51 protein-coding genes and 1 tRNA gene (1 of these 52 running past the window's edge) are annotated in these 57,671 nt (G+C 69.5%); 21 read left to right on the plus strand and 31 right to left on the minus strand.

Annotated elements, in window-relative coordinates; all coding sequences use genetic code 11:
• From BM396_RS10470 to BM396_RS10485, 5 genes are all read left to right on the plus strand, one after another.
• The coding region (locus BM396_RS10470; RefSeq protein ID WP_210187136.1) for a transposase at positions 1–155 on the plus strand (155 nt) is incomplete at its 5' end.
• A 244-nt stretch (positions 156–399) separates the two neighbouring features.
• Complete coding sequence (locus BM396_RS10475) at positions 400–1,092, plus strand: GntR family transcriptional regulator (RefSeq protein WP_043357745.1); 693 nt, start codon at positions 400–402, stop codon at positions 1,090–1,092.
• Positions 1,093–1,506: 414 nt separating this feature from the next.
• Complete coding sequence (locus BM396_RS32740; protein ID WP_167380416.1) at positions 1,507–1,659, plus strand: hypothetical protein; 153 nt, start codon at positions 1,507–1,509, stop codon at positions 1,657–1,659.
• Positions 1,660–1,768: 109 nt separating this feature from the next.
• Positions 1,769–2,842: an HD-GYP domain-containing protein gene (locus BM396_RS10480; RefSeq protein ID WP_043379875.1), complete on the plus strand. Its 1,074-nt coding sequence runs from the start codon at positions 1,769–1,771 to the stop codon at positions 2,840–2,842.
• A 127-nt stretch (positions 2,843–2,969) separates the two neighbouring features.
• The gene (locus tag BM396_RS10485; protein WP_043357743.1) at positions 2,970–3,464 is read left to right on the plus strand and encodes a CAP domain-containing protein; all 495 of its coding nucleotides are present in this window, start codon (positions 2,970–2,972) and stop codon (positions 3,462–3,464) included.
• A gap of 11 nt (positions 3,465–3,475) precedes the next feature.
• On the opposite strand, the gene recJ is transcribed toward BM396_RS10485, so the two are convergent.
• The 7 genes from recJ to BM396_RS10520 form a co-directional block, all read right to left on the minus strand.
• On the minus strand, positions 3,476–5,293 hold the full coding sequence (gene recJ, locus BM396_RS10490) for a single-stranded-DNA-specific exonuclease RecJ (RefSeq protein WP_081948574.1): 1,818 nt from the start codon (positions 5,291–5,293) through the stop codon (positions 3,476–3,478).
• Between the two features lie 132 nt (positions 5,294–5,425).
• On the minus strand, positions 5,426–6,823 hold the full coding sequence (locus tag BM396_RS10495) for an NAD(P)(+) transhydrogenase (Re/Si-specific) subunit beta (RefSeq protein ID WP_043357739.1): 1,398 nt from the start codon (positions 6,821–6,823) through the stop codon (positions 5,426–5,428).
• Between the two features lie 4 nt (positions 6,824–6,827).
• The gene (locus BM396_RS10500; RefSeq protein ID WP_043379880.1) at positions 6,828–7,283 is read right to left on the minus strand and encodes a proton-translocating transhydrogenase family protein; all 456 of its coding nucleotides are present in this window, start codon (positions 7,281–7,283) and stop codon (positions 6,828–6,830) included.
• Between the two features lie 24 nt (positions 7,284–7,307).
• On the minus strand, positions 7,308–8,525 hold the full coding sequence (locus BM396_RS10505; protein ID WP_043357735.1) for a Re/Si-specific NAD(P)(+) transhydrogenase subunit alpha: 1,218 nt from the start codon (positions 8,523–8,525) through the stop codon (positions 7,308–7,310).
• Positions 8,526–8,732: 207 nt separating this feature from the next.
• Positions 8,733–9,026: an aa3-type cytochrome c oxidase subunit IV gene (locus BM396_RS10510; protein ID WP_043357734.1), complete on the minus strand. Its 294-nt coding sequence runs from the start codon at positions 9,024–9,026 to the stop codon at positions 8,733–8,735.
• A gap of 122 nt (positions 9,027–9,148) precedes the next feature.
• Complete coding sequence (locus BM396_RS10515; protein WP_043379882.1) at positions 9,149–10,510, minus strand: ABC1 kinase family protein; 1,362 nt, start codon at positions 10,508–10,510, stop codon at positions 9,149–9,151.
• 104 nt (positions 10,511–10,614) lie between these two features.
• Positions 10,615–12,486 (minus strand): M3 family oligoendopeptidase, encoded by a 1,872-nt coding sequence (locus BM396_RS10520; protein WP_091955064.1) that lies wholly within the window; start codon positions 12,484–12,486, stop codon positions 10,615–10,617.
• Positions 12,487–12,736: 250 nt separating this feature from the next.
• Here BM396_RS10520 and BM396_RS10525 point away from each other — a divergent pair, with 250 nt between their 5' ends.
• From BM396_RS10525 to BM396_RS10535, 3 genes are all read left to right on the plus strand, one after another.
• Positions 12,737–14,221: a sigma-54-dependent transcriptional regulator gene (locus BM396_RS10525; RefSeq protein ID WP_043357728.1), complete on the plus strand. Its 1,485-nt coding sequence runs from the start codon at positions 12,737–12,739 to the stop codon at positions 14,219–14,221.
• A 246-nt stretch (positions 14,222–14,467) separates the two neighbouring features.
• On the plus strand, positions 14,468–16,477 hold the full coding sequence (locus BM396_RS10530) for a L,D-transpeptidase family protein (protein ID WP_043379885.1): 2,010 nt from the start codon (positions 14,468–14,470) through the stop codon (positions 16,475–16,477).
• Positions 16,478–16,620: 143 nt separating this feature from the next.
• Entirely contained in the window at positions 16,621–18,120 is a 1,500-nt protein-coding gene (locus tag BM396_RS10535) for a peptidoglycan L,D-endopeptidase MepK (protein WP_043379887.1), read from the plus strand.
• Between the two features lie 88 nt (positions 18,121–18,208).
• Here BM396_RS10535 and BM396_RS10540 read toward each other — a convergent pair whose 3' ends face one another.
• From BM396_RS10540 to BM396_RS10610, 15 genes are all read right to left on the minus strand, one after another.
• Positions 18,209–18,460: a hypothetical protein gene (locus tag BM396_RS10540; protein WP_043379889.1), complete on the minus strand. Its 252-nt coding sequence runs from the start codon at positions 18,458–18,460 to the stop codon at positions 18,209–18,211.
• Between the two features lie 193 nt (positions 18,461–18,653).
• Positions 18,654–21,344, minus strand: coding sequence for a pyruvate, phosphate dikinase (ppdK, locus tag BM396_RS10545; protein WP_043379890.1), 2,691 nt, complete (start codon positions 21,342–21,344; stop codon positions 18,654–18,656).
• 165 nt (positions 21,345–21,509) lie between these two features.
• A complete protein-coding gene (locus BM396_RS10550) occupies positions 21,510–21,653 on the minus strand; it encodes a DUF3096 domain-containing protein (RefSeq protein ID WP_075380395.1) in 144 nt (47 codons plus the stop codon).
• Between the two features lie 108 nt (positions 21,654–21,761).
• Complete coding sequence (gene pufC, locus BM396_RS10555; RefSeq protein ID WP_043379892.1) at positions 21,762–22,859, minus strand: photosynthetic reaction center cytochrome PufC; 1,098 nt, start codon at positions 22,857–22,859, stop codon at positions 21,762–21,764.
• 10 nt (positions 22,860–22,869) lie between these two features.
• Positions 22,870–23,850: a photosynthetic reaction center subunit M gene (gene pufM, locus BM396_RS10560; protein ID WP_043379895.1), complete on the minus strand. Its 981-nt coding sequence runs from the start codon at positions 23,848–23,850 to the stop codon at positions 22,870–22,872.
• Positions 23,851–23,930: 80 nt separating this feature from the next.
• On the minus strand, positions 23,931–24,755 hold the full coding sequence (gene pufL, locus BM396_RS10565; RefSeq protein ID WP_043379897.1) for a photosynthetic reaction center subunit L: 825 nt from the start codon (positions 24,753–24,755) through the stop codon (positions 23,931–23,933).
• Positions 24,756–24,837: 82 nt separating this feature from the next.
• Complete coding sequence (gene pufA, locus BM396_RS10570; protein ID WP_012319766.1) at positions 24,838–25,029, minus strand: light-harvesting antenna LH1, alpha subunit; 192 nt, start codon at positions 25,027–25,029, stop codon at positions 24,838–24,840.
• Positions 25,030–25,039: 10 nt separating this feature from the next.
• Entirely contained in the window at positions 25,040–25,276 is a 237-nt protein-coding gene (gene pufB / locus BM396_RS10575) for a light-harvesting antenna LH1, beta subunit (RefSeq protein ID WP_043349888.1), read from the minus strand.
• Between the two features lie 127 nt (positions 25,277–25,403).
• Positions 25,404–25,625: a hypothetical protein gene (locus tag BM396_RS10580; RefSeq protein ID WP_170861823.1), complete on the minus strand. Its 222-nt coding sequence runs from the start codon at positions 25,623–25,625 to the stop codon at positions 25,404–25,406.
• A 35-nt stretch (positions 25,626–25,660) separates the two neighbouring features.
• Entirely contained in the window at positions 25,661–27,127 is a 1,467-nt protein-coding gene (bchZ, locus tag BM396_RS10585; protein WP_043379903.1) for a chlorophyllide a reductase subunit Z, read from the minus strand.
• Positions 27,127–28,656 carry a chlorophyllide a reductase subunit Y gene (gene bchY / locus BM396_RS10590; RefSeq protein ID WP_043379905.1) on the minus strand — a complete coding sequence of 510 codons (1,530 nt, stop codon included), beginning with the start codon at positions 28,654–28,656 and terminating at the stop codon, positions 27,127–27,129. The genes bchZ and bchY overlap by 1 nt, the downstream gene beginning before the upstream one ends.
• Positions 28,657–28,659: 3 nt before the next feature.
• On the minus strand, positions 28,660–29,664 hold the full coding sequence (locus BM396_RS10595) for a chlorophyllide a reductase iron protein subunit X (RefSeq protein WP_043380170.1): 1,005 nt from the start codon (positions 29,662–29,664) through the stop codon (positions 28,660–28,662).
• Positions 29,661–30,599 (minus strand): chlorophyll synthesis pathway protein BchC, encoded by a 939-nt coding sequence (gene bchC, locus BM396_RS10600; RefSeq protein ID WP_043379907.1) that lies wholly within the window; start codon positions 30,597–30,599, stop codon positions 29,661–29,663. Before bchC ends, BM396_RS10595 begins: the two co-directional genes overlap by 4 nt.
• Positions 30,600–30,693: 94 nt before the next feature.
• Positions 30,694–31,830: a methyltransferase gene (locus BM396_RS10605; protein ID WP_043352587.1), complete on the minus strand. Its 1,137-nt coding sequence runs from the start codon at positions 31,828–31,830 to the stop codon at positions 30,694–30,696.
• A 20-nt stretch (positions 31,831–31,850) separates the two neighbouring features.
• The gene (locus BM396_RS10610) at positions 31,851–32,720 is read right to left on the minus strand and encodes a polyprenyl synthetase family protein (RefSeq protein ID WP_043352586.1); all 870 of its coding nucleotides are present in this window, start codon (positions 32,718–32,720) and stop codon (positions 31,851–31,853) included.
• A gap of 109 nt (positions 32,721–32,829) precedes the next feature.
• On the opposite strand from BM396_RS10610, the gene crtD reads away from it, so the two are divergent.
• The gene (crtD, locus tag BM396_RS10615; protein ID WP_043379911.1) at positions 32,830–34,365 is read left to right on the plus strand and encodes a 1-hydroxycarotenoid 3,4-desaturase CrtD; all 1,536 of its coding nucleotides are present in this window, start codon (positions 32,830–32,832) and stop codon (positions 34,363–34,365) included.
• A complete protein-coding gene (locus BM396_RS10620) occupies positions 34,362–35,222 on the plus strand; it encodes a carotenoid 1,2-hydratase (RefSeq protein ID WP_043379914.1) in 861 nt (286 codons plus the stop codon). The genes crtD and BM396_RS10620 overlap by 4 nt, the downstream gene beginning before the upstream one ends.
• Here the strand turns inward: BM396_RS10620 and BM396_RS10625 are convergent.
• Positions 35,182–36,516 (minus strand): glycosyltransferase family 87 protein, encoded by a 1,335-nt coding sequence (locus BM396_RS10625; protein WP_043379917.1) that lies wholly within the window; start codon positions 36,514–36,516, stop codon positions 35,182–35,184. The genes BM396_RS10620 and BM396_RS10625 overlap by 41 nt on opposite strands.
• Before the next feature lie 145 nt (positions 36,517–36,661).
• On the opposite strand from BM396_RS10625, the gene BM396_RS10630 reads away from it, so the two are divergent.
• The 8 genes from BM396_RS10630 to BM396_RS10665 are packed head-to-tail and all read left to right on the plus strand — an operon-like array spanning position 36,662 to position 47,955.
• A complete protein-coding gene (locus BM396_RS10630) occupies positions 36,662–37,912 on the plus strand; it encodes a glycosyltransferase family protein (protein WP_043379920.1) in 1,251 nt (416 codons plus the stop codon).
• The gene (locus tag BM396_RS10635) at positions 37,909–39,186 is read left to right on the plus strand and encodes a glycosyltransferase family 4 protein (protein ID WP_043379923.1); all 1,278 of its coding nucleotides are present in this window, start codon (positions 37,909–37,911) and stop codon (positions 39,184–39,186) included. Before BM396_RS10630 ends, BM396_RS10635 begins: the two co-directional genes overlap by 4 nt.
• The gene (locus BM396_RS10640; protein WP_043379926.1) at positions 39,174–41,126 is read left to right on the plus strand and encodes a glycosyltransferase; all 1,953 of its coding nucleotides are present in this window, start codon (positions 39,174–39,176) and stop codon (positions 41,124–41,126) included. Before BM396_RS10635 ends, BM396_RS10640 begins: the two co-directional genes overlap by 13 nt.
• A complete protein-coding gene (locus BM396_RS10645; protein ID WP_043379929.1) occupies positions 41,123–42,964 on the plus strand; it encodes an ABC transporter ATP-binding protein in 1,842 nt (613 codons plus the stop codon). Before BM396_RS10640 ends, BM396_RS10645 begins: the two co-directional genes overlap by 4 nt.
• Positions 42,964–43,830, plus strand: coding sequence for a hypothetical protein (locus tag BM396_RS10650; RefSeq protein WP_043355095.1), 867 nt, complete (start codon positions 42,964–42,966; stop codon positions 43,828–43,830). The genes BM396_RS10645 and BM396_RS10650 overlap by 1 nt, the downstream gene beginning before the upstream one ends.
• Positions 43,827–45,782 carry an ABC transporter substrate-binding protein gene (locus BM396_RS10655; protein ID WP_043379932.1) on the plus strand — a complete coding sequence of 652 codons (1,956 nt, stop codon included), beginning with the start codon at positions 43,827–43,829 and terminating at the stop codon, positions 45,780–45,782. The genes BM396_RS10650 and BM396_RS10655 overlap by 4 nt, the downstream gene beginning before the upstream one ends.
• Entirely contained in the window at positions 45,779–46,795 is a 1,017-nt protein-coding gene (locus BM396_RS10660) for an ABC transporter permease (protein ID WP_043379935.1), read from the plus strand. The genes BM396_RS10655 and BM396_RS10660 overlap by 4 nt, the downstream gene beginning before the upstream one ends.
• An 11-nt stretch (positions 46,796–46,806) precedes the next feature.
• Positions 46,807–47,955, plus strand: coding sequence for an ABC transporter permease (locus BM396_RS10665; protein ID WP_043380173.1), 1,149 nt, complete (start codon positions 46,807–46,809; stop codon positions 47,953–47,955).
• 45 nt (positions 47,956–48,000) lie between these two features.
• Here BM396_RS10665 and BM396_RS10670 read toward each other — a convergent pair whose 3' ends face one another.
• Positions 48,001–50,217, minus strand: a complete 2,217-nt coding sequence (locus BM396_RS10670; RefSeq protein ID WP_081948575.1) for a sensor histidine kinase — start codon at positions 50,215–50,217, stop codon at positions 48,001–48,003.
• Between the two features lie 55 nt (positions 50,218–50,272).
• Positions 50,273–50,536, minus strand: coding sequence for an Rdx family protein (locus BM396_RS10675; RefSeq protein WP_257791597.1), 264 nt, complete (start codon positions 50,534–50,536; stop codon positions 50,273–50,275).
• Positions 50,537–50,872: 336 nt separating this feature from the next.
• On the opposite strand from BM396_RS10675, the gene BM396_RS10680 reads away from it, so the two are divergent.
• Both BM396_RS10680 and BM396_RS10685 read left to right on the plus strand, forming a co-directional pair.
• Positions 50,873–50,947: transfer RNA gene (locus BM396_RS10680), tRNA-Val, on the plus strand.
• 157 nt (positions 50,948–51,104) lie between these two features.
• Positions 51,105–52,637, plus strand: coding sequence for an acyl-CoA carboxylase subunit beta (locus tag BM396_RS10685; protein ID WP_043379941.1), 1,533 nt, complete (start codon positions 51,105–51,107; stop codon positions 52,635–52,637).
• Between the two features lie 38 nt (positions 52,638–52,675).
• On the opposite strand, the gene BM396_RS10690 is transcribed toward BM396_RS10685, so the two are convergent.
• From BM396_RS10690 to BM396_RS10700, 3 genes are all read right to left on the minus strand, one after another.
• On the minus strand, positions 52,676–53,137 hold the full coding sequence (locus BM396_RS10690; protein WP_043380177.1) for a hypothetical protein: 462 nt from the start codon (positions 53,135–53,137) through the stop codon (positions 52,676–52,678).
• Positions 53,138–53,213: 76 nt separating this feature from the next.
• A complete protein-coding gene (locus BM396_RS10695; protein ID WP_043379945.1) occupies positions 53,214–53,768 on the minus strand; it encodes a tellurite resistance TerB family protein in 555 nt (184 codons plus the stop codon).
• A 201-nt stretch (positions 53,769–53,969) separates the two neighbouring features.
• Positions 53,970–54,890 (minus strand): metallophosphoesterase, encoded by a 921-nt coding sequence (locus BM396_RS10700; protein WP_043379947.1) that lies wholly within the window; start codon positions 54,888–54,890, stop codon positions 53,970–53,972.
• A gap of 186 nt (positions 54,891–55,076) precedes the next feature.
• Between BM396_RS10700 and hemC the strand changes: the two genes are divergently transcribed.
• Positions 55,077–56,000: a hydroxymethylbilane synthase gene (hemC, locus tag BM396_RS10705; RefSeq protein WP_043379950.1), complete on the plus strand. Its 924-nt coding sequence runs from the start codon at positions 55,077–55,079 to the stop codon at positions 55,998–56,000.
• A 207-nt stretch (positions 56,001–56,207) separates the two neighbouring features.
• Here hemC and BM396_RS33655 read toward each other — a convergent pair whose 3' ends face one another.
• The 3 genes in view from BM396_RS33655 to BM396_RS10715 are tightly spaced (at most 21 nt apart) and all read right to left on the minus strand, a layout consistent with a single transcriptional unit that may run on beyond the window.
• Positions 56,208–56,336, minus strand: coding sequence for a hypothetical protein (locus BM396_RS33655; RefSeq protein ID WP_257791596.1), 129 nt, complete (start codon positions 56,334–56,336; stop codon positions 56,208–56,210).
• A 21-nt stretch (positions 56,337–56,357) separates the two neighbouring features.
• Entirely contained in the window at positions 56,358–57,428 is a 1,071-nt protein-coding gene (locus BM396_RS10710; protein WP_043379952.1) for a phytoene/squalene synthase family protein, read from the minus strand.
• A protein-coding gene (locus tag BM396_RS10715) for a phytoene desaturase (protein ID WP_043379955.1) crosses the window boundary here: on the minus strand, positions 57,409–57,671 show its end. The gene runs 1,261 nt beyond the window's last position; only the last 263 of its 1,524 coding nucleotides appear in the window; the start codon falls outside the window, past its right edge; the stop codon is at positions 57,409–57,411. The genes BM396_RS10710 and BM396_RS10715 overlap by 20 nt, the downstream gene beginning before the upstream one ends.

Below are 57,671 nucleotides of genomic sequence, written 5' to 3' on the forward strand. Positions count from 1 at the left end.
CGGCCGAGTTCGCCACCCTCCGGCTGCGCCTCCTGAAGCTCGGAGCTCGCATCCGCGAGACCGCCAGCCGGGTTCGCCTCGCCTTCGCCGCCGCCTGCCCTGATGCTGACCTTCTGCGCCACCTCGCGACCGCGCTCGCCCCGGCGCCAGCCTGAACGACGGGGCAGCGACGCCCCGACGAACCCGTCCACATCCCTCCAGCGCTGACAAAACATTCCGGATCCACACGCGTCAGAACAGACGCGCGATCCCGCTCGCCATCAGCCTAAAAACCACCGCCGACAAAGCCCGATGAATAAGACGGGCTAGGATCTGGCCAAGGTTTGGGTTAGTTCGCTTGGGAGCGCACGACAGAGAATGCGTGCGAGACATCATACGTGTGAGCTGACTGGACGAGGGATGTCGAATTCCGAACCGCTGAGCGTGAAGCCCATCGTCGCCAGCTCCAGTCTCCGGACCTTGGCCTACGAGGCGCTCAAGACAGCCATCACCAACATGGACATCTACGGACGTCCGGACGAGGTCCGCCTCGACGAGCGGAAGCTGTCGCAGGATCTCGGCGTCAGCCGGACGCCGGTGCGCGAGGCCCTGACGGTTCTGGAGCAGGAAGGCTTCGTCCGGTCCGAGGCCCGGCGCGGTGTCTTCGTGATCAAGAAGAACAAGCGCGAGATCGTCAGCATGATCCACGCCTGGACGGCGCTGGAAAGCATGGCGGCTCGCCTCGCCTGCACCCGCGCCACCGATGCCCAGCTTCGCGCCCTGCGCGAGTCCTTCCCGGAATTCTTCGAGGGACAGCCCTCAGAGCACATCGATGAGTACTCGGACGCGAACATCCGCTTCCATCAACGCATCATCGCTCTGGGACACTGCGATGCGATTGCCGATCTGACCAGTAATCTTCTGATGCATGTGCGGGGCATCCGCAGCACGGCGCTCCGGCAGGGCGACCGGGCCGAGCGTTCGATCCGGGAGCACGTCGCCATCATATCGGCTCTGGAAGCGCGAGATGCCGACCTGGCCGAACGTCTCGTGCGCGAGCATGGCCTCGGGCTGGCTCAGCACGTCGACACCTACGGCGACTACCTGGACTGATCGGCGTCGAGACCGTCCCACAGGGTCCGTTTCGACCGACAAAGCCTCGCCGACCGCTTTGCCGACCGCATCGGGAATCGTCGGCGAGGGCCGCACGGTCGTGCGCTTCGGCTGCGACAGCACCGACCGACCCGGTGGTCTGAACCCCGACCGAGTGCTGGTTACAAATTAAATCGCGCACAAGCGTTGCCGCACTGCAAAAATTTTGAAAGGCGCGAAGTCTCTGTGCGCCACTCTCAACTGCGAGCGTGGCGCATGCGATGTGCGGCTTCTGTGCGCAATGCGGTCGCATCTCCGCCTTCCATGCATAGGCGGCATGAACGGTATTCGTTATCTGGCATACCAGTTTGCGGGGCGGCATGACATCTCTCGCACCGCAACATATCGCGGTGCCCGGCCGCCCTGGAGAGTCCGATGATCGCCAGCTTCCTCGCCATCTTTGTCGCTTTCGCCGTTTGCCAGGCGCTGCTGACCGTGAAGTTCGCCGACTTTCTGAGCTCCGAGCGCACGTCCGGTCGTTCGACTGTCGCACCGACCGGCGACGTCGCCTCCGCCAAGCTGGCCTGACGGGATCCGTCGATGTTTCGGTGAGGGCGCCGAGCACGGTTAACGCTTTCCTCAAAACTTGCGCGTAGGGTAAATGGATCGTTGACCCTGCGGGCGAGGAGCGACCGCGTTGGCCCTCGGCGCCGCATCGCGATTCTCGGACGGCCCCTACGTCCTTCTGATTTCGGATCGCCCATCCGAGCAGAGAGCCCTTGAGCGCGCGATCGCGCTGGTGATGGATTGCCGGGCGCTCTCGCCGGGCGCGCCGATCCCGGCCGAGCGGCCCCACCTCGTGGTTCTGGATCTTCCACCGGTCCAAGCTGCATCGTTGCGGACCACTCTCGACCGGTACAGGCCGTCACTCCCGCTCTTGGTTCTCGTACGCGGCGAGCCCATGGCGGGGGCGTCCAACCTCCGCCAGCTCCCCGCCGCGGCACCGCGCCAGATCGTCCTGGCGAATGTCTTCGCCATGATCGAGGAGGCGACGCGGTCGGCCGAGGCGCGTCGGCGACAGCTCGCGGAGCGCGTCACGGGTGCCACCGCAATCGTCGCGGACCTGTTCGACAGCGCCGCCCTCGGCGCCCGACTCCGGCGTGCCGACGTGGAGCGGGGAACCGAGCTGGTCCTCGCTGCCGTTTCTGAGGTCGGCATCGGGGCGTGGCTCGCCGAAGTCTGGCGCCACGAGATCGGCGTCTATCAGCACACGCTCGGCGTCGCCGGACACGCCGCGACCTTCGGGGCGCAGATCGGCCTCAATCGGACCGACCTCGCGCGACTGGTTCGATCTGCGCTGCTGCACGACATCGGCAAGTCGCGCATTCCGGTCGAGATCCTCAACAAGCCGGGGCCGCTCAATCCTGAGGAGATGCGGCTCATGCAGCGCCATCCCGATATCGGCGCCGACCTTCTGGTCGCTCAGGGTGAGTTCGAGGCGGCAATCATCGATGTGGTCCGGCATCACCACGAGCGCCTGGACGGCAAAGGTTACCCCGACGGCCTGGCCGGCTCGGCCATCTCGGACCTCGTGCGCATCGTGACGATCTGCGACGTGTTTTCGGCCCTGACCGAGCGGCGCACGTATCGGCAATCGGCGACCCCCGCCGACGCCCTGGCGACGATGGTCGGCGGCACCGGTCATCTGGATTTGGATCTCCTCCGCGCCTTCGCACCCTCGATGCTGGCCGGCATGTCCCTGGCGGCGTGATCACGCCGGGTACGTGGCGCGCGTGCCACGCGCGAGTGCGGCATCGTGCGGGCGCGCCGCGTGCCGCGCTTTCGCCGCAACCGCCCTGGAGGGAGGCGGGTGTCTGTCACCGATCGCCGTCCGGACCGTGCCGAAATTCAAGTTCGCCCTCGCCGCCGCCCTTCTGATGAGCCTCACCGCATGCGGCGGCGTCTCCGTCATGCCGGATGCGTCCGTTGAGAATGCGACGCATACTGCCGTGCTCGACGAGGTCGCGGCCGCGGCCGCGATTTCGGCCTACCGGGTTCAGAACGGCCTGAGCCCCGTCGTGGTCGATCCGGTTCTCGTGAAGGCGGCGGCCTTCCAGGCCGGCAACAACGCGCGCCACGGCCAGCTCAGCCACGAGATCGGCGGCAGCTTCACGTCGCGCATGGCCTCCGTCGGTCTGGCGAAAGCCTGGGCGGCGGAGAATCTCAGTGCCGGCTCCGAGACCCTCGAGCAGGTGCTCGCCCGCTGGAAGGCGAGCCCCGAGCACAACAAGAATATGCTGCTGCCGCAGATCCGCAGGATCGGGATCGCCCGCGTGGATGCGCCGACCACGCGCTACAAGCGGTTCTGGGCCCTTGTCATGGCAGGAACCTGACGCCGCGGCTCTCAGGGGTCCGCCGGCGCCAGATCGACGATCCGGAGCTGGGCCCGCTCGGCCCCGCGCCAGCGGTCGCAGGACAGCGTTCCGGCCACGTGCAGTTCCCGACCGATCCCGTTCAGCAGCGCGAGGCCGAGGGGGCGCTCGGCGGCACGGAAGCAGATGGCGCCCACCGCCTGTCCGTCGCGGCTGCGCAGGCGAGCCCTGACATGGCTCGACCCGACCACGCCGGCATCGACCAGGCGATGGCGCCCGAGGGCGAAGATCGGCTCCGGCGCGCCCTGTCCGAACGGTCCGGCCTGCTGGAGCAGCCGGACCGTTTCCGCCGTGGCGCCCCCGGCGCTGAGTCCGCCGTCGATCAGCAGGGCGTCGGCCGCCCGCGCCACGGTCACGCTCGCCCCCAGCAGCATGACGAGATGCGCCTCGAAGCGGGGGATGTCGTCGGTCCGCACGGTGACGCCGGCCGCCATGGCGTGTCCGCCCCCCTTGAGGGCGATCCCGGCCTCGACGCAGGCGCGCACCGCAAGCCCGAGATCTGACCCCGGGATCGAGCGACCCGAGCCGGTGGCGCTGCCGTCGGGTCGGATCGCGAAGGCGAAGGCCGGGCGGTTGAACCGTTCCTTCAGGCGCGACGCGATGAGTCCGACGATGCCGGGATGCCACTCAGGACTGGCCGTGACCAGCACGGTGCGGGTCGGGTCGAGCGTCAGGGCACGGTCCATCTCGGCCTCGGCCTCGGAGACGGCCTGCGCCTCGATCGCCTGACGCTCGCGATTGAGGCGATCGAGGTCGGCGGCGATCCGGGCCGCTTCGTTCGGGTCCGCCGTCGTCAGAAGCCGGGCACCGAGGGCCGAATCGCCGATGCGGCCACCGGCATTGATGCGCGGCCCGAGGACGAAGCCGAGATGCCACGATTCCGGCGGCTCGCTCAGCGAGGCCGCGTCCAGCAGGGCCGCCAGGCCGATGCGGCCGCGATGGCGCATCACCGTCAGGCCCTGCGTCACGAAGGCCCGGTTGAGACCGGTGAGGGGCACGACGTCGGCCACGGTCGCCAGCGCTACGAGGTCGAGGGCATCGGTGAGCTGCGGTTCGGGACGGTCCGGCCCGAAGAAGCCCTCCAGCCGCAGGGCACGGTTCAGTGCCACCAGGGTGAGGAACACGATCCCGGCGGCACAGAGATGGCCGAGGCCCGACAGGTCGTCGAGGCGGTTGGGATTGACCACGGCGCGGGCCGGCGGCAGCACCTCGGAGGCCGCATGATGGTCGAGGACGATCACGTCGAGGCCCGATTTCTCGGCTTCTTCCAGAGGCGCGTGGCCGCTCGTGCCGCAATCGACGCAGACCAGAAGCGTCGCGCCGTCCGCCGCCAATGCGGTGATCGCAGCGATGTTGGGGCCGTAGCCCTCGGTGATCCGATCGGGGATGTGGATCGGAGCCCTCAGGCCCACACCGCGCAGGTAGCCGGCGAGCAGGGCCGCGCTCGCGGCGCCGTCCACGTCGTAGTCGCCGAAGACCGCCACCGTCTCGCCGCGGCGCACGGCCCGGACGAGCCGGCGGACGGCGGCGTCCATATCGAGCAGCGTATTCGGGTCCGGCATCAGGTCGCGCAGACGCGGCGCAAGGTGGCGCGGCGCGGCCTCCGGACCGATCCCGCGCCCTGCCAGCACACGGGCGAGCAATTCCGGCAGGCCGTGGGCCTGAACCATCTTGGCGATGTGATTCTGGACTGCCGCGCCGCCACAGCGCTCCTGCCAGCGCCGGCCGGTGATGGAGGCGGCGACCCCCAGGAAGGGCGGCGGATCGACGGAGAGCGGGGCGGATGACACGGATGCCACCCTACACCGGGTGGGCCGCGGAATCTTGCGCACCGCCGCAACAGCGTCGGCGAACGCGCGCCGTCGCAACGAAAAAGGGCGGGCATCGCTGCCCGCCCCGGAAATCCGCCCGAGACCCGGGCCTCAGAGCGACTTCAGGATGCTGTCGACGACCTTCTTGGCATCGCCGAACAGCATCATGGTGTTGTCCCGGAAGAACACCTCGTTCTCGACGCCCGCATAGCCGGAACCCATGCCGCGCTTGATGAACAGCACGGTCTTGGCCTTCTCCACATCGAGGATCGGCATTCCGTAGATCGGCGAAGCCTTGTCGGTCTTGGCCGCCGGATTGGTGACGTCGTTGGCGCCGATCACGAAGGCGACGTCCGCCTGCGGGAACTCGCCGTTGATGTCCTCCAGCTCGAAGACCTCGTCGTAGGGCACGTTCGCCTCGGCGAGCAGCACGTTCATGTGGCCCGGCATGCGCCCCGCCACCGGGTGGATGGCGTACTTCACGTCGACGCCCTCCTTCTTGAGCATGTCGGCCATCTCGCGGAGCGAGTGCTGCGCCTGGGCGACCGCCATGCCGTAACCCGGGACGATGATGACCCGCTCGGCATTCTTCATGATGTAGGCGGCGTCGTCGGCGGAGCCCTGCTTCACGGGGCGCGTCTCGACCTGGCCCGTGCCGGCCGCCGCGGTGTCGCCGCCGAAGCCGCCCAGGATGACCGAGATGAACGACCGGTTCATCGCATGGCACATGATGTAGGACAGGATCGCACCCGAGGAGCCCACCAGCGAGCCGGTGATGATCAGCGCGAGGTTGCCCAGGGTGAAGCCGATGCCGGCTGCCGCCCAGCCCGAGTAGGAGTTCAGCATCGACACGACCACCGGCATGTCGGCGCCGCCGATCGGGATGATGATCAGGCCGCCGAGCACCAGCGCGGCGATGACGATCAGCCAGAAGATCGCCTTGGACTCGGTGCCGATGAACAGGGCGATGAGCAGGACGAGGCCGGCGGCCAGCAGCGCGTTGATGAGGTGACGCTGGGGCAGCATGATCGGCTTGCCGGACATGCGTCCGTCGAGCTTGGCGAAGGCGATCACCGAGCCGGTGAACGTGATGGCGCCGATGGCGACGCCCAGGCCCATCTCGAACAGCGACTGCTTGTGGAAGTGGCCGTTCTCGATGATGCCGAAGGCCTGCGGCGCGTAGAGCGCTCCGGCCGCCACGAAGACCGCGGCGAGACCGACCAGCGAGTGGAAGGCGGCCACGAGCTGCGGCATCGCGGTCATCGGCACGCGCTTGGCGATCACCGCGCCGGCGCCGCCGCCGATGCCGAGGCCGAGGAGCACGAGGATCCAGGCGCCGAACCCGGCCGGCGGGTGGCCGACCAGCGTGGTGAGGATCGCGAGACCCATGCCGACCATGCCGTACAGGTTGCCCTGCCGGGAGGTGGTGGGGTGCGAGAGCCCCCGCAGCGCCATGATGAACAGGACGCCGGCGACGATATAGAGAAGGGAGGAGACGTTCTCAGACACCGGCTCAGCCCTTCTTCTTGTACATGCCGAGCATGCGCTGCGTGACGAGGAAGCCCCCGAAGATGTTCACGCTGGCGAGCACGATGCCGATGAAGCCGAAGAACCGGGCCAGTCCGGTGCCTTTTTCGATCAGGGGAACGCCGACCGCCAGGATCGCGCCGACGATGATCACCGACGAGATCGCGTTGGTGACCGACATGAGCGGCGTGTGGAGCGCCGGCGTCACCGACCAGACCACGTAGTAGCCGACGAAGATCGCCAGCACGAAGATCGCGAGCCGGAACACCGTGGGATCCACGGCGCCGCCGGTCGCGGCACTGAGCCCGTGGCCCATGCCGTCGGCGATGGCCTGTGCCTGGTCGGCGGCGTTGCGGGCCACCGCGGCCGCCGCGCGCGCGGCGTCAGCCAGCACGCGGGCCTGATCGGCCGCCTGATCGGGAGGGACGATGACGGTTGCCATTCTGCTACTCCTCTCGGCCGGGCTTCACTGTGCGCCGGCCGGAGCGGCCGTGCCGGTCTCCGGCTTGGCGAGCCCCACGGACGCGGCTTCCGAGGTCGCTCCCTCGGTCTTGGGCTGGAAGGATGCGTGGACGACCGAACCGCCGCGGGTGAGGTTCGTGGCCTTGACCAGCTCGTCGTCCCAGTTGATGGCGAGCGCTTTCGAGTCCTTGTCGATCAGGGTCTCGACGAAGGCGTAGAGATTGCGCGCATAGAGGCTTGAGGCTGTCGCGGCGAGGCGCCCCGGAACGTTGACGTGGCCGACGATCTTCACACCGCGGTCGTTGGTGACGACCTCACCGGCCTTGGCGCCGGCGACGTTGCCGCCACGCTCCACCGCGAGATCCACTAGGACCGAACCCGGCTTCATCGAGGCCACCATCTCCTCGGACACCAGCTTGGGAGCCGGACGTCCGGGGATCAGCGCCGTGGTGATGACGATGTCCTGCTTGGCGATGTGGCCCTTGACGAGCTCCGCCTGCTTCTTCTGGTATTCGGCCGACATCTCCTTGGCGTAGCCGCCTGCGGTCTCGGCCTGCTTGAACTCGTCGTCCTCGACGGCCACGAACTTGGCGCCGAGTGATTCGACCTGCTCCTTGGTGGCGGGTCGGACGTCGGTGGCCGTGACCACCGCGCCGAGGCGGCGGGCGGTCGCGATGGCCTGGAGACCGGCCACGCCGACGCCCATCACAAAGACGCGGGCGGCCGGCACCGTGCCTGCGGCGGTCATCATCATGGGCATCGCCCGCCCGTACTCGGCGGCACCATCGACGACCGCGCGGTAGCCGGCGAGGTTCGCCTGCGAGGACAGCACGTCCATCACCTGGGCCCGGGTGATGCGGGGCATCAGCTCCATGGCGAAACCGTCGACGCCGGCCTCGGCCATCGCCTTCAGGGCCGCCTCGTTGCCGTAGGGGTCCATGATCGCGATCACGGTGGCGCCGCGCTTCAGCTGCGGCAGCTCCTCGGCGCTCGGTCGGCGGACCTTGAGCACGAGATCGGCGTCACCGGCGGCGTCGGCCGCGCTGCCAGCGATGCTGGCGCCGGCCGCCTCGTACTCGCTGTCGAGGATGCCGGCTCTTTTGCCCGCACCGGACTGCACCACGACGTCGGCACCGAGCGAAATGAACTTCTTGACGGTCTCAGGAACCGCGGCAACGCGCGGCTCCGCGGAGTCCGTCTCGGACAGCACAGCAATGCGCATGCGAGGGTTCCCCTGGAAAAGCTCGGCCTTCGAATGCGCGAACCGGCGACGCTTTTCGAGAGGCGGATCTACGATACCGCGTTGGAAGCGGCCGGAATGTAACTTGTGCTCAATTTAATTGCCAACAATGCGTCAGCGGCCCGCTCGGCGAATGCGAGCGAGCTCCTCATCCGAGGCAGACGGCGAACCGGCCGCTCGGGCCTCGCCTCAGGCGAAGAACAGGTAGAGGACGAGGAGGATGCCCACGACCAGCGGCGCACGCCAGCCCACGGCCGGCGCCAGGGCACCGACGGCTCCTGCCGCTCCGGCCACGATCACGCCGACGATGGCCAGCAGCCAAGCCTCGCGGATTCCGCCGATCGCAAGGGCCAGGACCCAGCAGATCACAACGCCGGTGGCAATTTCGACGAACCGGACGAACCCGCGATAGGTCTGTTCGTGAGTCCTCGCGTCCATCGCCGGGCTGTAGGTGTGCCCGGCCACCGTGTCACTCTCGGCCATCGTGCGCTCGTTTCCCTAAGACGCGACTTCTTGCGGTCAGGGTCGGATGTAGCTCAAGCGTTTATCTGCCGCAATCGGACGCACGCAAGTTGATCGCTCTCTCGGTGGATCTTCGATCCCGATCAGACCGGTTCCGGCAATCCCGCCTCGGCGAGGGCCCGGCCCTGGCGATCCGACAATTCGTCCAGCGAGAAATGCTCGATCTCGGCCTCGAACAACCGGTGGTAGTTGAGTTCCGACCTGAGGTGGAGAAACACCGCGCCGAGTCCGACGGCGGCGCGGTCCATGAAGACGAATTCCTGCGGAACGGTGACGGGTCCGCGCTCCTTCAGCGCCTGGTGGACCTGGAAGGCCTGCCGCCGGCCATATTCTCCGGGCTTCACCCCGTCCGCGACCGTGCGGGTACGATCCTCCAGCAGGGGGCCGTAGATGAATCGGGCCCAGATGTTCAGGATCTCGATCTTCTCCTTGTCGAGGTCCTTGAAGCCCCACACCTCGTAGGCGTGGACGATGCGGGCCTCGTCGTTCTCCAAGAGGCCGCGATACAGATCCACGACACCGCCCACGAATCGCGGATGGAAGATGCGGACGCAGCCGTAATCGAGCAGGTTGATGCCCGCAGCCTCGCCGCCCTCTGAGAAAACGGTGTAATTGCCGAGATGCGGATCGCCGTGGATCACGGCCGCGCGGCTGAACGGGTGCCACCACGCCTTGAACATCGCCTGGGCGATCCGGTTGCGCACCTCCACCGGCTCGTCGGCGAAGCCCAGGATCTTGTCTCCGTCGAGCCAGCTGAGCGTCAGGAGGCGCTTGGTGGAGAGGTCCGGAAAGACCCGGGGCACGCGCACCGCCGCGATGTCCTTCAGCACGGCCCCGTAGAGTGCCGCGTGCTTGGCCTCACGTTCGTAGTCGAGTTCCTCGCGGACCCGGGCGCCGATCTCCTTGGCGATCTCGCGGGTGTCGAGCCACGTGTTCATCCGGCGATGCAGCGCGAAGGCGACTTCCAGCTGCTTCAGGTCGGCCTCCACGGCCGATTGCATGTCCGGATACTGAAGCTTGCAGGCGAGCCGTTCACCATCCTGGGCGGTTGCACGGTGCACTTGGCCCAACGAGGCGGCGGCTGCGGGTTTGAGGTCGAAGCTCCCGAAGCGGCTCTGCCACCCGGCTCCGAGTTCCGACTGCATCCGGCGCCGGACGAAGGCCGCGCCCATCGGCGGCGCGTCGGCCTGGAGCTTCTGCAACTCGGTGGCGTATTCGGGGGGCAGGAGGTCGGGAACGGTGGCCAGCAACTGCGCCACCTTCATGATCGGACCTTTCAGGCCGCCCAGCGCCTGCGCGAGGGCGGCCGCATTGGTCGTGCCCTCCTTCCCGAACAGCCGTGCCATGGCCATGCGAGCGGCTACGCCGCCGACATTGGCGCCCACGCTGGCGTAGCGCCCGGCACGGGCGGAGAAGCGGTTGGCTTCGCGGTCGGTCTCGGCCATCTCTCGATCTGCTTGTCGTGTGATGATCCGGAGATAAGCCGCGCCCCCGCGTGAACCAGGGGCGTGGGGCCCTGCGCCGCGGGGGGCACCCCGCGGCGTCGCGGTCAGGGCTGTCCTTCCATGCCTTCCAGTTCGGCGATCATCCCTTCGATCATGCCGAGCCCGATCTGCCAGAAGCCCGGATCCTTCGCGTCGAGCCCGAACGGCGCAAGCAACGTGCCGTAGGGCTTGGAGCCGCCTGCCGCGAGCAGCGCGAAGTAGCGCTCCACGAAGCCCTCCTCCGCCTGGGCGTAGACGCCATAGAGCGAGTTCACCAGGCAGTCGCCGAACGCGTAGGCGTAGACGTAGAACGGCGAATGGATGAAGTGGGGGATATACGCCCAGAACGGCTCGTAGCCGGAATCCAGCGTGATGGCCGGACCGAGCGACTCGGCCTGCACGGACAGCCACAGGGCATTGATCTGATCGGTGGTCAGCTCGCCCTTCGCGCGGGCGAGATGCACCTTCCGCTCGAAAGAGTAGAAGGCGATCTGGCGCACCACCGTGTTGATCATGTCCTCGACCTTGGCGGCGAGCATGGCCCGGCGCTGGGTCGTGTCGGTGGTGGCGGCGAGGAGCCTGCGGAAGGTCAGCATCTCCCCGAACACGCTGGCGGTCTCCGCGAGCGTCAGGGGGGTCGGCGCCATCAGGGCGCCGTTCGGGCCGGCGAGAACCTGGTGGACGCCGTGGCCGAGCTCGTGCGCCAGCGTCATCACGTCCCGCGGCTTGCCCTGGTAATTTACCAGGACATAGGGGTGCACCGACGGCACGGTCGGATGCGCGAAGGCGCCCGGCGCCTTGCCGGGACGGGTCGGCGCGTCGATCCAACGCTCATCGAAGAAGCGCTTCGCGATCCCCGCCATCTCCGGCGAGAAGGCGTCGTAGGCAGAGAGAACCGTGTCACGGGCCTCCGTCCAGGGGATCGTCCGCTGCTCGACCCGCGGAAGAGGCGCGTTCCGGTCCCAATAGGGCAGCGTCTCCTGCCCGAACCACTTCGCCTTCAGCTTGTAGTAGCGGTGGGAGAGCCGCGGATAGGCCGCCCGTACGGCGTCGACGAGGGCTTCCACCACCTCGGGCTCGACCCGGTTCGACAGGTGGCGCGCGTCCGCCACGTCCTTGAAGCCGCGCCAGCGGTCGGAGATCTCCTTGTCCTTCGCCAGCGTGTTGGTGATCAGCGTGAAGACGCGCAACTGCCCGCGCAGAACCTCACTGATCGCACCGGCCGCCTCCTTGCGGACGGCTCCGTCCGGATCCTGGAGCTTGTTGAGCGTCGGCTCCAGCGGCATCTCCTCGCCCTGCACGGTGAAGCGCAGCGAGGCGATCGTCTCGTTGAACAGACGGTCCCAGGCGGCGTTCGACGTGACCGACTTCTCGAGGAAGAGCTTCTCGGTCCGGTCGTCGAGCTGGTGCGGCTTCTCCTTGCGCAGGTCCTCGATCCACGGCGCGTAGTGGGCGAGCGGCCCCTCCGCCATCGCGGCATTCATCGCCGCGTCGTCGACGCGGTTCAGCTCCAGGGCGAAGAACAGGAGATCCGCGGAGGCGCTGGTCAGGCGCTCGCGCGTGTCGCCGTAGAACTTGGCCCGTGCCTCGTCGGTGGTATCGCCGGAATAGACGAGACCCGCGAAGGACATCAGCTTGCCCAGCAGGTCCTCGATCCCCTCGTAGGTGCGCACGGCCTCCGCCAGTCGGGCGGACGCCTCCGGTCCCGCGGCGAGCTCGGCTATGCGGCCGGCATAGAGTTCGGAGAACCGGCGGCACTCCTCCTCGGCCCGGGTCATGTCGCCGGAGAATTTGGGGTCATCGAGGCCGGAATAGAGGTCCGACAAATCCCATTCCGGAAGATGGCCGAGGTCGGCAGCCTTCGCGGCGGCGCGCGCGGCGCTCACGCCCTCCGGCAGGCGGACAGTCACCGGCGATGCGGCGTGGCTCGGCATCATGTCGTGCAATCCTCTTTAAGGGCAGCGGCCCCGTACCCTGATATCGAGCGTGCCGCCACGCGTTCAACGCGGCGTGTCGGTTCGAAGCCCCGCGCGATCGTCGACGACACGATGCAAACGTCGTTAAGCGCCACTTTACGTCTGTGGGTCACCCTACGGCTCGAAACGAAACAGTCGCCGAATCGGAGCCCGTGACGGGGTTGAGCCCATGTCGCGAGCCCGGCCTTCGCGCGCCGTTCAGGGAGCCGCCATGTCCGCCACCGTGCTCATTGTGGACGACGATCCGGTCCAGCGGCGGCTCGCCGAGGCGGCGGTGCGCCGCTTCGGCTTCGAGCCCCGGGTCGCCGAAACGGGCGCGGACGCACTGGCCCTGCTCCGGTCCGAAGGCGCGGACGTCGTGCTCCTCGACCTCGTCATGCCCGGTCTCGATGGGCTTGGCGTGCTGGCCGAGATGCGCAAGAGCGGCCTCGCCACCCCGGTGATCGTCCAGACCTCCAACGGCTCCATCGACACGGTGGTCGGCGCCATGCGGGCCGGCGCCGTGGACTTCGTGGTCAAGCCGGCGGGCGCCGAGCGGCTGCAGGTCTCGATCAAGAACGCCCTGCGGGTCGATACGCTGGAGGAGGAGGTGCGTCGCATGCGCCGCCGGGCCTCCGGGGCGCTCACCTTCAAGGATCTCACGTCCAAAAGCCCCGACATGGAGCGGCTGATCCGCCTCGCCGAGCGGGCGGCGAAATCGAACATCCCGGTCCTGATCGAGGGCGAGTCCGGCGTCGGCAAGGAGGTGCTGGCCCGGGCGATCCAGGGATCCGGCGACAGGCGCGGCAAGCCGTTCGTGACGGTCAATTGCGGGGCGATCCCCGAGAATCTCGTGGAATCCACGCTGTTCGGTCACGAGAAGGGCGCGTTCACCGGTGCGACCGAAAAGCATGCCGGCAAGTTCGTCGAGGCCTCGGGCGGTACGCTCTTCCTCGACGAGATCGGCGAGCTTCCCCTCGACGCGCAGGTCAAGCTGCTCCGGGCCCTGCAGGAGGGCGAGGTGGATCCCGTCGGCGGCAAACGCTCCGTGCGGGTGGACATCCGCCTCGTCTCCGCGACCAACCGATCGCTGCTCGACCTCGTCAAGCAGGGCAAGTTTCGCGAGGATCTCTATTATCGCCTGAACGTCTTCCCGATGACGCTGCCGCCGTTGCGGGCGCGCCGCGAGGACATACCGGACCTCGTTCGCTCGTTCTGCGCGCGGTTCTCGGCCGAGGAAGGCAAGCGCGTGCGGGCCATCACGCCGGAGGCGATGGCACTGCTGACGCGCTATCCCTGGCCGGGGAATGTCCGGCAACTGGAGAATGCCCTGTTCCGCGCTGTCGTGCTCGCGGACGGCGACGAGCTGACCGTGGCCGAATTCCCCCAGATCGCCGCGCAGGTGGAAGGCTTCGACGTCCGCATCCCGGCCCTGCCGGTTCAGACGCAGATGCCGGCCTACGCCCCCGAGCCCGTGCGCGAGATCGTCCGCGTGGAGGTGCGCGACCCTCACGCCATGTCCCTCGTGACCGAGGAGACCGGCGAGATGAAGCCGATGGACGTCCTGGAGGCGGAGATCATCCGCTTCGCGCTCCAGTTCTATCGGCAGCGGATGTCGGAGGTGTCGCGTCGCCTCGGCATCGGTCGCTCCACCCTCTACCGCAAGCTCAAGGATCTGGGCTTGGAGGACGACGCGAAGACCGAGGACGCGGCCTGATCGAGCGCCGCGTGCGCTAACGCACCGACCGCATTCGGTCGGCGCGGTGGTGCGGGAAATTCACCTGATGCTGCACGCAATCGACCGACGATTAGGTAGATCATAAGCTGAGCAGCATTAGAAATGACACATTCATCTGCGCGACAGAGGTTCTATTCGCGACGACTGCGGTTGCTGAAAGCCACGCTTGCGCGGATAATCACACTCTGAGCGTGCGGTCCTGCCGCCGCACCCCGGGAGATCACGATGCGCGTCCCGCGCTCCAGCCTCATGGCGCTGGCCGCCCTTCTCTGCGGTACGCTGGCCCCGGCCGCCTCGCTTCGTGCGGAGACCGTCTCGCTGGACCAGCCCTCCGCCGATGTCCCGGCATCGCCAGCCACCGCGCCGCCTGCGCAGGCGGCTCCCTCGGCTTCGGCCACGACGGCTCTACCCGACTACAAGCCTGAGGCACCGGCGGCCGAGCCGGCACCGGCCCCCGCCGCCACGGCGCCGGTCGCCCCGACGGATCCGCTCGGTGCTGCGGTCTTCGCCCGCTTCGCGGATCCCGCCCCCCTTCTGCTCCGTCTGACCGGCAAGGATCGCGATGCGATCCGGAGCTTCTATGAAGCCCGCACCTACAAGCCCCTCTGGATCTCCGGCGGGGCGTGGACCGAGGCCGCAAAGGCGGTGTCGGCCCGGCTGGCGGCTGCCGCCGAGGACGGTCTCGACTCGCGTGCCTACACAGTCCCGTCGCTGCCCGATAAGCCGGACGAGAAGGCGCTCGCCGATGCCGATCTCCGCCTGTCCGCGGCGGCCGTGCTTTATGCCCGGGACGCCCGTGGCGGCCGCGTCAACCTGGCCTCGATCTCGCGGCTGATCACGCCGCATCTCGATCTTCCCGCCGGGGACGCGGTGCTGGCGAAGCTCGATGAAGCCGGCGCGAAGGCCGGCGAGGCGCTCCAGGGCTACAATCCGGCGACGCCCGGCTATCTCGCCCTCAAGGCGCGTCTCGCCGCCCTGCGCGGTCCCGTGGCGACCGCCGTGAAGCCGCTGCGTCTTCCGGCCGGGCCGGCCTTGCGCGTCGGCATGCGCGATGCCCGCGTGCCGCTGCTCCGGACGCATTTCAATCTGGAGAGCCGCCCGGCCGGAACGTTCGACAAGCCCCCCGGCGAGCCGGACGAGTACGATTCCGTGGTTGCCGACGCGGTCGCGAAGTTCCAGCGCGGCCGCGGGCTGCCGGGCAACGGGGTCCTGAACGTCCAGACGGTCCTGGCCCTGGCCGATGCCGGTCGCGCCGCACGCCCGACGGGGGGCGAGGCCGAACTCATCGTCAACATGGAGCGGTGGCGGTGGCTTCCCGGCGATCTGGGATCCGACTACATCCTGGTCAACGTCCCGGAATACCGCCTGCGCGCCTACCGGGGCGGCGTCCTGCGCGATGAGGCGCGGGTCATCGTCGGCAAGCCGGAATCGCGGACGCCCCTGTTCTCGGGGCTGATGGAATACGCGGTCGTCAACCCGTCCTGGTACGTGCCGCCCTCGATCCTGAAGACGATGGCGCCGAAGCTCGCCGGCTACGGTGGCAAGACCTGGGGGGGCTACGAGGTCGTCCGCCGCGGGGGGCACATCTCGCTCCGCCAGCCCCCCGGCGAGCGCAATGCGCTCGGCTTCATCAAGTTCATGTTCCCGAACCAGCACGCGGTCTACCTGCACGATACGCCCAACCGCTCGCTGTTCTCAGCCTCGAAGCGGGATTTCAGCCACGGCTGCGTGCGCGTCGACGACCCGTTCCGCCTTGCCGACGCGGTGCTGCCGGACTGGTCTCAGGACAGGTTGAAGAAGCTGATCGGCAAGGGCGAGCGGACGATCCGGCTGCCGGAGAAGCTGCCGGTCCATCTCGCCTACTTCACCGCCTTCGTGGACGATGGCGGCACCTACCGCACCTTGCCGGACCTTTACGGCTACGACGCGCCGATGCGCGCGGCCCTCGGGCTGCCCGGCGGCGGCGGACCGGCGATTGCCCGGCTGCCGGACGAGCCGCCGCGGCGCAAGGCCGAGTCTGCGCCGAAGCCGCCCGTGGCGCGGACGGTCCATCGCCGCGCGCCCGAGCGCCCGGTGGCCAATGCCGAGGCGTGGCCCGAAGGGCGCTACGAGGAAGCGGACACGCGGCGCCGGTCCCTGCGCCGCGCCGCCCGGGCCGACAGCGCGCCGGAATACGGCGAGCCCGGGCTCTGGACGCCTGCGCCGCAGCAATCGGCGCCGCGCGGGTGGTGGTAGGCCACCCGCGGAACCCGCAACTTTCGCGTGCGCAGACGCACAGCCGGGCACGATTTCGCCACGGTCGAGCCTTAGCCGTTTCGACCGACAGCCTGGGCTGAGATGCGTTCGGGCGAGGGTTTCGGGAGAGGATCAGGACCGTCGTGCCCAGTCTCCCGCGTCCCCTCCGTCACCTCGCCCTCGGCTTGTCCGGCCTCTTGCTCGGAGTGCTGGTCGGGACGGCCGAAACCGAGGACGCGGTGGCCAACGGCGACACCCGCTCGCTGACCATCTACCACACGCACACGCAGGAAAGCGCGACCATCACGTTCAAGCGCGATGGCCGCTACGACCGCGCGGCCCTCGATCAGCTGAACTGGCTGCTCCGCGACTGGCGAATCAACGAGCCCACCAAGATGGATCCGCGGCTGTTCGATACGGTCTGGGAGGCCTATCGCCAGGTCGGCTCGTCGCAACCGATCCACATCGTCTCGGCCTATCGGTCCCCCGGCACCAACGCGATGCTTCGCCGCCGCTCCAAGATGGTGGCCGAGTACAGCCAGCACATGCTCGGCAAGGCGATGGACTTCTTCGTGCCAGACGTCTCGATCGACCGAATCCGCGAGGTCGGGCTCCAGATGCAGCGGGGCGGCGTCGGCTGGTATCCGCATGCCGGAACGCCCTTCGTGCATCTCGATGTCGGTTCCGTGCGGATGTGGCCGCGGATGACCCACGATCAGCTCGCCCGGCTCTTCCCCGACGGCAAGACCGTGCTGCTCCCGAGCGACAACCGTCCCTTCCCGCGCTACGAGGAGGCCAAGGCCGAGATCCTGGCCCGCGGCGGTACCGTCGCGGGGATCACGACCCAGATGGCCGGCGGCGAGGAAGAAGACGGTCCCGGCCTGTTCGGCTTCCTGGCGAGTCTGTTCGGCGGCGGTCGATCCAGCCCCGAGCCCGCTCCGGCACCGCCGCCGGTGGCGGTCGAGAAGAAGGGGCGGCGCGCCCCCGTCGTCGCCGTGGCGAGCGCCGATCCGCAGGATCCGGTGGGCGCACGGACGGCCCTCGCCTATGCGGCCCCCGCCACCGACGACGCGCTGCGCGGTTCGCTGGCGGCGCGGGCTCAGGCGAAGAGCGCGGAGATCAAGCCGTCCGATGCCAAGTCGCTTCTGACGGCCGATCAAACCGCGCCCGCCGACGACGCTATGCCGGCGGTCACGACGCCGCTGCCGCCGCGGCGTCCCTCGGACCTCGCAGCCGCGGTTGCGAGCCTGAACATGCCGCTTCCGCCACCGCGCCCGGTGCAATTCGCCGCGCTCGAGCGCGGGATGGCCAATCTTCCGTCCGCGAGCGAGATCCGCGCCCTCGGCAAGCCCACGGCGCCGGATCCGGTTCGTCCGCGTTCGCTCGTGGCTCCGGACGCGGACGCCAAGGCCCAGCTGCGCGCCCTGTTCGATTCCGTGTCGGCCGGTCCCGTTGCGACGCCGGCGAGCCGCGCTGTCCCCGTGCATGTGGCTGCCACGCGTCTCCGCGGTGCAGCGCCCGACTCGGTCGTCGCTGCGGTTCCGGACCGCGTCACGACGCGGTTCAGCACGCGCAGTCCGGGCGATGACCTGACAACCCGGTTTACCGGCTCCGCTGCCCGCGCCTTGCCCGGAGCACGCTGATCGAGGGGTCGGTCTGACGGGGAGGTGCGCTTCGCCTGCCCGTCCGCGTCGGACGGCTCGTGCGGGGCGGCCAGAGCGCCCGTTCGACTCAGCGCAGGGGCTTGGACAGGTTGACCGCCAAGGCGCCGACCAGCGTTGCCGCGTAGCTGTCGTCCTGCGTCCCGGCGATGCGTTCAGCTTCGCCGCCGCTGTTGGCCGCGACTGACATCATCAGCATCACGGCGGTCACCAAGCCGCCCAGGCCGCCGACCAGGGCGAGATACGCACGGACGGCCGCGCGCGGCACTGACGCGGCCGCATCGGTCCCGGTGAGGCACAGCGGCGATGGGCTGTGAGACATCTTGACGGCCGATTCTGACGGGCGACGTTGTCCCGACGCAGGCCGAATAGGCGCACGCCAGACCGCCTCGTTCAACGAAAGAACGCCTCACAAAGAGTCGAGTTCAACCGAAAGGCGAGGTTTTTCCACTGGTCTTCATTCGGATGGTTGATCGCCGTCCGGAGGCCGCCGCGCGGCGGCCTCCGGCGCGCGTTCAGCCTTCCTTGCCCGAGACCTTGCCCAGCGCCGCCTGGGCGGCCGCGAGCCGGGCGATCGGCACCCGGTAGGGCGAGCAGGACACGTAATCGAGGCCGACCTCCTGGCAGAAGCCGATCGAGGCCGGATCGCCGCCGTGCTCGCCGCAGATGCCGAGCTTGATGTTCGGCCGGGTCTTGCGGCCGCGCTCGACGCCGATGCGCACCAGTTCGCCCACACCTTCCTGATCGATGGTGATGAACGGATCGGCCGGCAGGATGCCCTTCTGGGTGTAGGGGCCCAGGAAGGTTGCCGCGTCGTCGCGGGAGATGCCCAAGGCCGTCTGCGTCAGGTCGTTCGTCCCGAAGGAGAAGAACTCGGCCGTCTCGGCGATCTCGCCGGCCTTGAGAGCCGCGCGCGGCAGCTCGATCATCGTGCCGACCTGATAGTCGAGGGTCGCGCCCTTCTCCTCGGCGACAGCCTTCGCCATCGCGTCGATGCGCGCCTTCACGATGTCGAACTCGGCGCGCGTGAACACCAGCGGCACCATCACCTCGGGCGTGACCGGGCTACCGGTATCGGCGGCGGCCTGGACGGCCGCCTCGAAGATCGCCCGGGCCTGCATCTCGGCGATCTCCGGGAAGGCGATGGCGAGCCGGCAGCCGCGGAAGCCGAGCATCGGGTTGTGCTCGGACAGCTCCCGCATCCGGTGCCGGATCTTCTCCTCGGAGACCCCGGTCGCCTTCACGACCTCGGCGACCTCGGCATCGGTATGCGGCAGGAACTCGTGGAGCGGCGGGTCGAGCAGACGGATCGTGACCGGCAGCCCGGACATGATCGTGAACAGCTCGAGGAAGTCCTGGCGCTGATAGGGCAGGATCTTCGCGAGAGCCGCACGGCGGCCCTCGGCGTCGTCTGCCAGGATCATTTCGCGCACCGCGATGATGCGGTCGCCCTCGAAGAACATGTGCTCCGTACGGCAGAGGCCGATGCCCTCCGCGCCGAAGTTGCGCGCCGTGCGGGCATCCGTCGGCGTATCGGCGTTCGCCCGCACCTTCATGCCGCGGAAGGCGTCGGCCCATTCCATCAGGGTGGCGAAGTCACCCGACAGCTCGGGCTCCAGCATCTTCACCTCGCCCTGGATCACCTGTCCGGTGGACCCGTCGATGGTGATCTTGTCGCCGGCCTTGAGCGTGTTGCCGCCGACCGTCAGGGTCTGCGCCTTGTAGTCGATCCGGATGGAGCCGACGCCGGAGACGCAGGGCTTGCCCATGCCGCGGGCGACCACGGCCGCGTGGCTGGTCATGCCGCCCCGGGTGGTCAGGATGCCCTCGGCGGCGTGCATGCCGTGGATGTCCTCGGGCGAGGTCTCGATCCGCACCAGGATGCACTTGCGCTCCGCCTTGCGATGCGCCTCCGCGTCCTCGGAGCTGAACACGATCTCGCCGGTCGCCGCGCCGGGCGAGGCCGGCAGGCCCGAGGCGATGACCTTGCGGTCCGCCTTCGGGTCGATGGTCGGATGCAGGAGCTGGTCGAGCGCCCCGGGCTCGACCCGGCCGATCGCCTCTTCACGGGAGATCAGCCCCTCGCCCGCCAGATCCACGGCAATGCGCAGGGCGGCCTTGGCCGTGCGCTTGCCGTTGCGGGTCTGGAGCATCCAGAGCTTCCCCTTCTCGATGGTGAATTCCATGTCCTGCATGTCGCGGTAGTGCGACTCCAGGATCCCGTAGATCCGGGTCAGTTCCGCGAAGCTCTCGGGCATGGCCTTCTCCATGGAAGGCTTGTCGCTCTCGGCCTCGATCCGGGCTTTCTCGGTGATGTTCTGCGGCGTGCGGATACCCGCGACCACGTCCTCGCCCTGCGCGTTGATCAGGAACTCGCCGTAGAGCGCCTTCTCGCCAGTGGACGGATTGCGGGTGAAGGCGACGCCGGTGGCCGACGTGTCGCCCATGTTGCCGAACACCATGGCCTGCACATTGACGGCCGTGCCCCAGCTCTCCGGAATGTTGTTCAGCTCCCGGTACTTCTTGGCCCGGGGAATCATCCAGGAATTGAATACGGCGCTGATCGCGCCCCAGAGCTGGTCGTCCGCGACCTGCGGGAAGTCGGATCCGTGCTCGTCGCGCACGATCTTCTTGTAGGTCTGGATGAGCGTCTTCCAGTCCGCGGCGCTGAGCTCGGTGTCCAGCTCGAAGCCCTTGGCTTCCTTGTACTGCTCCAGCGCCTCCTCGAAGGCGTGGTGCTCAACGCCCAGCACCACGTTCGAATACATGGTGATGAAGCGACGGTAGGAATCGAAGGCGAAGCGCTCGTCTTCGGCCTCCTTGGCCAGCGCCAGCACGGTCTCATCGTTGAGCCCGAGGTTCAGGACCGTGTCCATCATGCCGGGCATCGACGCCCGGGCGCCCGAGCGGACCGAGACGAGGAGGGGATTCGTGGCATCGCCGAACTTGCGGCCGGTGAGCGTGCCGATCTGGGCGAGCGCAGCGGCGATCTGATCCTTCAACTCCGGCGGGTAGGACTTCCCGTGATCGTAGTAGTAGGTGCAGACTTCGGTGGTGATGGTGAAGCCGGGCGGAACCGGCAGGCCGAGATTGCACATCTCGGCGAGGTTGGCGCCCTTGCCACCGAGCAGGTCGCGCATCTGCGACTTGCCCTCCGCCTTGCCGTCGCCGAAGGCGTAGACCCACTTCGCGCTTCCGGTCGCCATGTCGATCCCGTCCGTATCTGGTGCCCGGCGCTGGCCGAGCTGATGGGCGGGGTTGGACCATCCCGCAGCGCAACGCAAGATGAACGCGCGATGGCCCTGTGCGTGCGTGGATGACGGGTTCGACGGTCTGTCAGGCCCCCCGCGTCGCGGTGCGGGCGCTGCCCCTCAATGGAGGATTCCGAGCCCGATCACGCCGACGATGATCAGGTAGATCGCGACGATGTAGTTGAGCAGCCGCGGCATCACCAGGATCAGGATCCCGGCAAGGATCGCGATGAGCGGTTGGAGGTTCGAGATGGTGATGGTCACGGGCGCCTCCTGAGGCCGAGCTTGGCCGCCGGTATCGACGCCTTTACCCAACAGAGGTTCCCCGGAGCTTGAGCGGAGCGGCCGGACGGTCCGGCCGCTCCGGTCCGATCACGGCTTCGGCGTCTCGGTGCCGGGGATCGGGTCCTTCGCCTCGCCCGTGGGCAGGTTCGCCGAAATCGTCGGGTGCGACAGTTCCGGATAGGGCTCGATCACGTTGGCGCCGTTGAGCGGCTTGTTGGCGCCGTTGTGACAGGTGGCGCAGTTGATCTTCGGCACGTCGCCCAGAACGCCGAGGCGATTCCGCGGGAAGACCGAGGTCAGCGGCGTCATGTAGTCCTGGTTCAGATCGCGGACCATGCGGATGCCGTACCAGGCATGGACGCGGTTCGGCGTGCTCGTATCCCACTGCGCCACCGAGCGGGTGTTGTGGCAGAAGGTGCAGTTCACGCCCAGTGACTGCGACATGCTGATCATGATTGCGAAGGTCTTCTCCGCGTCCTGGATCGGCTTGCCCTTCGTCTCCGGCAGCGCCGTGGTGGCGTTGACCCGCACCGCATCCTCGGGCGTGTCCTTGTGCTGGTAGAAGGCCTGATAGACGTCGTAGGGCAGCGACGTGTTGCCGACCTCCGCGGACGCGAGATTCTGGCTGTTGTTGCGCGGGATGAAACGCCCCGCCCCCTGAACCGGGTGGTCGAACCAGATATTCGCCGGCACCGGATTGCCGCGGTGACACGTGTAGCAGGTCACACCCGCCTCGTGGACGTGCTTCTCCTTCCAAGTGGAATTGATGTACTGGGTCATCTGCAGCATGCGCCGGGCGACGCGCTTCTGGTAGAGCTCGTCCGAAGCCATGTTCTCGGTGCTGTGGCAGTACGTGCAGCCCTGCTGGGGTGCGACCCACTCGGTGATCGACACCATCAAGCGGTTGAACTGCTCAGCCGAGAGATCTCCCAGAACTTGCACATTCTGGTAGACCGCCGAAGCCTTGTCGCCCCCTGCCTCAGCCGGGTCGGCCGGGGCCGGCGCGACGTTGGCCGCCGACAGCGCCGCGTTCCCGGCCCGGGTGCGGATCAGGTCCATGCCCGTTCCGCGAAAGCCGGTCTGCTTGTTCGCCATCGGCGGATGGGTCCAGCCCGCGCCGCCGAACATCGCGATGGTGAGGAACAGGGCCAGAGCCCCGCCGATGACCGCCAGAATCGTCTTCATGACGGCCTCCTCACGGCTTCATGCCGGGTGCGAGATGAGCGGGATCCACGATCGGACCGTAGACCTGCGGATAGGAGGGCGCGACGCCGTGCTTGACCGCCCAGAGGTACCAGTTGTCCACCACGGTCCCGGTGAGCAGGATGCCGATGCCGCCCGTGAGCGTGGTCAGGACCGCGAACCACCAGGCCCAGCGGTGGATCGACTCCATCGTGGCGTTGAAGCCCATGGTCCAGCGCCAGAACAGGGCTGCGCGTTCGGTGGCCGTGCCGCGGTCGACGATCTGATCGATCTCCCGTTCGGCGCCGTAGCGCGAGCAGGCCAGGATCGTGCCGCCATGCATCGCGAACAGCAGCGTCGATCCGTAGAGGAACGTGATCGAGAGCATGTGGAACGGGTTGTAGAACAGGTTGCCGTAGCGGAGCGAGAAGGCCGCGGTCCAATCGAGGTGGGGGAAAATGCCGAAGGGCACGGCTTCGGACCACGATCCCATCAGCACCGGCCGGATGAAGCCTAGGACGAGGTAGAGCCAGATCGCCGACGCGAAGGCCCACGGCACGTGGGTGCCGAGCCCGAGCGCCCGCGCCCGCCGATAGAGGTGGACCCACCAGAGGAGGATCGAGGCCGTCAGGAAGAAGCCGGCGATCAGCCACCAGCCACCCTCGTTGAGGGGTGGAAGGACCTTCAGCCCGTACTTCGGGAGCGGCGGTTCCAGGGCGAGCCACGGCAATTGCCGGACGAACTGGACCGGATCCCAATTCACCGAGGCCCACATGTTGAGCCCGATGATCTCGAAGGCGATCAAGCCGCAGACGATCGAGAGCGCCGCGATATAGCCGATATAGATCGGACCGACTTGGCTGTTGCCGATGAGCCCGAACAGGTAGCTGTTGAACGGCTTGCCGATCCGGTCATCGACCGCCACCGGAACGCCGTGCTCCGGTACCAGCGGGCGCACCTGAACCTGCGTGAAGATGTTCTGGTAATAGGCCATGGCCTGCCCTCCCCCGGAGTGCCGCGCGCTCGACGGCGGCGACCCGCGTTATGTCCTTCGTTCCGATCGCGTCCGGCTTGTCATCGCCACACCGGCAGATTGAGCCACCAGCCCCACCATTGCGGCCAACCCTGCGTCCAGAACGGCCCGCTGATCACGATGCAGACCGCACTCCAGAACCCCGCCGAGAGGGCCAGGAACAGGCCGAGGCGGTGAACGCCGAGCGTGCCGATCGAGTAGCCGATCGTGTCGCGGAAGAAGGTGTCCTCGTGCTCCGGCGTCTTCACGACCTCGCCCTTCTTCGGGTTGGTCGCCGACAGGATCAAGCCGCCGTGCATCGCCAGGGCGAGCGTCGTGGTGAAGAAGAACGTCACGGCCAGCATGTGCGCTGGATTGTAGTGGAAGTGCAGATACTGATAGCCGGTGTTAGAAACCCAATCGAGGTGACTGAGGATGCCGTAAGGAAAGCCGTATCCCCAGGCGCCCATCAGGAACGGCCGGACCACCACCAGCGTGAAATACGCGAAGATCGCCATCCCGAAGGCCGCGGGCACGTGGTAGCCGATACCGAGCTTGCGGCAGATCTCGACCTCGCGCAGCGCCCAGGACACGAAGGACCCGAGCGCGCAGAACGTGATGATCTGCCAGAGACCGCCCTCCTTCAGCGGGGCGAGCCGCAGGCCGTAGCTGATATCCGGCGGCGCGATGTTGATCTGCCAGACGTTCCAGGTCGGCCCGATCGCCGCGCCGTAGATGACGAGGGCGGTGCCCAGCACCGTGAAGAACAAACCGACGACCCCGAAGAAGCCGACGAAGAACGGCCCGACCCAGAAGTCGAACAGGTCGCCGCCGAGCAAGGTGCCGCCGCGGACCCTGTATTTGCGCTCGAAGCTCAGCATCGCCATGGCGGCTGCTCCTCAGTCAGGCCGGAGAAAGGGAAGGTTTGGGGTGACCGCGGCCCTCGCGCGCCGCGGTCCGGACCGGCGGTCAGGCCGGCATCTGCGGCAGCGCGAGCGTGATGGTGTTCTCGGCCGCCTTGTTGTTTCTCGGACCGTCAAGCCAGTTGAACCGGTCGGTCGAGAGCAGGATGAAGTGGATCAGCAGCGCCAGGATGAAGAGGAAGGTGAACAGAGCCACCAGCGTGCGCCGCGGATCGAAGAGCAACCAAACCTTGTGCATTCGATCCTCCTCAGCCGATCATCGTGACGAGGGCGTGGGCCGCATCGCGGACGCCGTCGAGAGAGGCGTAGCCCTGCGGTCCGGGAAGCCAGGGGCGCCACAACCAGACGAGGATGTGAGCGACCACGGCAATCGCCGTGAAGATGAGGAAGCTCGTCAGGAAGATCGCATGGAACTCCTTGGCTTCCGGTTCCGTCAGCCCGGACAGGCTGCTCGGTCTTTCTGTTGTGACGGGTCCACTCGCCATCGTTCAGACCTCCGTGTGTTGGCCGCGCCTCTGACGAGGCGCGACGGGTTCAGCCACGATGCCTTGCAGCGGTCGCGGCTCGACTTCCCCCGCGTGACCGGACGGAAGTGTCTCGCTCAGGGGCGTGTCAGCCCATGAAGGCGAAGGGGATCGCCTGAACCGCCATGGCGCGGGCCTCGCCGAAGACCGAGCGCCGCGCCGGTGCCAGGCCAGGACGGGCCGCCTCGCGCGCCGGCCGGAACCGGTTCAGCGCGGCCGCGGCGAGGAAGAACGGGTAGGTCGCCGTCAGGATCAGCCGGAACTGAATGGCTTCCTGATGCTGGCGGCCGGTCGGGACCATCGTTCTCATCGTCAGGTCTCCTCTGGGTGAAACGGAAATGCGGCTCACGCGGGGATCCCCCCGGCGAGATCGGCCCGGGCCCGCGCCACATGGGCGGGCGCCACGGCGGCGGATTCTGTGTCGCGGGCGGCGCGCTCGGCGGCGTCGCGCAGGCGCTTGGCGGCGGAGATCCGCGCCAGGACCGGCTGGGCCTCCACGAGGCTGTCGAGGGCCTGACGGGCGGCCTCGTCCCAGGGCAGCTCGCGGTGGAGGCGGGCCGGTGTGGCCTCGACCTTGTCCATGTCGCGGGCGAGCGGCAGGATGTGGAAGAGGGTGTCGAACAGGGCGTTGCAGACTTCCTGGACCAGGTAGGTGGCGCCCGCGTAGCCCATGAACGGCGTCCCGGTATGCCGCCGGATGATGGCGCCGGGGAACGAGGCCGGAACATAGGTCGCCCGGGCGCCGCACTCCGCGAGGTACATCCGCTCGTTGAACGACCCGAAGAGAACCAGGGGCGGCTTGGCCGCGATGGCGGCCCGCACGGCGTCGTTGTCGGGCTTCAGCCCGGCCGAGCGGCCGAAGGCGAAATGGCAGGGCAGGCCCATCTCGTCTTCGAGGAAATGGCGCACGCCCCGGGCGTAGGTCTCGGTGGCGGCGATGCCGAAGCTCGCGGTACCGAAGAAATCCTGGGTCACCGACCGCCAGAGATCCCAGACCGGCTTGATGGTCGTATGCCGCTCCCGCTCGATGAACGGCTCCGGGTCGAGGCCCAGAATGGCACCCAGCGAGCGCAGGAACTTCGTCGTCGAGAGGATGCCGATCGGCGCCTGCAGGTAGGGCCGCTCCAAGTCTTCGCAGAGCAGGCGGCCGAATTCCCGGTACAGACAGATGTTGGCGTCGGCGTTGACCAGCTTGGGCACGTCCGCGAGGTGCGAGCCCAGCGGGAAGGTCAGGTTCACCTCGGCGCCGATCCCCTCCACCAGCCGCCGGATCTCGGCGAGGTCGGAGGGCATGTTGAAGGTGCCGTAGGCCGGACCGATGAGGTTGACCCGCGGCCGCTCGCCGGGCTTGCGCTCCGGCCGGGCCGGGATGCCCTTCTTGGCGAACTTCTTCGCCCCGTATTCCTGCCACAGCCAGCGCATCGCCCGGTCGGCGGCCTGCCACTGGTCCTCGTCGATGGTCCGGGGCAGGAAGCGCTGGAGGCCGGTGCCCTCGGGGGTGACGCCGCCGCCGATCATCTCGGCGATGGAGCCGGTGACGACGACGCTGGGCTGGCCGGGATCGAGGGTCGCGTGGGCGCGCTTCATGGCGCCCTCGGTGCCGTGCCGTCCGAGCTCTTCCTCGGCGAGGCCCGTGACCACGATCGGCAATTCATGGGGCGGCAGCGCATCGGTGTAGTGCAGCACCGACGTCACCGGCAGGTTCTCGCAGCCCACGGGGCCGTCGATGACGACCTGCAGGCCCTTGATCGCCGTGAAGACGTAGACCGCGCCCCAGTATCCGCCGGCCCTATCGTGATCGAGGATCAGCATTATGCCATCTCCCCGATCGGCTTCTTCGGGCCCTCGATCTTCGGGCCCTGCCGCCGCTGCGGCACCTCCTGCCAGACCCCCGCGGCGTAGCCGGTGCCGACGCCCTCGAAGAAGTCGCGCATGGCATCGAACCGCGCCTTGTTGCCGAGCGCGGCGTTGATCACCGTGGCGAGCGACCCGGCACCGGCCGCGCCCATCAGCGGGCGGGCCGAGATCAGGTTGGTGAAGTAGAGGGCGGGCGTGCCGCGCTCCTTGGCCCGCTGCACCACCGGCGTCGTGCCGATGGCGAGGTCGGGCTTGAGCGTATCCAGGGCGTAGAGATCGTCCTCCAGGGAGGCGCGGTACTGAACCTGCGTGCCCCGCGCTTCCAGCCATGCGCGGTCGGACTCGGACCAGGGCGTGCGCGGGCAGGCGGTGCCGACATAGGGGACCTCGGCGCCGCTCTCGACCAGCAGCCGGGCCACCAGCAGCTCCGAGCCCTCGTAGCCCGAGAGGGTGATCCGGCCCTTGATCGGCATGGCGGCGAGCGCCCCACGGATGCCGGGCAGGATCCGGTTCTTGGCCGCCTCGACGATGGCGCGGGGCACCGCGCAGGCCTCGCCGATCCGGTCGAGCCAGTCGGCGGTTCCGTCGACGCCCACCGGGGCCGAACCGACGATCGGGCGGCCCGCCGCCTCGAATTCGCGGATGGAGGCGGTGTAGAAGGGGTGGATCGCCGCCACGGCGGCGCAGTCGAGGGCGGCGTAGAGCTCGCGCCACTCGCGGGTCGGCACCACCGGGCCGGCCGCGAGTCCGAGCGGCTCCAGGAGCGACGCGATCACCACCGGATCGGCCGGGAAGACCTCGCCGAGGAGCGCCACGCTCGGGCGCTCCGAACGGCCGCCCCGGGGCGCCGCCACCGGTCCCTGCTCGGCTTCCGCGCGGGCGACCTTCAGCATGGCGCCGGCGAGCACGTCCTTCGCCTCGGCATGGGTCGGGACGCCGAAGCCCGGCACGTCGATGCCGATCACCCGGACGCCGTCGATCTCCTTCGGCAGTAGGCGCAGCGGGACGCCGGAGGCCGTGGGCACGCAGAGATTGATGACGACGACGGCGTCGTAATCCGCGGGCTTCGCCGTGGCGTAGACTGCCTCGCGGATATCCTCGAACAGCTTGCCGGTGACCAGGGTCTCGGAATTGAACGGCACGTAGCCGACGCTGCGCCGGGCCCCGTAGAAGTGCGAGGTGAAGGTCAGGCCGTAGACGCAGCAGGCCGACCCGGAGAGGATCGTGGCGGTCCGGCGCATGCGCAGCCCGACCCGGAGCGAGCCGAAGGCGGGGCACATGCTCTGGGGCTGGTCGTGCGGACCCTGCGGATAGTCGCTGCGGAGTTGTGCCAGGGTGTCCGACAGGCCGGCGGCCTCGGCGGCCGCCCGCATCGCGTCCTTGCCGGCGTGGCAGCCGAGCCCGTCGCCCTCGGTGGCGGCGCGATCGATGGTGGGCGCCGCCTGGCGGGCCCGCAGATCGGCGATGTCGAGGGAGACGGCCATCGCTCAGACCTCGTCGTAGACGACTTCGAGGGACGGCTTGGACACGTGGGCGACGCCGCACATGTCCTCGTGGGTCGCAGGCACCAGCACCACTTCGCGGCCGGTGACGTCGCTGGAGAACAGGCCGAGCAGACCATCCTGTGTCAGCGGGGTCGGCCGGTGCGGCGCGGCGTCGGCGACATTGGCGGCCAGATCCGAGAACAGGCTGCCCCAGCGGCTCTCCGGCCGGCCGATGATCTCGTAATTCGCGCTCTTGCGGCGGATGTCGTCGTCGGCCGGGATCGAGGCGAGGACCGGGATGCCGGCGGCATCCGCGAAGGCCTGCGCCTCGCCGGTGCCGTCATCCTTGTTGATCACGAGGCCGCCGACGCCGACATTGCCGCCCAGCTTGCGGAAATACTCCACCGCCGAGCAGACGTTGTTGGCGACGTAGAGCGATTGCAGGTCGTTCGAGCCGACGACGATGACCTTCTGGCACATGTCCCGGGCGATCGGCAGGCCGAAGCCGCCGCAGACCACGTCGCCCAGGAAGTCGAGCAGGACGAAGTCGAAGCCCCATTCGTGGAAGCCGAGCTTCTCGAGGAGCTCGAAGCCGTGGATGATGCCGCGGCCGCCGCAGCCGCGCCCGACCTCCGGGCCGCCGAGTTCCATGGCGTAGACGCCGTCGCGCTTGAAGCAGACGTCGCCGATGGCGACCGCCTCGCCGGCCAGCTTCTTCTTGGTCGAGGTCTCGATGATGGTCGGGCAGGCCTTGCCGCCGAACAGCAGCGAGGTGGTATCGCTCTTCGGATCGCAACCGATGAGCAGGACCTTCTTGCCCTGCTGGGCCATCATGTAGCTGAGATTGGCGAGGGTGAACGACTTGCCGATGCCGCCCTTGCCGTAGATCGCGATGATCTGGGTCTCTTTCTTGGCCGGGCTCGTCGCGACGGGATCCGGTTCGACCGCGGCCTCGGCGCGGAGCTGCGCGGCTTGGGACAGGGCGGCCTTGTTGAGCTGAACGTTCACGCGGCGTCCCTCCAATCGAGGATCATCTTCAGGCAGGCCGGATCCGCGAATGCGGTGCGGTAGGCGTCCTGGGCTCGACCCGCGGGAAGACGGTGGGTGATCAGTCCGTCGAGAGACAGGCGTCCGCCTTCGATCAGCTTCGTCACCGCCGCGGTGTCCTCAGGACGGAACTCGGCGGAGATCCGGATGCGCGCCTCGCGCATGAAGGCGGGCGGGAAGGCGAAGCTCAGGGGAGCCTCGTAGAAGCCGGCCAGGACGATCTCGCCGCCGGGCGCCAGCCGGGCGATCAGATCGTCGAGGCCGGCGGCGTTGCCGCTGACGTCGGTGATCGTGGCGTAGTCGCGGCGCGGGTCGGCGTCGGGCGCCACGACCGCGTAGCCATGGTCTCCCGTGGCCCGGGCCGGATCCGTCTCCCAGACCGTCGGCTCCGCGCCGGCCGCCAGGGTCAGGCGGGCGAGCAGCCGTCCGAGGACGCCGTGCCCGACGATGAGCGGGGTCGCCCCGGGCCGGATTCCGCCGAGGGCGCGATAGGCCGTCGCCGCCAGGGCCAGGAGGCAGGCCCGGTCGCCCAGCGACGCGTCCACCGGCACGAGCCGGGCGGCCGGCGCCACCAAATGAGAGGCCGCGCCGCCGAACAGGCCGCGGACGGAACCGAAGCAGCGTGCCCCCGGAACGTAGACGGTCTGGCCGACCCGAACCGAGGTATCGGCGCCGGCCTCAATGACGGTCCCGACGGATTCGTAGCCGGGTACGAGCGGATATCCCATCCCGGGAAAGGGCGGCATGCGGCCCGACCAGAGCAGGCGCTCGGTGCCGGTGCTGATCCCGCTCCAGGAAATGGCCACCACGGCATCGGCATCGCCGGGCGGCGTCAGAGCCAAGCGCTGAACCGAAAGGTGCTCCGGGTTTTCCAGAATGACGGCCAGAGCGTCCATGGCTGGAATCGTCCACCCTTTGCCTTGCGACTCTCTCTGATGCGAAGCCGCTAAGTGTCATCCTAGATAGACACAGGCCAGCGTCAAGTGACACTTACTTGAGACGGCCTGTTTTTTGGGCTTTCAGAACTCGGGTGAGCAGCGGGCGTCGGGTCGGATGTTCATGCGTCACGGCGAATCCTGCCGTCCGGAGCATCGCGCGGAGCTCCTCCGCACGGCGCGGGCGCCCGGATCCCATCGCCAGGAGATAGAAGCCGAAATAGGCGTCCCCGACCGGTTCCGCGCCCGGCGTTCCGGCCATGGGTTCCGCGAGCAGAAGCGTTCCGCCCGGCGGCAGAGCCGCGTGGGCCGCTCGGAGCAACGCCAGGGCGGGCTCGTCGTCGTGGTCGTGGACGATCCGAACGAGGGAGATCGTGTCGGCGCCGGTCGGCAGGCCCCCGTGGAAATCGCCGCCGCGGCAGGCGATCCGGCCTTCGAGGCCGGCCTGGGCCAAGCGGCTGGCGGCGCGCTCGGCCACGGCGGGGAGATCGAACAGGGTCAGGCGCGGCGTCGCGTGCCGTCCTGCCACCGCTTGCAGGAAGGCGCCCTCCCCGCCTCCGACATCCATCAGGTGCCGGACCCCTGACAGGTCGCAGGCATCGAGCACGTCCTCCGCGATCAGCGCCTGCGAGGCGCCCATCAGGCCGCTGTAGGGGGCCACCGTCTGCGCATCGCCCGAGAGGCCGGAGGCATAGGGCCAGTAGCGCGCGAGTCCGGTCGGCGGGGCCTGGCCGCGCAGCAGGGCCACCGGATCCGCAAGGTCTGCGTAGAGCAGCGCGTGATGCTCGATCATCGCGGCGATCCCGGGATTGCCGACGAGAGCGGCACCGAGATCGGCCAGCCCGAACCGCTCGCCCGACAGGGCGCGGACAAGCCCGAGGGATTCCGCGGCCCGAAGAAGGCGCCGGGTGTTGTCCGGCGGCAGGTCGAGCCGGCGAGCGAGGGCTTCGATCGTCAGGGGGCCTTCGGCCAGGATCGCGAACAGGTCGAGGCGGACGCAGGCGGTCAGAACCTGCGCGTAGACGAAGCCCGCGCAGAGGTCGAAGAGGGCGCGCGTGTTCCGGCGGGCGATGCCCCGCGTGAGGGGGAAGCCCGCCGCCCAGCGCTGGAAGCGGGGGCTCGCGACCAGGCGGCTGCGCCAGGCGTTCCATCGATCCGTCCAGGCGGACGGGACGGACGCCGCCGCACCGATGCCGGAGAGCGATCGGCCGGTCAGGCCGTCACCGCCCGCAGGCTCGCGGGCAGGAACAGCCGCGCCTGCGCCTCGATCTCGGCGGTCAGCGCGGCCATGCCCGGGCAGGCCGGAATCGCCGCCACGGCCTCGCGCGTCAGTCTCGACAGCCGATCCAGCGCGCCGCCGGTGCCCAGAAGCGCCGCAGCGTTGGGCCGCCCCAGAGTTGCGTCGCGCCCGGCAGGCTTGCCGATCTCCTCCTGGCGGCAGGCGACGTCACGCAGGTCGTCGGCGACCTGATAGGCCTCGCCGAGGCACTCGCCGAGGCGGCGCCAGGGCTCCGAATCCGCTCCCGCCGCGGCGGCGCCGGCGACGGTGGCGGCGGCGAACAGGGCCCCGGTCTTCGCCTGCTGGTAGTCGCTGAGGCTGATATGGGCCTCCGATTCCCAGGCTTGCCCTGCGGCGATGCCCGACGGCGACCCGGCGGCGCGACCGAGGAGGCCCACGAGCCGTCCCAGGCGCGCGGGATGGGAGCCGGCGGACCGGGCCAGTGTCTCGAAGGCAAGGACGATCAGGGCGTCGCCGGTCAGGACGGCGATGGGCTCGCCGAAGGCGACATGGACGGAGGGCTTCTGCCGCCGCATCGGCGCATCGTCGAAGCACGGCAGGTCGTCATGGACCAGGGAGGCGCAGTGCAGAAGCTCGATGGCTGCGGCCGCCGCTTCTGAGCCGGCCGGATCGTCATCGCCGCAGGCGCGGGCGACCGACAGGCACAGCCGCGGCCGGATCCGATGCCCGCCCGGGAACACCGCGTAACGGAGCGCCTCCGCCAGAAGGGGCGGCGCGCCCGGCGCCTCCGCGTGAGCAACGGCGCGATCCAGCGCCATCTCGATCCGCCGACCGGACTCCATCGCGTTGCCTCCCGTGTTGTGTGCGGTTGTCAGCAACAAGTGTCATTTCTTATTGACACTTTGGCGCCGGCAGATCAATCCCGTTTCCGGGGGAGAAGGTGGAGCGACCGTGGCGCAGGAGCGCGTCGTCGTGATCGGAGCGGGGATCGGTGGTCTCGCCGCGGCCGTGCGGCTCGCTCATGCCGGATTCCACACCACGGTCCTCGAGCGGGCGCAGCAGCCCGGCGGAAAGATGCGCGCCATCCCCGTCGGAGACCGCGCCATCGAGGCCGGCCCGACCGTCTTCACGATGCGCTGGGTCTTCGAGGAGCTGTTCGCGGAATGCGGTGCAGAGCTCGGGGACCGGATCTCCCTGGCGCCGGCTCGGCTCCTCGCCCGGCATGCCTGGAGCCGGGACGAGCGCCTCGACCTGTTCGCCGACATCGAGGCGTCCGCCGACGCCGTCGCGGCCTTCGCGGGACGGCGTGAGGCGGACGGCTATCGGCGCTTCTGCGCTCGCTCGGCGGAGGTCTACCGCACTCTCGAAGGGCCGTTCATCCGCGAGGGCCGGACCGGCCCCGCCGGCCTCGCGCAAAGGGTCGGCCTGTCGGGCCTCGGCGATCTCTGGCGGATCCAGCCCTTCACCACGCTCCAGTCTGCGCTGGGCAGCTACTTCCGCGATCCCCGGCTGCTCCAGCTGTTCGGACGCTACGCCACCTATTGCGGCGCCTCGCCCTACACCGCGCCGGCGACGCTGATGCTCGTCGCCCATGTCGAGCAGGCCGGAATCTGGACCGTTTCGGGCGGCCTCAGCGGCCTCGCGCGGGCCGTGGCCGATCTCGCCGCGGAGCGCGGCGCGGCCTTCCGCTACGCTGCGGAGGCCGAGCGGATCCTCACCGCGGGCGGTCGGGTCGTCGGCGTGCGCCTGGCCGACGGCACGACGGTTCCGGCCGACCGCGTCGTCTGCAATGCCGATTGCGCCGCCCTCGGCGCGGGCCTGTTCGGACCGGACGCCGCCGTCGCCGGCGAGCGGCTCGCGCCCGGCGAGCGCTCGCTGTCCGCCGTCACATTCTGCGCGGAGGCGGTGCCTGCCGGCTTCCCGCTGGCGCACCACACGGTCTTCTTCTCCCGCGATTACCGGGCCGAGTTCGACACGATCCTGCGCGACCGTCGCCTGCCCGACGATCCCACGGTCTACGTCTGTGCCCAGGACCGGGACGCGGCGGGGACCGCGCCGCAGGGGCCCGAGCGCCTGCTCATGCTCGTCAACGCACCGGCGGATGGCCGGGAGCGACCGCTCACGCCGTCGGAGACCCAGAGATGCGAGACGACCCTGATCCGCCGGTTGGAGGCCTGCGGGCTCACCCTGACCTTCGCGTCGTCGGCGGTGACCACGACGCCACGGGATTTCGACGCCCTCTTTCCCGGGACGGGCGGAGCGCTCTACGGGCGGGCGGCGCAGGGATGGGCGACGACCTTCAAGCGCGCGGGCGCCCGGACGGCGCTGCCGGGCCTCTATCTGGCGGGGGGCTCGATCCATCCCGGCCCGGGCGTGCCGATGGCCGCGCAATCGGGTCGGCTGGCAGCGGCGGCGATCCTGGAGGACCGCGATTCGATGGCCCGGTCGCGCGGGGCGGCTACGCGTGGTGGTACGTCGATGCGGTGAGCGACGATGGCCGTCACGGCCTCACGATCATCGCGTTCATCGGAAGTGTGTTCTCGCCCTACTACGCGTGGAGCGCCGAGAAGGACCCCTTCGCCCATTGCGCCATGAACGTGGTCCTCTACGGCGATCGCGGCCGCTTCGCGATGACCGAGCGGCGCGCTGCCAGCCTGTCGCGCGGCCCCGACCACATCGCCATCGGCCCGAGCGCGATGCACTGGGATGGCACGGCGCTGACCGTTCGCATCGACGAGCGCGGGGCGCCGCTGCCCCATCGACTCCGCGGCACCGTCCGTCTCGAGCCGCGCGGTTTCACGGCGGGTCCGTTCCATCTCGACAGGGCGGGCCGCCACCGCTGGTGGCCGATGGCGCCGTCCTCCCGGGTCGAGGTGGATTTCGACCAGCCGGATCTGCGCTGGAGTGGCGGAGGCTACTTCGACACGAATGACGGCGACGAACCGCTGGAGGCTGCCTTCTCCCGGTGGACGTGGTGCCGGGCGGACCTGCCGGACGGCGCCGCGATCCTGTACGACGTCCACCATCGCGACGGCGGCGGACAGAATCTGTCGCTCCGGTTCTCCGCCGACGGCAGCCGCCGCGAGATACGGCCGCCGCCCGCGGCGTCGCTGCCGGCGACCGGGTTCTGGCGGATGCCGCGCGAGACCCGCAGCGATGACGGGCGGTCGCGGGTGCTCGCGACCTACGAGGATACGCCGTTCTACGCCCGCTCGCTCCTCGCCTCGACGCTGGGCGGCGAGCCGGTGCGGGCCATGCACGAGAGCCTGTCGCTCGACCGGTTCCGCAACCCGCTGGTGCGGCTCATGCTGCCCTTCCGGATTCCTCGGCCGATGGCCCCGTGAGGGCCTGGATGTCGACGCCGCCCCTCCCGGTTCGGTGCCGACCTTCGAAGACCGTCCAGGGCCGGATGCGGTGGGCGATGCAGGCGAGCGTTGCGACGCTCAGCACGAATCCGAGGGGAAAGCCGGTCAGCCCCGCCACCTCCCGCGTGACCGCGAAGAGCGGCGCACAGCAGATCAGGACGCGTTCGTGCGGTCGCAATCCGCCCGCCCGGTGCGCGGCGAGGGCCAGCAGGAGCGTGGCCGGGACGACGGGCGCCAGATCGTAGACCGGCAGGTACGGCGACAGCATCGGCGCGGCGGCGACGAGCGCCGCCGCGTGCAGCGCCGCGTCGGTCGGGCGGCACCAGGCGCGGCAGGCCACCCCGAGGGCCAGTGCGGCGACGAGCACCTGCGCGATCCAGCCTGTGGCCATCGCGCCGCCGACCAAGCGCACGGCCCCGAACGCGCTGGCATTGAGGTCGAGGCCCGCGGCGGCGTTCTGCAGAATGATCCGATTCGTGTCTCCGAGCGTGCCGAAGAAGCCGCTCCAGGGCGCCGTGCCGAAGAGGGCCAGCGATGCGAGGCAGAGGACCAGCACCGTGGCGAGGCAGGCCGCCAGACAATCCCGCCGCCCGGTCGCCAGCAGGAGCACGGGCGCCAGCGCCGCGAAATGCGGCTTGTAGGCCAGCAGGCCGAAGCAGAGCCCGGCCAGCCAGGGGCGCCGGTCCACGAGCACCGCGCCGAGGGTCAGAAGCGACGCCGTGAACAGAGCGTTCTGGCCGTAGGCGAGGTTGCTCAAGACCAAGGGATGCGCGAGCGCGACGAAAGCCACATCCATCCGGCCGGCTGCCACGCGCATCGTCAGCGCGAACAGGGCGACCGAGAGTGCAATCCAGAGCAGATAGGCCGGCTGCGGTTCCATGAGCGCCATGGCGGCCGCCGGCAGGAGGAACACCGGCGGGTAGTGCCAGGCGAAGCGGCAATCCTGCCCGAAGGCGGCCTTCATGTTCGCCAGATGCACCGGCAGATCGTAGGGCTCGCCGCCCCGGCCCTCCAGAGCGGAACGGCCCGCCGTCCAGACCTGAGCGAAATCGTTTCCGAGCGGATCGCCGTACCAGTTCCGCCGCGGCTCCGGGCCGGTCCCGTAGACCAGCAGGACCAGGGCGAGGCCGAACGGGACCAGCACCCGGGCCGCGCGCATGGCAAAGGCGGACAGTCGGGCGTCGCTGCTCTGGAGATTCGCGAGGTCGGCCCATAAGGCAGGCAGGCGTGCGGTCGCGGGGCCCGGCGCGCGGGACTGGGGAGGCGCAGGCATCGGGCGATTTCGGTATCCAGACTTGGCGGAAGCTTAGGTTCCCGCGGTTTGAAGCCCGTTAACAGCGCTGTTTGCGGCCCGGCCCGGCTTGTGCGAGAGGGCGGCGGCTGCGATCCTTGCGCCGTCAACCGGGGCGGTCACCTTGATGCGACTGGACGAGGCGTCTTCGGCCCCGCGCGTCCTGATTTACAGCCACGACACCTTCGGGCTGGGGCATCTGCGCCGCTCGCGGGCGATCGCCAACGCGATCGTGGCGTGCAACCGCGGCGCTCAAGCGATGATCGTCTCGGGCTCGCCGGTGGTTGATCGCTTCGCCTTTGCGCCGGGCGTCCGGACCGTCCGGCTGCCGCCGGTGACCAAGTTCGCGGATGGCAATTATGCCAGCCTCGACGCGGCGACCCCCCTCGCCCGCACGGTCGAGCAGCGGTCGGCGATCATCGCCCAGGCCTGCGGCGCCTTCCGCCCCGACCTGATCATCGTCGACAAGGAACCGGCCGGCTTCCACGGCGAGTTGCTGCCGGTGCTGGAAGGCGCCGCCGACCGCGACATCCGCCTCGTCCTCGGACTGCGCGACGTCCTCGACGACGCCGATCGTCTCGTGCCCGAATGGGAGCGCAAGGGGGCGATCGAGACGATGGTGCAGTTCTACGACGAGATCTGGGTCTATGGGCTGAGCCGCATCCATCAGCCCCTCGCGGCGCTGCCGATGGATCCCGAGATCGCCGCGCGCATCGACGCGCGCCTGATCTATACCGGCTATCTGCGCCGGGACCTCCCGGAGCGCCGCGCCGGCCGCAAGGAGCCGGCCATCGCCGACGGCCCGTTCATTCTGGTCACGCCGGGCGGCGGCGGCGATGGTGCCGCCCTGATCGACTGGGTGATCGCCGCCTACGAGGCCGATCCTGCGATCCCTTTGCCCGCCCTGATTGCCTTCGGTCCCTTCCTCGATACCGACACCCGCGACGGTTTCGCGGCGCGCATCCGCGCGCTCGGCGGAAGAATCGCCGCGATCACCTTCGACAGCGAGATCGAGTTCCTGTTGCGCAAGGCCGCCGGCATCGTCGCCATGGGGGGCTACAACACCTTCTGCGAGATTTTGTCCTTCGACCGTCGCGCAATCCTCGTGCCCCGGACCGAGCCGCGGCGGGAGCAGGCGATCCGGGCGCTCGCGGCCGAGCGGCTCGGCCTCGCGCGGGTCCTGATGGAGGCCGAGGGCCGGACGCCCGGGCGCATGGCGGCCGCGCTCCGCGACCTGCCGGAGCAGGATCCGCCGTCGCGGGTGCTGGTGCCGGGTCTGCTCGACGGCCTCGACGCGGTCGCCCGCCGCGTGCGGGCGCTGACGGCGCGCGGCAGCGCGGACGAAGAGACCCGCCCGTGCCTGCAGGCCTATTCGTGAGCGCCAAACGGGTCGCCGTGGTGTTGAAGGGCTATCCGCGGCTCTCCGAGACCTTCATCGCGCAGGAGCTGGTCGCCTTGGAGCGGCGCGGTCTGTCCCTGGAGATCTGGTCCCTGCGCCGCCCGACCGACCGGGCGCGCCATCCGATGCACGGGCAGATCCGAGCCGAGGCCGCCTACCTGCCCGAATATCTGCGCGATGCGCCGCTGCGTGTGCTCCGCGGACTCGGTGCGGCGCTCCGGCGGCGGAACCTCCCCGCGCTTCTCGCGCTGTTCGCCCGCGACTTCCGGCGCGACCCGACGGCGTCGCGGCTGCGCCGCCTCGGGCAGGCCCTGGTCCTCGCCCGGGAACTGCCGGCCGACGTCGCCCATATCCATGTGCATTTTCTGCATACGCCGGCCAGCGTCGCCCGCTACGCCGCGCTGCTCACCGCGCACCGGTGGAGCTTCTCGGCGCATGCCAAGGACATCTGGACGACGCCGGACTGGGAGCTGACCGAGAAGCTGCGCGACGCCGCTTGGGGTGTGACCTGTACCCGCGACGGGCTTGCACGTCTGGACGCGCTCGCGCCCGGCCGGACGCTGCTCGCCTACCACGGGCTCGACCTCAGCCGCTTTCCGATCCCGCCGCCGCATGACACGCGCGACGGCACGGATCCGGCCCGACCGCTCCGGCTCCTCTGCGTCGGCCGGCTCGTCGCCAAGAAGGGGCACGACGATCTCATCGACGCCCTGGCCACCCTGCCCCCAGGCCTGCATTGGCAGCTCGACCTGATCGGCGGCGGAGAGCTGCGTGCTGCCCTGGAGGCGCGGGTTGGCACCTGTGGCCTCGCTGAGCGGATCCGCTTCCGGGGCGCCCTGGCGCAGCCTGCGGTGATCGAGGCCATGCGCGCGGCCGACCTGTTCGTCCTGCCGACGAAGCCGGCCCCGGGCGGCGACCGCGACGGATTGCCGAACGTGCTGATGGAGGCGGCAAGCCAAGCGTTGCCGATTCTGGCGACCGCATTCGCCGGCACGCCGGAATTCATCACCGATGGCACGCACGGGGTCCTGGTCCCACCGGGCGACCCGCCGGTGCTGGCGGCGGCGCTGAGCCGTCTCGCCGACGATCCGGGCCTCCGCCGGAGGCTGGGCGAGGCCGCCCGGGCGCGGCTTGTGCGAGACTTCTCCGAGGAGGCCGCGATCGCGCTGATCGCCGGCCGGCTGCGTGCCTCCGCGGGTCTGTCGTCGGACGTGGCCGCACACGAATCGGAGCTGCCCGCGTGCGCGTCCTGATCGCGGTCACGCATCTCTTGGGCGCGGGGCATCTCACCCGCGCCGCCGCCCTCGCCCGCGCCTTCGCGGCGGCCGGTCACGAGACGCTGCTGGTCTCGGGCGGCGTTCCGGCGCCGATGGTCCGCCGCGACGGCCTGCGCCTCGTTCAGCTGCCGCCGCTCCGGATCGCCGGCACGGAGTTCTCGACGCTGCTGGAGCCCGACGGCCGTCCGGCCGAGCCGGCGCTGCTGGCACGCCGAAGCGCCCTGATGATCGAGACCGTGACGGCCTTCGGACCGGATGCCGTCATCACCGAGCTGTTCCCCTTCGGCCGGCGCGCCCTGGCACACGAGTTCCTGGCTCTGGTGGATGCCGCTCGTGCAGGTCGGCCGCGCCCGCTCGTCCTCGCATCCGTTCGCGACATTCTCGTCGCCTCGACGAAGCCCGCGCGCATCGCCGAGGCGCACGCACGCGTGGCGGACCTCTACGACGCCGTTCTGGTACACGGCGATTCGGCTCTCGTGCCCCTCGATACCTCCTGGCCCGTCGATGCGGCCACCGCCGCGAAAGTCCGGTACACCGGCTACGTGGACGAGGGCACGGCCGCTCCGCCGGCAACCCGTCGCGCCGGCGTGCTGGTCGCCGCCGGATCCGGGCCGGCCGGGCTGCTTCTGCTCGGCGCTGCCGCCGAGGCGGCCCGGCAACGGCCGGATCTCGGCTGGCGGATCCTCGCCGGCCATGGCGTGCCCGAGGCGGCGCTGTCCGGGATCGGCCGCGATCTTCCTCCGGGCGTCCTCGGCCGTGCCCGGCCCGACTACCGCGCCCTCCTGGCCGGGGCCGCCGTCTCTGTGAGCCAGTGCGGCTACAACACGGCCATCGATCTCCTCGCCACGGGCACGCCCGCCGTGCTGGTGCCGTTCGAGGCCGGCGGCGAGACCGAGCAACGCCTGCGGGCCGCGTGCCTCGCCGCCCGCGGCCTCGCCCGGGTGCTGCCGGAATCGGAGTTGACGGCCCAAACCCTGGTCCAGGCCGTCGAGGCCCAGGCGGCTGCACCCGCCCCCGGTCCGCACGGCATCGACATCGCCGGCGCCCGGCGCACGGTGGAACTGGTCGAGAGCCTGCACGGCGTCGGTCCGGTGCGGCGCGGATCCGTTCCCGCGACGGATCCGGCCTTCGCGGTCATCGATCGCGCCCTGGATTCCGTGGCCGCCCGCGGCGGGCGTGTTCCGCTGTTCTGGCGCGACGACGATGCGATCGCGGCGAGCGCGAAGCTCGATCGGCTCGTGGGGCTTGCGGAGGCGCACGGCATCCCGCTGCTCCTCGCGGCGATTCCGTCCGGGATCGAGCCGTCGCTCCAACGGCGCCTCGAAACGGCTCCGGGCGTGAGGGTCGCCATTCATGGCCTCGCCCACAGCAACCACGCGCCCCCCGGCGAGAAGCCGGCGGAGTTCGGTGCGCACCGGCCCCTCGATATCCGGATCGCGGAGGCCGCGGCCGGCTTGCGGATCGCCCGCGCGCGGCTGGCGGAGGCCACGGTGCTGCCGGTCTTCGTCCCACCCTGGAACCGCCTCGCGCCGGATCTCGCCGCCGCCCTGCCTGATCTCGGCTATTGCGGCCTCTCGGCCGTACCCGGCCCACCGGTTCCGGGTCTGCGCCGGCTCGACGCCACGCTCGACCCGATCGACTGGCGGGGCACCCGGTCCCTGCGCGATCCGGAGGCGCTGCTGACCGGCGTCGCCGACGCCATCGTCCGTGCGCCGGAGCAGCCGGTCGGTCTGCTGACCCACCATCGCATCCATGACGACGCCCTCTGGAGCTTCGTCGCGGCGCTGATCGCGCACCTTGTCCGGCACCCGGCGATACAGCTGCTGGATCTTCGCGAGCACTTCGGCGTCGCCGCGATGGACATGGGCCCCAAGGCGTCTAAGTCTCGGGTCTCACAGATCGCGAGGACGGGTTGAGCCCGCTATTGTCCATCCGCGACCTCGCGGTCGCGTTCCGCACGGAGAGCGGCCCGTTCGAGGCGCTGCACGGCCTGTCCCTCGACGTTCACCGCGGCCGGACCCTCGCTCTCGTCGGGGAGTCCGGCTCGGGCAAATCGGTGACCGCCCAGGCGATCCTCCGGATTCTGCCCCCGGCCGCCGCCATCACCCGCGGCCGGATCCTGTTTCGGGATGGCGAAACGGAGACCGACATCGCGCGCCTCCCCGCCGACAGCGAGGCGATGCGGGCGATCCGCGGCCAGCGGATCGCGATGATCTTCCAGGAGCCGATGACCTGCCTGTCTCCGCTCCACACGGTGGGCGATCAGATTGGCGAGGCCCTGCGGATCCATACCGGTGCCGACCGCAAGGAGGCGGATGCCCGAACCGAGGAGGCGCTGGCCCGGGTCGGCTTCCCCGATCCGCACCGCGCCCTGCGGACCTATCCGTTCGAGCTGTCCGGGGGCCTGCGCCAGCGGGCCATGATCGCCATGGCGCTCATCCTGAAGCCCGCCCTGCTGGTGGCCGACGAGCCGACCACCGCGCTCGACGTCACAACGCAGGCCCAGATCCTCGCCCTGCTCGCCCGGCTCCAGGAGGAGACCGGGATGGCGATCCTGCTGATCACGCACGATCTCGGCGTGGTGGCCAACATCGCCCACGACGTGGCGGTCCTGTATCGCGGCCGCCTCGTGGAGGCGGGCCCGCGCGACACGGTGATGCGGACGCCGGGCCATGCCTATCTCCGCGCGCTCCTTCACGCGGTGCCCCGCTTCGACATGCAACCCGGCGAGCGCCTGACGCCGATCCGCCCCGCGCGGGCCGAGATACCGCCCGGGCAGAAGCCCGCGCCGCTGGCGGGGCCGCTCCTCCAGGTCGAGGGCGTCAGCAAGAGCTTCACCCTGCGCGCGGGACGGATGTGGCAGAAGCCGCGGACCGTCCATGCGGTCTCGGACGTCTCGCTCAGCCTCGCGGGCGGCCAGACGCTCGGGCTCGTCGGCGAGTCCGGATCGGGCAAAACCACCGTCTCGAAGATGATCATGCGGGCGCTGCGGCCGGATGCCGGGCGGATCCTGTTCGACGACGGCAGCGGCCCCCGGGACGTCCACGCCTTGAGCGGCGATGCGTTGTTCGCCTATCGCCGCACGGTCCAGTTCGTGTTCCAGGACCCCTACGCGTCCCTGGATCCGCGCATGACCGTGCGCCAGATCCTGTCCGAGCCGATGGAGATCCACGGCGTCCCGGCAGGAGAGCGACGGGAGCGCTGTCGTGCCCTGATGGCGATGGTCGGTCTGGAGTCGAGCGGTCTGGGCCGCTACCCGCACGCCTTCTCGGGCGGCCAGCGGCAGCGCATCGGCATCGCCCGGGCCCTCGCCCCGAAGCCGCGGCTGCTGGTGCTCGACGAGCCGGTCTCGGCCCTCGACGTCTCGGTCCAGGCCCAGATCCTGAACCTGCTCAAGGATCTCCAGGCGGCGCTGGGGCTCTCCTACCTCATCGTCTCCCACAATCTGGCAGTGATCGACTACATGGCTGACACCATCAGCGTGATGTGCCGGGGGCGCATCGTCGAGGAGGCGCCCCGCGCCGCCCTGTTCCGCCGTCCGGTGCATCCCTATACGCAGGCGCTGCTCGCGGCCGTGCCGGATCCGAGCCTCGACCATCCGCTCGATTTCGCTGCGGTCGCGGGCGACCAGAACGATCCGATGCGCTGGGAGGAGCCTTTTCGCTTGGCCCCCGACGAGGCCGGGGCGATGCGCGCGGTCGAGACCGGCCACCGGGTGCGTTTCGGCGCCGCCCACGCGGTCGAGGCCGCGTGATGCAGGCCCGGCCACCCGTGATGCTGGAGCGCCTGCGCCGCAAGGTGCTGTCGCCGCTCTTCGACCGCCTGGGCTACGACCTCGTCCCGGCGGCCCCCGACTGGAGCCACCGGCCGACGTCACCGCGCGAGGTGGCGACGCTGCTCGAATCGGCCGCCGCCATCCTGGAACGGGATCTCGCCGCCGCCGGCCTGGTTCCGGATGGCGACGTCCTCGAACAGGTCCAGGCGTTCTGGGCGCTGATCCCCACCGCGCCCGTCCGCCAGCGCCGGGGCGGCAGCGGCTTCAACGGCGCGCTGCAGCTCTACATCGCGATGCGGGCGCTGAAGCCGGATTTCGTGGTCGAATCCGGCGTGTTCCGCGGCCTCACCACCTGGGTCATCCGGCAGGCCCGCCCGCAGGCACAGATCTTCTGCCACGATCCCGACCTGTCGGGCCTCCAGTACCGCGACCGGCAGGCGCGCTACAGCACCGCAGACTGGTCGAAAGCCGACTGGTCCATGCTGGACCCGGCGCGGACGGTGGCGTTCTTCGACGACCACGTCGCCCAGGGGCGGCGGGTCGTCGAGGCGCAGGCCCGGGGCCTGACCCGTCTGCTCTTCGACGACGATGCGGCCGGACACCGGATCCACGCCCATGGCGGACCTGCGCATCCGACCATCGCGATGATCACCGGCCCCGAACGCAGCCCGGAGCCGATCCGCTGGACCCGGAACGGTCGCCACTTCGAGCAGCCGGCCGACGATTCTCTTCTCCGGCAGGCTGCAGACCTGATCGTGCGGTCGCATGCCTTCGATGACCTGCACCGGGCCACGGGCTACTCGCCGGCGCGGCTGACCTCGGTGACGCTTCGGGGCAGCCCATGAGCGCCGGGGATTTCCGGGACGACGCCTCCGCCTCCCTCCCTCGTCGCGGCAGGCGGGACGGCACGGTCTCCCGCCGCGCCCTCCTCGTCGGCCTGGGCGCCACATTGAGCTGGTCGCGCGCGCCGTCATGGGCCTTCGCAGAGACGCCGCCGACGGATGCGCCCGGTCCGCCGACCAAGCCCGCCGTCGCCGACCTCGCTGCCCATGGCCGCCGTCTCGGGACGGCAGGCGGCACGATCCGGACCCTCATCGCGAAGGCCCGGGATGTCCGCTACCTGTCGGTCTACGGCTATACCCGCTTGGTCGGCTACGATGCCGAGCTGAACCTGCGGCCCGACGTGCTGGAGCGTGTCGATGTCGAGGGCGGGCGCTTCACCTTCACGCTCCGCCAGGGCCACCGCTGGTCGGACGGCCATCCGTTCACCACGGAGGATTTCCGCTATTACTGGGAGGACGTCGCCAACGAGAAGGCGCTGAATCCCGATGGGCCGCCGGCCTTCTTCCGGGTCGACGGCAAGCTGCCGCAGGTGGAATTCCTCGACCCGGTCACGGTCCGCTACAGCTGGGACCGGCCGAACCCGATGTTCCTGCCCGCCCTGGCGGCGCCGCGGGACCCGCTGATTTACCGGCCGGCGCACTACCTGAAACCGTACCATGCCCGCTACATCGGCAAGGAGGCGGCCGACGCGAAGGCCAAGGCGCTCAAGCTCCGCAGCTGGGCGGCGCTGCACAACCGCCTCGACGACAATTACGAGCTCAACAATCCGGAATGTCCGACCCTGCAGGGCTGGGTGCCGCGGACCCGCTCGCCGGCCACCCGGTTCCGCTTCGAGCGCAACCGCAGCTACCACCGGGTCGACACGGCCGGCACGCAACTGCCCTATGTCGACACCATCGTGATGGACGTGGCTTCGCAGGGCCTCCTGGTCGCCAAGACCAACGCCGGCGAGGCCGACCTGATGTTTCGCGGCCTGACGATGCCCGATATCCCGAGCCTCAAGGAGGGTGAGGCGGCCCATCGGTACCGCACCAACCTGTGGCCCGTGGCCCGGGGATCGGAGATCGCCCTTTACCCGAATCTCACCACGACGGATCCGGCTTGGCGGCAGCTCAACCGCGACGTGCGCTACCGGCACGCCCTGTCGCTCGCCATCGATCGCCGGACCCTGAACAACACGCTGCTGTTCGGACTGGGCACCGAGGGGAACGATACGATCCTCTCGGACAGCGCCCTCTTCGAGCCGGAGATGCGGACGCTGAACGCCGTCTACGATCCGGCGCAGGCGGCGAAGCTCCTCGATGAACTCGGTCTGACCGGACGCGACGGCGCGGGCACGCGGCTGCTGCCCGGTGGGCGGCCGCTGGAGATCGTGGTGGAGAGCGACGGCGAGGCCGAGATGGTGCTGGACGCGCTGCTCCTCATCACGGAGTTCTGGCGCGAGGTCGGCATCCGGCTGATCACCAAGCCGCAGGAGCGCACCAACCTGCATCGGCGCTCCATCGGCGGCATGACCATCATGGTGGCCGCCCAGGGGCTAGACCTCGCGGTGCCGACCGCGATCATGCCGCCGACCGAGCTGAGCCCTGCCCAGCCGGAGCACTATTCCTGGCCCCTCTGGAGCATGAACGTCGAGAGCCGCGGCAAGAGCGGCGAGCCCTGCGACGTTCCGGAGGTCCAGCGACTGCTCGACCTCGACCGCCAGTGGCGCGACACCGACGACGCCGCCAAACAGGCCGCGATCTGGCGCGAGATGCTGACGAATCACGCGCGCAACACCTGGGTGATCGGCACGGTGGCGGGGGCGCTCCAGCCCGTTGTCGGCGCGGATCGCCTGATCAACCTTCCGAAGCGCGCCCTCTATTCCTGGGAACCCACTGCGATGATCGGCGTGCAGCGCCTCGACGAGTTATTCTGGGAGACAGGCGCCGACACCCGCGCGGAGGTCCGGTGATCCGTCAGATCCTTCGCCGGATCGTCACCATGGCGGTGACGCTGCTGGTCATTTCGGCGCTCGTCTTCATCATCATCAAGCTGCCGCCCGGCGACTACCTGTCCAACCGGATCATGGAGCTGCGCGCCACCGGCGATGCCAGCTCCGTGGCGAAGGCGGAGTTGCTGATCCAGCAATACGGGCTCGACCGCCCGGTCTGGCAGCAATACCTGATGTGGATCGGGGTGATGCCCGGCTCGGTGGGGTTCTCGGGCCTGCTCCAGGGCGATTGGGGCTGGTCGTTCGAGTACGACAAGCCGGTGGCCGACGTCGTCGGCGACGCCCTGTGGCTGACCCTGCTGATCAATCTGACGGCCGTGGTGTTCGTCCACGTCGTCGCGATCCCGGCCGCGATCTACTCGGCGACGCACCGGAACACGGTCGGTGACGCCGTCGTGACCCTGCTGGGCTATGTCGGCCTCGCGGTCCCGGGCTTTCTGCTGGCGCTGATCCTGCTCTTCTACGCCAACCGCTGGTTCGGGCTGTCGATCGGCGGCCTCTACGATTCGGCCCTCACCAACCAGCCCTGGACCTGGGAGAAGGTCCGCTCGCTCCTGGCGCATCTCATCGTGCCGACCCTGGTGATCGGACTCGGCGGTACGGCGGCCATGATCCGGCGGATGCGTGCCAACCTGCTGGACGAACTGGCCAAGCCCTACACGGTCACGGCCCGTGCCAAGGGCCTGCCGCCCCTGCAGGCGTTGCTGAAGTATCCGTTCCGGATGTCGCTGAACCCGTTCGTGGCGGATATCGGCAACCTGCTGCCGCACCTCGTCTCGGGTTCGGTTCTGGTCTCTCTGGTGCTCAGCCTGCCGACCGTCGGGCCGCTGCTCCTCGAAGCCCTGCGCAGTCAGGATCAGTTCATGGCCGGCTTCCTCCTGATGTTCGTCGCGGCCTTGACCCTCGTCGGCATGCTGATCTCGGACCTGATCCTGGTCTGGCTCGATCCGCGCATCCGCATGGGCCTGCGATGAACCGGCCCGCCATGAACGACGCGCTCCCCGCATCGGGACATTTCGTCGATCCGGCCCCCTTCGAGCCTGAGGCCAGGGCCGAGAGCCCGGTCGCGACGGCGTCCGCCTGGCGGCTGATCCTGCGTAAGTTCCTGCGCCATCGTCTGGCCGTGGCCTCGGCCCTGATCCTGCTCGCCCTCTACGCGATCGTGCCCTTCGTCGAGCAGCTGGCACCCTACGGCCAGGCCCGCCGCAACGGCGACTACCTCTATGCGCCGCCCCAGGGCGTTCACCTGTTCCACGCGGACCGCTTCGTCGGCCCGTTCGTCTATCCCTACCGGGCCCATCTCGACCTCGACACGTTCCGCCGCGACTACAAGGTCGACGCGTCCGCGCCGCAGCGGTTGCGGTTCTTCTGCCGGGGCGACGGCTACGACTGGCTCGGGATCGTCCACACCGACTGGCACCTCGTCTGCCCGCCGGAGAACGGGACGCTGTTCCTCCTCGGAACCGACAAGCTCGGGCGCGACCTGTTCTCCCGCATGGTCTACGGGGCCCGGATCTCCCTCACCATCGGCCTTGTCGGCGTGGCGATCTCCTTCACCCTCGGGCTCTTCTTCGGCGGTATCGCGGGCTATTTCGGCGGCGTGGTCGATGCCGGGGTGCAGCGGCTGATCGAGGTGGTCCGGTCCCTGCCCGAGCTGCCGCTCTGGCTCGCCCTGTCGGCGGCCCTGCCGCCGAACTGGAGCCCGCTGCTGATCTTCTTCGGGATCACGGTGATTCTCGGGCTGCTCGACTGGCCCGGGCTCGCCCGGGCGGTGCGCGGCAAGCTGCTGGCTCTGCGCGAGGAGGATTTCGTCCAGGCCGCCGAACTCATGGGCGCCTCGCCTGCCCGGGTGATCGGCCGGCACCTGATCCCGAACTTCATGAGCCACCTGATCGCCTCGGCGACCCTGTCGATCCCGACCATGATCCTCGGCGAGACCGCCCTGTCGTTCCTCGGCCTGGGCCTGAGACCGCCGGTGACCAGCTGGGGCGTGCTGCTCAACGAGGCGCAGAATCTTGCGGCGGTGCAGCTCTACCCTTGGCTGCTCCTGCCGGTCCTGCCCGTGCTGGTGACGGTGTTGGCCTTCAATTTCATGGGCGACGGCCTGCGCGACGCGGCCGATCCGTATCACTGACGGAGGCGGCCGTCCCTGCGCGTACGGACGGGCGTCTCGAAACCCCTAACCCGCGAGCGGCAACGGTGCGATCCGTGTCGGTGCGGCGACGCCCTTGCGCTCGAGCAGGCCCGGCGGCGGCACCGGGGCGTCGATGGTGCAGACCACGCCGGTCGGCTCGTAGCTGAGGACGACCTCGCCGGCGAGTTCCCGGGCGAGGCTGCGCTCGATCAGACGCGAGCCGAAGCCGGTCCGCGTCGGCTTCTTCACCGGCGGGCCGCCGCGCTCGGACCACCGCAGCGACAGCTGCATGTCCTCCGCGCGCCGGACTGTCCACGAGATCTCGACTACGCCGCCCTCCGCGGAGAGCGCGCCGTACTTCACGGCGTTCGTACCGAGTTCGTGCAGGGCCATGGCGATGGACAGCGCGAGCCGTGGCGGCAGACGCAGGGCCGGTCCCACGACCTGGAACCGCGAGTCCCGGCCGGCGCCGGCCTCCAGAGGCCGGATCGCGTCCGCCACGACCGCGGAGAGTTCCGCGCCCTCCCAGCTCTCCCGCGTGAGGACATCGTGGACCCGCGCCAGGGCCAGGAGGCGCGCCTCGAAGGCGGCGCGTGCCGCATCGGCCTCCGCGCCCTCCAGCCCGCGCAGCGACTGGGCGGCGATCGACTGGACCGTCGCCAGGGTGTTCTTCACCCGGTGGTTCAACTCGTGGATCAGGAGCAGCAGGTGCTCCTCGGCATTCTTCGTGTCGGTGATGTCGATGTTGCAGCCGGTGTAGCCCAGGAAATTCTGTCCGTCGTCCAGCCGCGGGACACCCTCGCACTGGAGCCAGCGCACCGCCCCCGTCCGGTCGATCACCCGGGCCTCCGTGCGGAACGGGATGCGGGCCTCGAAGGCCTCCGCGAAGGCGGTCCGGAAGCCGTCCAGATCATCGGGATGGACGATCTGGTGCCAGCCATCGTCGTTGAACTGGTTGGCCGGCAGCCCGAACAGGTGCTCGAAATGAAGATTGGCGAAGCTGACCGCCCCGGTCTCGTCGGTCATCCAGATCAGGGCCGGCGCCGAATCGGCCATGTGCCGGAAGCGCGCCTCGCTCTCGCTCAGGGCGCTCAGGCCGCGCTTGGTCTCCGCCAGCGCCCGGTCGCGCTCCTCTTCCCGGGTCCGCAGCCGGAGCGAGGCCTCGGACAGCACGACGGCGAGTCGCTGGATCTCGTGCACCGGTGAGGACACCCGCGGGATCGCCTCACCCCGGGCGAGGGCCGGCCCGGAGGCGGCCAGCAACCGGAGGGGGCGCGAGACCCGCGACCAGAGATTCACCGCCAGGAGCGACGACGTGGCGAGGACCAGCAGGCCGAAACCGGCGAACGCCCAGATCCAGCGCCGCACCCGCGCATCGACGACAGTCTGCGGGATGCTGGTGGCGACCATCCAACCCGTGAGCCGCGAGCGCGCCTCGATCACCACCACCGGCTTGTGCTGGCGGTCCTGGCCGTCCCAGACGCCGGGCGTCGCCGACTGCACCTGTCGAAGGCTGGCAAGGCGCGGCTTGCCGACCACCGCCTCGGGATCCGGCAGCCGGGCGAGAACGATGCCGGCCCGGTCGCTGATGCCGGTGGTCCAGCCCGGGACGACCTCACGGGACAGGATGCCTTGGAGGCGCGACAGGGGCACCGTGAAGCTCAGGATGTAGCCGACCTCGCCGTCGATCATCACCGGCACGCCCACCGCGTAGGTCGCCTCGCCCGGCATCGGACCCGGCACGTAGCCGCTCACCATCGCCCGTTGCGTGCCCCGGGCGAGGTCCTGATCGAAGGGGAACGCGACGATCGGCATCGGCGCCCCACGGGGAACGCCGGTGTTCACCACCTCCTGACCGTTGGGCCGGCGCAGCAGGACGTCCAGATCGATCGATTCGCGCACGAGACGCGCCTGGGCGTCGAACGCCTCGAAATCGCCCTGCCGGATCCGCGGCGAGGTGGCCAGTGTCTGGAGCACCGAGACCAGACCGGCGGTGTCGCGGTCGAGGGACAGGCCGATGCCGCGCACGTTCTCGCGGGCGTCCTGCTCGAAGCGCGCCCGCTCGGCGGAGGCGTAGCGCATCAGCAGGATGCTGGTGAACAGCAGGCCCGGGCCGATCAGCGCGATCACCAGCGCGATCAGGTAGACCTGCGTCGAGAAGCCGTTCCGCCCGAAGCGATGCAGCCGCCGCGACAGCCACGACCGGCGCGCGGGGATGATCGCCGGGACGCCCGCCCCCTCGGCTTGGTGATCCGGACTCAAGCGGGGTCCGTCCCCGGCCCGCAGTGCCCCGCAGGCGCCTTGCCGTTCCCTCGCCTCATGATCGGTCGATATGGCCGAGATCGCGCGCCGGGTCGAGGTGGTCGCGCACGCGTTGCTTCAGGGTCTTCACGTCCGGGAAGCCGCCGTCCCGCACCCGTTCCCAGAGGAGCGCATCGCCCAGCGTGATGCGGAACAGGCCCCCCGAGGCTGGGACGAGGGCGACCTCGCCGAGATCGTCGCGAAAGGTTGAGAGGAGCTCCTGCGCCATCCAGGCTGCCCGCAGCAGCCAGTTGCACTGGGTGCAGTAGGTGATCGCCACGCGCGGCCGATCCGGCCCCGTCGCGCAGGCCGCCGTCACGTCGCTGCCCTGTCTCGCGCCCGCTGGCCCATCGTGCATGGCCCCACAGCGCACCGGGCCGCGGGCCTTGTCAACCTCGCCGGCGCCCGTGGTGGCGCGCCTGCCGCCGGCGACGGCCGAACCCGGGCTCGGCAATCCGGGACGCGGAGGCGCTTCGCCGGCCCGTCTCCGAGCGGCAAAGATCGTCGGCCGCGCTTGACGTCCCGGGCCGCCGCGCTCTAGAACGCCGGCCACCGGGTTGCGGCGCCCTCGGGGGCGAGCGGCTCGATCGCGTGCGTTGAAACGGCACGCCGGTACGGACGGTTAGCACAGCGGTAGTGCGTTCCCTTCACACGGGAAAGGTCGCAGGTTCGATCCCTGCACCGTCCACCATCCCGCTCCCATCCCCAGACGGTCTGATCCCGCGGACCACCGTGTCGGTTTGCCGCCCGAAATGCGCGTGCTAAGGGCGCTCGATCGGTGAACGCATAAGCTTGGACCCGGCCCGATCCGGGTCGCAGGTCGCGGCAGGGGAAGGGCGGGAACAGCCATGAAGGATATCCTCGACAAGCTCGAAGAGCGGCGGGCGCAGGCCCGGCTCGGCGGCGGTGAGAAGCGCGTCGAGGCGCAGCACAAGCGCGGCAAGCTCACGGCGCGCGAGCGGATCGAACTCCTCCTCGACCACGGGTCGTTCGAGGAATTCGACATGTTCGTGCAGCACCGCTCCACCGATTTCGGCATGGAGAAGCAGAAGATCCCGGGCGACGGCGTCGTCACCGGATGGGGCACGATCAACGGCCGCACGGTCTTCCTGTTCTCCAAGGACTTCACGGTGTTCGGCGGCTCCCTGTCGGAGGCGCACGCCCAGAAGATCGTGAAGGTCCAGGACATGGCGCTGAAGATGCGCGCCCCGATCATCGGCATCTTCGACGCCGGCGGCGCCCGCATCCAGGAGGGCGTTGCGGCGCTCGGCGGCTACGGGGAGGTGTTCCGCCGCAACGTCATGGCTTCGGGCGTGATCCCGCAGATCTCGGTGATCATGGGCCCCTGTGCGGGCGGCGACGTCTATTCGCCGGCCATGACCGACTTCATCTTCATGGTCCGCGACACGAGCTACATGTTCGTGACCGGCCCCGACGTGGTGAAGACCGTCACCAACGAGGTCGTCACGGCCGAGGAGCTCGGCGGCGCCAAGGTCCACACCACCAAGTCGTCCATCGCCGACGGCTCGTTCGAGAACGACGTCGAGGCGATCCTGCAGATCCGCCGCCTCCTCGACTTCCTGCCGGCCAACAACACCGACGGCGTGCCGGAGATCACGAGCTTCGACGACGTCAGCCGCATCGATGCATCCCTCGATACGCTGATCCCCGACAATCCGAACAAGCCCTACGATATGGGCGAGTTGATCCGCCGCGTCGTGGATGAGGGCGACTTCTTCGAAATCCAGTCCGCCTACGCCCGCAACATCATCACCGGCTTCGGCCGGATCGAGGGGCGCACCGTCGGCTTCGTGGCGAACCAGCCGCTCGTGCTTGCGGGCGTCCTCGATTCGGACGCCTCGCGGAAGGCCGCGCGGTTCGTGCGCTACTGCGACGCCTTCGATATCCCGATCGTGACCTTCGTGGACGTGCCGGGCTTCCTGCCCGGCACGGCCCAGGAATATGGCGGCCTGATCAAGCACGGCGCAAAGCTGCTCTTCGCCTATTCGCAGGCGACCGTGCCGCTGGTGACGATCATCACCCGGAAGGCCTTCGGCGGTGCCTACGACGTCATGGCCTCCAAGCACGTCGGTGCGGACGTCAACTACGCTTGGCCGACCGCCCAGATCGCCGTGATGGGCGCCAAGGGCGCGGTGGAGATCATCTTCCGCAGCGAGATCGGCGACCCGGAGAAGATCGCGGCCCGCACCGGCGAGTACGAGGACCGCTTCCTGTCACCGTTCGTGGCGGCCGAGCGCGGCTACATCGACGAGGTGATCATGCCGCACTCGACCCGCCGCCGGATCGCCAAGGCCCTCGGCATGCTCCGCACCAAGAAGATGGAACAGCCCTGGAAGAAGCACGACAACATCCCGCTCTGACACGGGCGCGGTGGCCGGCGGCACGCTCCGCCGGCCTCTCAACTGCGGTCGCTGTTCTCGATCACCGCGCACAGGGTCAGCGGACCCTTGTCGGGCGACACCATGGCCGAACAGGTCACCCGAGCGCCGCCGAGATCGACATTGCTGTGGCGCAGCTTGGTCGCGGTGGCCTGGGCCCGGTGCGCGGCCTCCGTGATGACGGAGGCATCGATGCCCGTCACCGCGTGGCCGGCCTTGCCGAACACGTCGAAATAGCGATCCGGCGGAGTGGCGCCCCGATATTGGGCGCCGACCGACGAGTGGTCCGGTCCGCCGCAGGCGAGGGTCAGGGTCATGTCCTCACCGGCCGTGAAGCTGGCATAGTCGCTCCGGCGATCCGTAGTCTTGGCCGCAGTCTCGCCGGTCACCTTGTCGATCAAGGTGTCGCAGGATTGCGCCCGGGCCGTTCCCGAGCCGGCCGCGAGAATTGTGAAGACGATCAGGGGGAAGAGTGCGCGCATACCCGCGAGGTAGCGCGACGGCGCCCAAAGGCGAGCCAACCGGCGCTTCGGCGCCTCCGACCCGCCATGGTCCGGATCAGGCGGATTCGCCCCGTTGCGGGTCGAGAGCGGCCCCCGCGCCGGCGAGAAGCCGTCGCTTCAGGCGGGCGATGCCCTCGCGCTGCAACTCACTCGGCGGAGAATGCGCGCCAGCCACCTGGGTCAGCATCGCGATCAACTGCTCCCGCTCGGCCGGTGTCAGCGCGTCGCGCAGCAGCGGAGCCAGCGCGTCGGTGACGTGCGAGAAGGGAAGCCGCGCCTGCGTGTAGCCCCAGGCCCGCTCGAAGGTTGCCGAGATCCGCTCCACCTCCAGGGGCGTCTCCATGTATTCGAGGATCCGCGTCTTCTCGCTGGCGGTCAGGGGGCTGCCCGTACGGACCAGCTGAATCATCAGGATGATCGCGGCCAAGCGGGGATCGCGGACACGCTGCAGCGGCGTTCCGACGAGGTTCTCGAAGGTGGACACGGCGCGGCGCTGGAGCCCCTTCGTGTCCCGGTTGACCTCCTGCAGACCCTTGACGGTCCCGTGCGTCCGCAAGATCCAGAACAGTCCCGCAACGATGAGACCGATGAGGCCGAGCAGGATCGGCATGAACGTCCCCAGATCGAATCGATGCGGGACGGTCCCATGCACATCTCGATGTGTCAAATTGCCGCCGAAAGCCTCCGGGCACCGGAATTCATCATCTGATCTACAAAATTCCGATCGCATGACTTGCGCGCGGCTGGATTGTGCTTCGACGATCCATCGATCGTCTGACAGTCGAGCGGCGGTCCCGCGAATGCCCCGCGTTCAGCTGGCGGCTGTCACCGCGTCCGTCTTGCCGAGTTCGAGGAGGACGATCTCGGGAGGGACGCCCATCCGCACCGGGATGCGGCTCATCCCGAACCCGCCCGAGACGATCATGTGGCGGCCGTCCTGGATGACATGGCCGTAGGAATAGTCGTGTCCCTGCACCTTGCGGATCGCGGGGGCGTGGCCGAACAGGCGAATTTGGCCGCCATGGGTGTGCCCGGCGAGGGTCAGGGAGACGCGGTCGGGCACGGCGACGAAGATGTCGGGCTCGTGCGCCATCAGGATCACGGGTGCCGAATCGGTGATCGGATCGAGCGTTCGCGGCAGGTCGGCCAAGCTGAACGTGTTCCACGCGTCGAAGAAGGGCTGTTGGTCGCCGAGACCGGCGAGCCAGAACGGCCGGCCGTCCTTCACCAGGCGCACCGCACGATTCTCGAGAACCGGGATACCCTGTGCCTCCAGCAGGCGCCTGACCGCGGGCACGCCGCGACCGTTCCTCTGGACCGTATGGTCGTCCCACCAATCGTGATTGCCGAGGATCGCGTGCGTGCCGAGGGGCGCCTTGAGTTCGGTCATCATCCGGGCGAACTGATCGAGCGGCAGCTTGCGCCACGCGATCCGCCCGGCCGGATAATCGCCGAGCAGAAGCACCAGATCCGGCTCGAGCGCGTTGGTCGCTTCGACGATCTGCGCCACCCGGTCGAACGGCATGAACGGCTCGCAGATGTGGAAATCCGCCAGGACCGCCACCCGTAGTTGCAGCGACGGATCCCACCGCGGCAGGGTCGGCGCATAGGATGTCACCACCAGCCGATGCAGCGGCTCGATGTCGAGGGCATAGACGCCGGTGGCGGCGGTGATGCCCGCGCCTGCAGCGAGCCCCGTCAGGACTTGCCGTCGGCTCGGCATGATCAGCATCGCGACAACACCCGTTGGCTCCGAACTACGCCGGTGTCCCGCTAGGAGCGCAGTCCGGCGAAAGCGGGGCAAGACTGGATTTCACGATCGCGCTTTGCCGCTTCGAAACCGCGAGACGGACCATGGCCTGCCGCCCCGCTCGGTTTATAAGGCAGTGTCTCGTCCAGCGAAGTGATCCGGAACCAGATGTTGAACCGCCCCCTGCGCATCGGCACCCGCGGCTCTCCGATGGCGCTCGCGCAGACCGGCATGGTGCGGGACCAAATCGTCGCCGCCAATCCGGGCCTGGAGACCGAGTTGGTGGTCGTGACCACCGTGGCCGACAAGATCCTGGACCGGCCGCTCTCCGAGATCGGCGGCAAAGGGTTGTTCACCAAGGAACTCGAGCAGGCGCTGTTCGCCGGCGAGGTCGACGTCGCCGTGCACTCGATGAAGGACGTGGAGACCTGGCTTCCCGACGGGCTCACCATCGCCTGCATCCTCGAACGTGACGATCCGCGGGACGCATTCCTGTCGCCGCACGCGGATGGTCTGGCGGGGCTGCCGGCGGGCGCGCGGATCGGGACCTCGTCGCTGCGCCGCGGCGCGCAGGTTCTGATGCGGCGGCCCGATCTCCGGGTCGTGCCGCTGCGGGGCAACGCCAACACCCGGATGCGCAAGCTCGAGGCCGGGGAATGCGACGCGACGCTGCTCGCCCTGGCGGGCCTCCAGCGCCTCGGGCTGGAAGACATGGCCCGCAGCGTCCTGTCGGTCGAGGAGATGCTGCCGGCCGTGGCACAGGGGGCACTGGGCATCGAGTGCCGTACGGACGACGCGGTCATCCGCGACCTCCTGGCGCCCATCGCCTGCACCCGGACCACCATCGCGGTGTCGGCCGAGCGATCGCTGCTCGCGGAACTCGATGGATCCTGCCGGACGCCGATCGCCGCCCTGGCGCAGATCGACGGGGATGTCCTGCGGATCGACGGCTTGCTGTTCCTGCCCGACGGCAGCCGCCACTGGTCCGCGTCCCGACAGGGGCCCGTGACGGATGCGGAGCGGATCGGCGAGGAGGCGGGAGCCGCCCTCAAGGCGGCTGCCGGCGACACCTATACCCGTCACCTGCAGTAGAAGACGGGCCGCAGGACCCACGCGCCCGATCGCCTTCACGCAGGCCGGTGCGGATGGCGACCGGCCGCCGCCCTGTGGCGGGGGCCGTGACGTGCTGGAGGGCGAATTTGGGGCCTGACGTCGCCCGTCGCTGACAGAGCCCGGATCCGCCGACGGGCGCTCTCAGCGCCTGGCCAGTCGGCCGGGACCTGTGCGGTGCGGATCGCCTCAGTCCGGCTCGCGATCGCGATCACGCCGGATGCTGCGGCGGACCACGATGAGCTGCCAAATCCCCACCCCGAAAGCCAGGGCGAAGACGAGGCCGATATCGAAAGCCGCGAACAGCCCGTCGCTCACCGATGTCCTCCAGGCCGCAGGTCAGGACGGCGCCGAGCGGCCGAACGTCTCGCGCTCGCGCATCCGCTCGATCAGATCGAGGACGTGCACGACCCGGCCGCCGACATCCCACCACGGCCGCAGCGCCGGGCGCCGACGCGTCGGCACGAGCGGTTCGCGCGCGACGGCCTCGATCAGGAAGGCGGCTTCCGGCAGGGAAGGCCCGCCGAGGCCGGCCGCGACCGCGGGCATGCGGGCTGCGCGGGCGATCAGAACCAGCTTCCGTGCCGTTCCGACCCGGGCGCGGTGCTGGACCGATTCAAAGTCGTGCGCCGCCACCACGCGGCCGATCTCGGCATAGATCAATCCGGCCGCCCGGATCGACGACCGGCAGCCGCGCGGCAGCGCTGCGATCCCGGCCTCCGCGCGGGCATAGAGGACGTCCGCTTCGGCGAGGAGGCGGGCCACCACCTTGGCCAGCGCCGGGCTCGGCCGCGGATCTGCGAGGAATGCCTCCGGATCGAGTCCAGCCGCATCCATCCAGTCCAGCGGCAAGTAGAGACGGCCCATCCGGGCATCCTCGCCGACGTCGCGGGCGATGTTGGTGAATTGCATCGCGGCGCCGAGGTCGCAGGCGCGGGCCAGGGCGTCCGGTTCGCGGGTGCCCATGATCAGCGCCATCATGGCACCGACGGAGCCGGCGACACGGGCGGCGTAGGCATGGAGCGCCCCCAGATCGGCGTAGCGCCGGCCTTCGGCGTCCCAGGCAAAGCCTTCGATCAGGGCACGCGGCAGGGCCTCCGGGATCGCGTACGTGGCGACGATCTCCGAGAAGGCCCGGTCGGCGGGAGCGTCGGCGGGTCGCCCGGCATAGGCACGGCCGATGCGTGCCTCGAGGCGGGCCACGGCGTCGCGTCGTCCGGCCGGATCGACCGCGTCGTCGACGAGGTCGTCCGAGAGTCGGCAGAAGGCGTAGAGGCCGTAGGCCGCCTCGCGGACTTCGGCCGGCAGCAATTGGCCGGCGGCGAAGAAGCTCTTCGAACCGGCCCGGATCGCGACCCGGCAGGCGGTGCGGTCGGCCGCGGCGGCGAATTCAGGCGGTAACGCGGGCATCGGGGACCACGCTGTCGAGAATACGGGCGGAGGAGAGCACGCCGGGCAGGCCCGCACCCGGGTGTGTGCCGGCGCCGACCAGGTAAAGGTTGCGGACGGTGTTCGACCGATTGTGCGGCCTGAACCACGCCGATTGGGTCAGCACCGGCTCCAGACCGAAGCCCGAGCCCCGGTAGCTCAGGAAATCGTCCTGAAAATCCAGAGGGGTCGTCAACTTGGACGTGACGATGGACTCCGACAGGC

Source organism: Methylobacterium sp. UNCCL125, from assembly GCF_900116795.1.
Lineage (GTDB): Bacteria > Pseudomonadota > Alphaproteobacteria > Rhizobiales > Beijerinckiaceae > Methylobacterium > Methylobacterium fujisawaense.

Coding starts and splice junctions, on each gene's coding strand:
- BM396_RS10475 (WP_043357745.1), top strand. CDS start 400: ATGTCGAATTCCGAACCGCTGAGCGTGAAGCCCATCGTCGCCAGCTCC.
- pufC (WP_043379892.1), bottom strand. CDS start 22,859: ATGAAGACGATTCTGGCGGTCATCGGCGGGGCTCTGGCCCTGTTCCTC.
- BM396_RS10540 (WP_043379889.1), bottom strand. CDS start 18,460: ATGTCTCACAGCCCATCGCCGCTGTGCCTCACCGGGACCGATGCGGCC.
- BM396_RS10650 (WP_043355095.1), top strand. CDS start 42,964: ATGCAGGCCCGGCCACCCGTGATGCTGGAGCGCCTGCGCCGCAAGGTG.
- BM396_RS10530 (WP_043379885.1), top strand. CDS start 14,468: ATGCGCGTCCCGCGCTCCAGCCTCATGGCGCTGGCCGCCCTTCTCTGC.
- BM396_RS10625 (WP_043379917.1), bottom strand. CDS start 36,516: ATGCCTGCGCCTCCCCAGTCCCGCGCGCCGGGCCCCGCGACCGCACGC.
- pufL (WP_043379897.1), bottom strand. CDS start 24,755: ATGGCGATGCTGAGCTTCGAGCGCAAATACAGGGTCCGCGGCGGCACC.
- BM396_RS32740 (WP_167380416.1), top strand. CDS start 1,507: ATGATCGCCAGCTTCCTCGCCATCTTTGTCGCTTTCGCCGTTTGCCAG.
- BM396_RS10520 (WP_091955064.1), bottom strand. CDS start 12,486: ATGATGCCGAGCCACGCCGCATCGCCGGTGACTGTCCGCCTGCCGGAG.
- pufA (WP_012319766.1), bottom strand. CDS start 25,029: ATGCACAAGGTTTGGTTGCTCTTCGATCCGCGGCGCACGCTGGTGGCT.
- BM396_RS10655 (WP_043379932.1), top strand. CDS start 43,827: ATGAGCGCCGGGGATTTCCGGGACGACGCCTCCGCCTCCCTCCCTCGT.
- BM396_RS10610 (WP_043352586.1), bottom strand. CDS start 32,720: ATGGAGTCCGGTCGGCGGATCGAGATGGCGCTGGATCGCGCCGTTGCT.
- BM396_RS10525 (WP_043357728.1), top strand. CDS start 12,737: ATGTCCGCCACCGTGCTCATTGTGGACGACGATCCGGTCCAGCGGCGG.
- BM396_RS10630 (WP_043379920.1), top strand. CDS start 36,662: ATGCGACTGGACGAGGCGTCTTCGGCCCCGCGCGTCCTGATTTACAGC.
- bchZ (WP_043379903.1), bottom strand. CDS start 27,127: ATGCTGATCCTCGATCACGATAGGGCCGGCGGATACTGGGGCGCGGTC.
- BM396_RS10700 (WP_043379947.1), bottom strand. CDS start 54,890: ATGCTGATCATGCCGAGCCGACGGCAAGTCCTGACGGGGCTCGCTGCA.
- bchC (WP_043379907.1), bottom strand. CDS start 30,599: ATGGACGCTCTGGCCGTCATTCTGGAAAACCCGGAGCACCTTTCGGTT.
- ppdK (WP_043379890.1), bottom strand. CDS start 21,344: ATGGCGACCGGAAGCGCGAAGTGGGTCTACGCCTTCGGCGACGGCAAG.
- BM396_RS10695 (WP_043379945.1), bottom strand. CDS start 53,768: ATGCCGATCCTGCTCGGCCTCATCGGTCTCATCGTTGCGGGACTGTTC.
- BM396_RS10580 (WP_170861823.1), bottom strand. CDS start 25,625: ATGAGAACGATGGTCCCGACCGGCCGCCAGCATCAGGAAGCCATTCAG.
- BM396_RS10665 (WP_043380173.1), top strand. CDS start 46,807: ATGAACGACGCGCTCCCCGCATCGGGACATTTCGTCGATCCGGCCCCC.
- BM396_RS10515 (WP_043379882.1), bottom strand. CDS start 10,510: ATGGCCGAGACCGACCGCGAAGCCAACCGCTTCTCCGCCCGTGCCGGG.
- BM396_RS10690 (WP_043380177.1), bottom strand. CDS start 53,137: ATGCGCGCACTCTTCCCCCTGATCGTCTTCACAATTCTCGCGGCCGGC.
- BM396_RS10685 (WP_043379941.1), top strand. CDS start 51,105: ATGAAGGATATCCTCGACAAGCTCGAAGAGCGGCGGGCGCAGGCCCGG.
- BM396_RS10505 (WP_043357735.1), bottom strand. CDS start 8,525: ATGCGCATTGCTGTGCTGTCCGAGACGGACTCCGCGGAGCCGCGCGTT.
- BM396_RS10510 (WP_043357734.1), bottom strand. CDS start 9,026: ATGGCCGAGAGTGACACGGTGGCCGGGCACACCTACAGCCCGGCGATG.
- BM396_RS10710 (WP_043379952.1), bottom strand. CDS start 57,428: ATGCCCGCGTTACCGCCTGAATTCGCCGCCGCGGCCGACCGCACCGCC.
- pufM (WP_043379895.1), bottom strand. CDS start 23,850: ATGGCCTATTACCAGAACATCTTCACGCAGGTTCAGGTGCGCCCGCTG.
- bchY (WP_043379905.1), bottom strand. CDS start 28,656: ATGGCCGTCTCCCTCGACATCGCCGATCTGCGGGCCCGCCAGGCGGCG.
- BM396_RS10500 (WP_043379880.1), bottom strand. CDS start 7,283: ATGGCAACCGTCATCGTCCCTCCCGATCAGGCGGCCGATCAGGCCCGC.
- hemC (WP_043379950.1), top strand. CDS start 55,077: ATGTTGAACCGCCCCCTGCGCATCGGCACCCGCGGCTCTCCGATGGCG.
- pufB (WP_043349888.1), bottom strand. CDS start 25,276: ATGGCGAGTGGACCCGTCACAACAGAAAGACCGAGCAGCCTGTCCGGG.